This is a genomic window from Pseudomonas shahriarae (genome assembly GCF_014268455.2).
Lineage (GTDB): Bacteria > Pseudomonadota > Gammaproteobacteria > Pseudomonadales > Pseudomonadaceae > Aquipseudomonas > Aquipseudomonas shahriarae.
The window spans coordinates 630,420-688,090 of sequence record NZ_CP077085.1 but is presented as its reverse complement, the minus strand read 5'-3'; the positions used below and the strand labels follow the sequence as shown (position 1 = coordinate 688,090).

Sequence of the window (57,671 nt, the reverse complement as noted above, 5' to 3'; positions counted from 1 at the left end):
TTTAAGCAGGCCCTGGGCGTCGATTACCAGGTCGTATTTAGTCGACTGGATCTGCTTCTTGAAGCGGCGCCACTCGCCACTCTTGAAGGTCTGCCAGAGGTTCTTGCGCCAGCGGCGAATCGCCACGGGGATCACCTTGTCCACCGCCGGGTGCCAGGTGGGGATTTCGGCGAAGCCTTCTTCCACCACCCAGTCAAAGCGAATCCCCGGGATCGCCCGGGCCGCGTCGGTCAATGCCGGCAAGGCGTGGATCACATCGCCCAGGGATGAGGTCTTGATTACCAGTACCCGCAACTCAATGAACCTCGACCACGTTGCCCTGCAAACGCTGCAAGGCTTCGGCTACCGCATCGGGCAGCAACTGGCGCAGGCAATTGTAGTGGCCGAAACGGCAGGTGCGGTCAAAGCACGGGCTGCAATCGAGGCCCAGGCGCACCACTTCGACCTTGTCGGCCAATGGCGGGGTAAAGCCCGGCGAGGTGGAGCCGTACACCGCCACCAGCGGGCGGTTCAGCGCGGCGGCCACGTGCATCAGGCCGGAGTCGTTGGACACCACCGAGTCGGCGCAGGACAGCAGGTCGATGGCCTCGGCCAATGACGTATCGCCACTGAGATTGACCGCTTCTTCGCGCAGGCCGGGGATCAGGCGCTGGCGGATATCCTCGCCCACCGAGTGATCGTTTTTCGAGCCAAACAGCCAGACTTGCCAACCTTCGCGGATTTTCAGCTCGGCGACCTTGGCGTAATGCTCCGACGGCCAGCGCTTGGACTCGCCAAACTCGGCGCCTGGGCACAGCGCCAGCACCGGCCGATCGAGGCTCAGGCCGAACTTGGCCAGGGCCGCGTCGCGGGTGACCGGGTCGATGAGCAGGCTCGGCCGTGGATACGGCGTCGGCAACTCGGCATTGGGCGCATAGGCCAGGGCCATGAAGCGCTCGATCATCAGCGGGTAGCGGGCCTTGTCGAGCTTGCGCACGTCATTGAGCAAGCCATAGCGGAACTCACCGCGCCAGCCGGTACGCTTGGGGATGCCGGCGAAGAACGGCACCAGGGCCGACTTCATCGAGTTGGGCAGCAGGATCGCCTGGTCGTACTGGCCGGCCAGAGACTTGCCGATCCGCCGCCGGGTCGCCAGCTCCAGCGCGCCATGGCCGAGCGGGAAGCTCAAGGCCTGCCGTACCTCGGGCATGCGCTCCAGGATCGGCCGGCTCCACTCGGGGGCGAGCACGTCGATTTGGCAGTCGGGATGACGCTGTTTCAGGCACTGGAACAGTGTCTGCGCCATTACCATGTCACCGACCCAACTGGGCCCAACGATCAGAATATTCATGTAGTTTCCACAAACGATTCGGGGAGGCTCATGCCTCCCCGCCTCGATAATTACTGTAGGTCACGGCTTGTGTGGGAGCGGGCTGGCCCGCGATAGCATCACCGCGTGCTGTCAGCCAGACCGCAGCGCCTGCATCGCGGGCCCGCCCGCTTCCACCTAAAGCCGGTCTCCACATTCAATTGGGGTCGCCGTAGTGTTTTAGCTTAACCCCAGTTCTTGCCAGATCCGTTTCACCTGCCGCCGTTCGTCGGCAAACTGATCCCCGGCCACCACACCCGCCTCGTTCTGCAAGGCCTGGCGATGGGCTGCCGAGCGGTAGGCCTTATACACCTCGCGCAACAGGTGGGCATCGGCGGCGGGCATCAGCCCGACCTGCTCCAAGCCTTCCAGGATGCGGATATTGTCGGTATAGCGCAGCAGCAATGGATGTTGCGCAGACCACGCCAAAGCGGCGTATTGCACCATAAATTCAATATCGACGATACCTCCTGCGTCCTGCTTGAGATCGAACAGCGCCGTGGGCTCGAAGGCATTCGCCGCGGTGCCGGCTGCGGTCGACTTGGTGCCCAGGTTGTCACGCATCTTGGCGCGCATCTCGCTGACCTCCTGGCGCAGCTTCGCCAGGTCCTGCGTGCGCCCCAGTACTCGCGCCCGTACGGCCTCAAACGCCCGGCCCACGTCCTGGCTGCCGACCAGCACCCGCGCGCGCACCAGGGCTTGATGCTCCCAGGTCCAGGCCTCGTTTTCCTGATAACGGGCAAATGCCCCCAGGGAGCTGACCAGCAGGCCGGATGCGCCAGAAGGTCGCAGGCGCATATCCACTTCGTACAATTGCCCAGAGTTGGTCTGGGTGGTCAGCAGGTGAATGATCCGCTGGCCCAGTCGGGTAAAGAACTGCGCGCCATCAATCGGCTTGGCGCCGTCGGTTTCGGCCTGGGGGTCACCGTCGTGGATAAACACCAGGTCCAGGTCCGAGCCATGCCCCAGTTCGATACCGCCGACCTTGCCATAACCGACGATGATAAATCCGGGGTCGCACAAGGTACCGTCCAGGCGTTGCGGCGTACCATGGCGGGCCACGGTCTGGCGCCAGGCCAGGGCCAGCACCTGCTCCAGAATCGCCTCGGCGAGCCAGGTCAGGTAGTCGCTGACCTTCATCAGCGGCAGGCTGCCAGCGATTTCCGAGGCCGCGACCCGCAACCGGTGCGCCAGCTTGAAGTGGCGCAGGGCTTCCATTTGCTGCTCAAGGTCATCCTCAGGGATGCGTGTGAGGCGCTCGCGCAGTTCGGCGGCCAGTTCCGGCGCCAAGGGCGGTTTGAACAGGCGGCCTTCGTTAAGCAATTCGTCCAGCAGCAGCGGGAAGCGGGTGATCTGCTCGGCAATCCACGGGCTGGCGGCGCACAGGGTCAACAACCGACGCAAGGCGTCAGGGTTTTCCGTCAACAGCACCAGATAAGCAGAACGCCGCGCGACGGCCTCTACCAACGGCAGCACACGCTCCAGCACCAGGTCCGGGTTGGCATGTTCGACAGCCTGGGCCAGCAGGCGCGGGATAAACGCATCCAGACGCTCACGCCCCAGGCGCTGCATCGCGCGCAATTGCGGGCTGCCGCGCAGGCTGGCCAAGGCTTTCAGGGCCTTGGGCGCGTCGGCAAAGCCGCCTTCGGCCAATTGGCGACAGGCGGCCTCCTCATTTTGGGATTCTTCCCACAAGGGCAGCCACTCGCCACCCACCACCAATTCGCTTTCCACCCCCTCCTCTTCGTCCGGATCGGCAATCACCTGGCGGAAATGCCAGTCCACCCGGCCACGCCAATACATCAACTGTTCATGGAACGCCGTCCAGTTGGCAAAACCCAACATAAAGGCAATGCGCGCCTGGTCCTCGTCCGTGTTGGGCAGCATTTGCGTCTGGCGATCGGCAATGGCCTGGATCGCATGCTCGGTGTAGCGCAGGAACTCATAGCCGGCACGCAACTCGGCAATCACCGCCGGCGGCAGGTAGCCCTGGCCTTCCAGGGTGCCCAGCACCTTCAGCAGCGGCCGTTGTTGCAGGCTGAGGTCGCGGCCACCGTGAATCAGCTGGAACGCCTGGGCGATAAACTCCACCTCGCGGATGCCGCCCGCCCCCAGCTTGATGTTGTCAGCCATGCCCTTGCGCCGCACTTCCTGCTGGATCAACTGCTTCATGGTGCGCAGCGCTTCGATCGCAGAAAAGTCCAGGTAACGCCGATAGACAAACGGGCGCAGCAGGTCGAGCAGTTGCGCGCCGGCCACCTGGTCGCCGGCCACCACCCGCGCCTTGATCATCGCGTAGCGTTCCCAGTCGCGGCCCTGGTCCTGGTAGTACTGCTCCAATGCGTTGAAGCTCAACACCAGCGCCCCGGCGGAGCCGTAGGGCCGCAGGCGCATGTCGACCCGGAACACAAAGCCGTCGACGGTCATCGGGTCCAGGGCCTTGATCAGTTTCTGGCCCAGGCGGATAAAGAACTCCTGGTTGTCGAGGGCCCGCTTGGCGCCCACGGTCTCGCCGCCTTCGGGGTAGGCGAAGATCAGGTCGATGTCCGACGACAGGTTCAGTTCCACCGCACCCAGCTTGCCCATGCCGAGGATGACCATCTGCTGCGGCTCGCCGCTGCGCCCGCCGATGGGGGTGCCGAATTGCGCGCAGTGGCGCTGGTACAGCCACTGGTAAGCCTGGTCGATGCTGGCGTCGGCCATGTCCGACAGGTCGCGGCAGGTCTGTACCAGGTCCGCCTGTCGGGTCAGGTCGCGCCAGATGATCCGCACTTGCTGGCGGGTGCGCTGGCGACGCAGCACACGCCCCAGCTCATCTTCTGTTTCAGCCTGTTGCACGGCTGCGGCAATCTGCCCACACAGCTCATCAGGCGCAAAGCCGCGGTCCAGCTCGCCCCAGGCCACCAGCTCAAGCAACATCAAAGGGTCACGAACACTCTGTTCAATCACAAAATCGCTGGCGGCACACACCCGGGCGAAGTCGGCCCAACGTTGCGGCGTCCACGCAGACAGGCCATGATCGGCATCCAGCATGGCCGCCGCGTCACGAAATGACTGCTCGGCCCGGTTGGCAAATGGCAACAGAACGGCTGGGAGTTCAACCAGCGTTGGAAGGCTCATGGTCTATCCTTGATCGGCGCGTGAATGGCGAGTGGCTGTGAACGCAAGAACCACGCTCGATGAAGGACTGTCGAACAAAAGTTAGAAATAGCTGAAAAATCATTAATTTTGGCAGGCAACATTAAACTTCTACCTTTTCTTGTTCGCAAAAGATCAACAATAACGATTATGCTCACCAGCCAGACCGAGCAACCACCTCGGTCTTGTGTAGTTTTACTACTCGTATATACATTCGAAAGGCTGAAATGGCCGACGATTTGTAGTAAAACTACAGGACGCCGAAGCAACCTTCGGCCATCCAAGAATTTATGTCGTCTGCCCACAAGGCCAGTCGCAAACTTCAGGCAACCGATTCTGGTAGCCTTTCCGCCCTGGAGCAAGCCATGCAAGACCTCGATCCCGTCGAAACCCAGGAATGGCTGGACGCCCTGGAATCGGTTCTCGACAAAGAAGGCGAAGACCGTGCTCACTACCTGATGACCCGTATGGGCGAACTCGCGACCCGCAGCGGCTCGCAACTGCCCTACGCCATCACCACGCCATACCGCAACACCATCCCCGTTACCCACGAAGCACGCATGCCTGGCGACCTGTTCATGGAACGCCGCATTCGCTCGCTGGTACGCTGGAACGCGATGGCGATGGTTATGCGCACGAACTTGAAAGATTCTGACCTGGGCGGTCACATCTCCAGCTTCGCTTCCAGCGCAACCCTGTATGACATTGGCTTCAACTACTTCTTCCAGGCCCCGACCGAAGAACACGGCGGCGACCTGATCTACTTCCAGGGTCACACCTCGCCAGGCGTCTACGCCCGTGCGTTCATGGAAGGTCGCATCACCGAAGACCAGATGAACAACTTCCGCCAGGAAGTCGACGGTGGCGGCCTGTCGTCGTACCCGCACCCTTGGCTGATGCCTGACTTCTGGCAGTTCCCGACCGTATCCATGGGTCTGGGCCCGATCCAGGCGATCTACCAGGCACGTTTCATGAAGTACCTGGAAGCCCGTGGCTTCATCCCCGAAGGCAAGCAGAAGGTCTGGTGTTTCCTGGGCGACGGCGAGTGCGACGAGCCGGAATCCCTGGGCGCCATCTCCCTGGCCGGCCGCGAGAAGCTGGACAACCTGATCTTCGTCATCAACTGCAACCTGCAGCGCCTCGACGGCCCGGTTCGCGGCAACGGCAAGATCATTCAGGAACTCGAAGGCGTGTTCCGCGGTGCCCAGTGGAACGTAACCAAAGTCATCTGGGGCCGTTTCTGGGACCCACTGCTGGCCAAGGACGTCGACGGTATCCTGCAACGCCGCATGGACGAAGTCATCGACGGCGAGTACCAGAACTACAAAGCCAAAGACGGCGCGTTCGTACGTGAACACTTCTTCAACACGCCTGAACTCAAGGCGATGGTTGCCGACCTGTCCGACGACGAGATCTGGAAACTCAACCGTGGCGGCCACGACCCGTACAAGGTCTACGCGGCGTACCACGAAGCGGTCAACCACAAAGAACAACCGACCGTCATCCTGGCCAAGACCATCAAGGGTTATGGCACCGGTGCCGGCGAAGCGAAGAACACCGCCCACAACACCAAGAAAGTCGATGTCGACAGCCTGAAGTTGTTCCGCGACCGCTTCGACATTCCGGTCAAGGACGAAGAGCTGGAGAACCTGCCGTTCTTCAAGCCCGAGCCAAACAGCGCCGAAGCCCGCTACCTCAGCGAGCGTCGCACTGCACTGGGCGGTTTCGTGCCACAGCGCCGCGCACAGAGCTTCAGCGTACCGACGCCGGACCTCAGCACCCTCAAGGCAATCCTTGACGGTTCGGGCGACCGTGAAATCTCCACCACCATGGCCTTCGTGCGGATCCTCGCGCAACTGGTCAAGGACAAGGAAATCGGCCCGCGCATCGTCCCTATCATCCCGGACGAAGCCCGTACCTTCGGTATGGAAGGCATGTTCCGCCAGTTGGGCATCTACTCCTCCGTCGGCCAGCTCTACGAGCCAGTCGATAAAGACCAGGTGATGTTCTACAAGGAAGACAAGAAGGGCCAGATCCTCGAAGAAGGCATCAACGAAGCGGGCGCCATGAGCTCCTTCATCGCTGCCGGTACTTCGTACTCCAGTCACAACCAGCCGATGCTGCCGTTCTACATCTTCTACTCGATGTTCGGCTTCCAGCGCATTGGCGACCTGGCTTGGGCAGCAGGCGACAGCCGTACCCGTGGTTTCCTGATCGGCGGTACCGCCGGGCGCACCACGCTGAACGGCGAAGGCCTGCAACACGAAGACGGTCACAGCCACATCCTGGCTGCCACCATCCCGAACTGCCGCACCTTTGATCCAACCTACGGCTACGAGCTGGCGGTGATCATCCAGGACGGCATGAAGAAGATGACCGAAGAGCAGCAGGACGTTTTCTACTACATCACCGTGATGAACGAGTCCTACCAGCAACCTGCCATGCCGGCCGGTGTTGAAGAAGGCATCATCAAGGGCATGTACCTGCTCGAAGAAGACACCAAGGAAGCGGCACACCACGTGCAACTGATGGGCTCCGGCACCATCCTGCGCGAAGTGCGTGAAGCGGCGAAGATCCTGCGTGAAGAGTTCAACGTCGGCGCTGATGTGTGGAGCGTTACCAGCTTCAATGAACTGCGTCGCGACGGCCTGGCCGTAGAGCGCAGCAACCGCCTGCACCCAGGCCAGAAGCCTGCGCTGAGCTACGTCGAAGAGTGCCTGGCTGGCCGTAAGGGGCCGGTTATCGCCTCTACCGACTACATGAAACTGTTTGCTGAACAAATTCGCCAGTGGGTCCCGTCCAAGGAATTCAAAGTCCTGGGCACCGATGGTTTCGGCCGCAGTGACAGCCGCAAGAAGCTGCGTCACTTCTTCGAAGTCGACCGTCACTTTGTGGTGTTGGCAGCCCTGGAAGCCTTGGCTGACCGTGGTGAGATCGAACCCAAGGTGGTGGCTGACGCCATCGTCAAGTTCGGGATCAACCCGGAAAAACGCAACCCACTGGACTGCTGAGGAGACTTTTTGTGAGCGAACTCATTCGCGTACCTGACATCGGCAGCGGTGAAGGTGAAGTAATCGAGCTGTTTGTAAAGGTCGGCGACACCGTCGAAGCCGACCAGAGCATCCTGACCCTGGAGTCGGACAAGGCGAGCATGGAAATCCCTGCTCCCAAGGCCGGCGTGGTCAAGAGCCTGAAAGTGAAGCTGGGCGACCGCCTGAAAGAAGGCGACGAACTGCTGGAGCTTGAAATCGAAGGTGCCGCTGATGCGGCCCCGGCGGCGGCGCCTGCTGCCGCTGCTGCACCGGCACCAGCCGCCGAAAAACCTGCTGCTGCCGAGGCGCCTGCTGCCCCGGCCGCAGCTCCGGCCGCTGCCACTGTCCAGGACATTCACGTCCCGGACATCGGCTCGTCGGGCAAGGCCAAGATCATCGAGCTGCTGGTCAAAGTCGGCGACACCGTCGAAGCCGACCAGTCGCTGATCACCCTGGAGTCCGACAAGGCCTCCATGGAAATCCCATCGCCGGCTGCCGGCGTAGTGGAAAGCATCGCGGTCAAGCTCGAAGACGAAGTCGGCACTGGTGACTTCATCCTCAAGCTGAAAGTACAAGGCGCTGCGCCTGCTGCTGCTCCGGCGCCTGCCGCTGCCGCTGCTGCTCCGGCCGCCAAGACTGAAGCTGCACCGGCTGCCGCCGCCCCGGCTCCTGCGGCAAAAGCCGAGGCCGCACCGGCCCCGGCGGCTGCCCCTGCGCCAAGTGGTGCCAAGGCTCACGCCGGCCCTGCCGTGCGTCAACTGGCCCGTGAATTCGGCGTCGAGCTGAGCGCTGTCAGCCCTACCGGCCCACATGGTCGCGTGCTCAAGGAAGACGTGCAGGTCTACGTCAAGTCCATGATGCAAAAAGCCAAGGAAGCTCCGGCTGCCGGCACTGCTACCGGTGGCTCGGGCATTCCGCCGATCCGCACCGTAGACTTCAGCCGCTTCGGCGAAATCGAAGAAGTGCCGATGACGCGCCTGATGCAAATCGGCGCAGCCGGTCTGCACGCCAGCTGGCTGAACATTCCGCACGTGACTCAGTTCGACCAGGCCGATATCACCGACCTGGAAGCTTTCCGCGTTGCGCAGAAAGCCGTGGCCGAGAAGGCTGGCGTCAAGCTGACCGTGCTGCCACTGCTGCTCAAGGCCTGCGCGCACCTGCTCAAGGAGCTGCCGGACTTCAACAGTTCGCTGGCACCAAGCGGCAAGGCGATCATTCGCAAGAAATACGTGCACATCGGCTTCGCCGTCGACACCCCGGATGGCCTGCTGGTACCGGTCATCAAGAACGTCGACCAGAAGAGCCTGCTGCAACTGGCTGCCGAAGCGGCTGCACTGGCTGCCAAGGCCCGCGACAAGAAGCTGACTCCGGACGACATGCAAGGTGCCTGCTTCACCATCTCCAGCCTCGGGCACATTGGCGGCACTGGCTTCACGCCAATCGTCAACGCGCCGGAAGTGGCGATCCTCGGTGTTTCCAAGGCCACTATCCAGCCTGTGTGGGACGGCAAGGCCTTCCAGCCGAAGCTGATGCTGCCACTGTCGCTGTCCTACGATCACCGCGTGATCAATGGCGCGGCCGCTGCACGCTTCACCCAGCGCCTGAGCCAGTTGCTGAACGACATCCGCACCATCCTGCTGTAAACGGCAGCGGCCTCCCCTTCACCGGGGAGGCCTGGCTGCAACGATTTCCGAGCGCCACGCTCGTACCTCAACCCCGCCAATTTGGCGGGGCTTTTTTTGCCCGCCTCAATTGCCCAGGCGCCTACAAAGGCCACGCAGGATAACCGTCCATCATTGCGACTGTAGAAATCCGCTGCACGGCCGATAACCCACTTATAGCACTTAGCCTTCATCCTCTCTTGTCAGTCCGTGCTGCATGATGCAACCTTGCCGCAGACAGCAATAAAGAGGGCGATAGCCCAGCGCGATGCGCATTTTTCCAAGCGAGCTCCCCCATGAAAAGCCAACCCGATGTCGCCCGAACGGCGGCCGAGGTCGTGACGCAATTACCGGTGCCTTCGCGCCTCGGTATGCTGCGTTTCGAGCGGCTGAATGAGGCCAGCTGGGCGCTGCTGTACCTTGACCCCAATTGTGAACGCCAATTCGGCTTGCCCGCCGTAGAGCTGTGCTCGCTGATCGGCTCGCCCTACGCCAGCCTGATGGAGCCCCAGGCACGCTACCAGTTGCATGACGCGATCCAGCAGCAACTAACCGCCAGCCCCCACTACCTGGTGCGCTACACCTTGCACACCAACGACGGCCAGTTGAGCCTGCTGGAGGTCGGCGAGGCCTACAAGCAGCACAATCGCCACCTGCTACGCGGCTACCTGATGGTGGTAGACGGCTTGTTCAGCAACCTGGCGCCGATGCCCACCGCCGACCTGGAGGACCAGAACAGCCGCCTGCAGATCGCCCTGGAGCTCAACCAGCGTGCACAACAGGAACAGTTACAGCACCTGGAGCGGGTGCGCGCCCAGCAGGAGCTGATCCTGCTGCTGGCCCGCCAGCGCTACAGCACCAACAATTCCCTGCAAGAAGCCGCCGAACTGATCACCCGCAGTGCTTGCGATATCTACCAGATCGACTGTGCCAGTATCTGGAACCTCGAAGGCCAGCAACTGGTGCCGATTTCTGCTTTTCACCGCGCCGACCAGCAGCACCATCTGCCCTTGCCGATTGATGCCAGCGGCTTCCCGGACTACCTGGAAGCCCTGCAAAGCAGCCGCGCCATCGACGCCGGCAATGCCCTGCGCGATCCGCGCACCCGGGACATGGCCGAAAGCCTGCGCCCCCTGGAAGTCCACGCCATGCTCGACGCCAGTATCCGCGTGGATGGCCAGGTGGTGGGCGTGCTGTGCCTGGAACAAAGCACTTGCACCCGAGATTGGCTGTCCGATGAAATTGCCTTTGCCGGTGAATTGGCCGACCAGTTCGCCCAGGTCATCAACAACCACAACCGTCGCACCGCCACCAGCGCCCTGCACCTGTTCCAGCGCGCCGTGGAGCAAAGTGCCAACGCCTTCCTGCTGGTCAATTGCGACGGCGTAGTGGAGTACGTCAACCCCAGCTTTACCGCAATCACCCAGTACAGCACCGAAGAAGTCCACGGCCATCGCCTGGCCCAATTGCCGGCCCTGGAAAACCTCAGCGAACTGCTGTTCGACGCGCCCTCCAGCCTGGCCCAAAGCAACAGCTGGCAGGGCGAGTTCAAGAGCCGGCGCAAAAACCTCGAACCGTACTGGGGCCAGTTGTCGATTTCCAAGGTGTATGGCGACAATCGCGAACTGACCCACTACATCGGCATCTACGAAGACATCACCCAGGCCAAGCTGGCCCAGCAGCGTATCGAGCGCCTGGCCTACACCGACAACCTGACCAACCTGGGCAACCGCCCGGCGTTTATCCGCAACCTCGACGAACGCTTCGCCCGCGACAGCGACGCGCCCATCAGCCTGTTGCTGGTGGATATCGACAACTTCAAGCGGATCAACGACAGCCTCGGCCACCAGACCGGCGACAAGTTGCTGATCAGCCTTGCCCGGCGCCTGCGCAACAGCCTCAATGCCGGCGGCAGCCTGGCGCGTTTTGCCAGTAACGAATTTGCGGTGCTGCTCGACAACGCCGACCTTGAAGTCGGCCAGCAAATGGCCTGCCAGTTGTTGATGACCCTCGACAAACCGATGTTCGTCGACAACCAGTTGATCAGCGTCACCGGCTCCGTGGGCCTGGCCTGCGCCCCGCTGCATGGCCGCGACCCACAGACCCTGATGCGCAACGCCGGCCTGGCGCTGCACAAGGCCAAGGCCAACGGCAAGCACCAGGTGCAGGTGTTTACCGAAACCCTGAATGCCGAGGCCAGTTACAAACTGTTCGTGGAAAACAATCTGCGCCGCGCCCTGACCCAGAACGAGCTGGACGTGTTCTACCAGCCCAAGCTGTGCCTGCGCAGCGGGCGCCTGCTCGGCATGGAGGCGCTGTTGCGCTGGAACCACCCGGAAAAGGGCATGATCCGTCCGGACCAGTTCATCAGCGTCGCCGAAGAGACCGGCCTGATCATCCCCATCGGCAAATGGATCGCGCGCCAGGCCTGCCGCATGAGCAAGCAGTTGAGCGCCGCGGGCATGGGCAACTTGCAGGTGGCGATCAACCTGTCGCCCAAGCAGTTTTCCGACCCGGACCTGGTGGCATCCATCGCCAGCATCCTCAAGGAAGAACAGCTACCGGCCAACCTGCTGGAGCTGGAGCTGACCGAGGGCCTGCTGCTGGAAGCCACCGAGGACACGCGCCTGCAACTGGATCAGTTGAAGAGTTTCGGCCTGACCCTGGCCATGGATGATTTCGGCACCGGCTACTCGTCCCTGAGTTACCTGAAGAAATTCCCCATCGACATCATCAAGATCGACCGCAGCTTTATCCATGAAATCCCGGACAACCAGGACGACATGGAAATCACCTCGGCGGTGATCGCCATGGCGCACAACCTCAAGCTCAAGGTGGTCGCCGAAGGCATCGAGACTGCCGAGCAACTGGCGTTCCTGCGCCGCCATCGCTGCGACGTCGGCCAGGGCTACCTGTTCGACCGGCCAATCCCCGGCTCCGAGTTGCTGGACAGGCTCAAACGCTATCCACGCGGGCCAATCGCCTGACAGCGCTGTAACACTCGGGCACACTGGTGGTCTGAACTGTTAACTCAACCTGACGAGAGGACTGATCATGGTCTTGCGCTCGGAAATCCTGGTGAATAAAAACGTGCTGCCTACTGCCGAACAAGCCCTGCCTGGTCGTGAAACCCCGATGAATCTGCCCGAGACGCACTTCGTCAACGGCAACCCGCTGCTGGGCCCGTTTATGGACGATGTGGGGTTTGCGATTTTTGGCCTCGGCTGTTTCTGGGGCGCAGAACGCAAATTCTGGCAGCGCGACGGCGTGGTCAGCACCGTGGTCGGCTACGCCGGCGGCTTCACACCAAACCCGACCTACGAAGAAGTCTGCTCGGGCCTGACCGGCCATAGCGAAGTGGTGCTGGTGGTGTATGACCAGGCCAAACTCAAGTACGAAGACCTGTTGAAAATGTTCTGGGAACTGCACAACCCAACCCAGGGCATGCGCCAGGGCAATGACATTGGCAGCCAGTATCGCTCGGTGATCTACGCGACCACGCCTGAGCAACTGGAGGCTGCGAAGGCCAGTGCACAGGCCTATCAGGAAGAACTGACCAAGGCCGGCCTGGGCGAGATCACCACGGAAATCGACGAGGCGCCCACGGTGTACTTCGCCGAGGCCTATCACCAGCAGTACCTGGCGAAGAATCCCCAGGGTTATTGCGGGATCGGCGGTACTGGCGTGACCTGCCCGATCTGACGTCAAAAGCATCGCGGGCAAGCCCGCTCCCACATGGGATCACATCACCATGTGGGAGCGGGCTTGCCCGCGATAGCACTCTAAAGAGCGATGCCGTTACTCGGCGATCAGCCAATCCATCTGCCACCCACCCTGGGTCTGCCCCAGTTTTTTCGACAGCCACGGCAGCAGCTCACGCAACTCCTCCTCCAGCCCCCACGGCGGGTTGGCAATCGCCAGGCCCGAACCGGTCAGGGTGTTGGGGGTATCCAGCGGATGCACCAGCAACTCCACGCGCAGCAGCTTTGGCGCGCCGGTGCCGGCCAGGTCCTGGTAGAAACGGCGCAACATGCGCTGGTCCTTGACCGGGTACCAGATCGCGGCGACCGTCTGGCGCATGCGGCCCACGGCTTCCTTGAGGGAGGCGGCGCAACGCTGCATCTCGTCGAGTTGCTCGAACGGCGGGTCGATCAGCATCAGCGCGCGCTTTTCCGGCACCGGCAGCAAGGCCCGTGGCACATGCCAGCCTTCGCCCAGATGGACCTTCACACGGCGGTCGCCCTTCATGTTGTCCTTGAGCAACACGCCGTCTTCCGGGTGTTTTTCGTTGAGCAGCACGCGGTCCTGGGGGCGGGTCAGGCGTCGCGCCAGTTCTGGCGAACCAGGGTAATAGCGCAATTGGCCATCCGGGTTCATCTCGTGCAGCACCCGCATGTAGTCAGCGGTCAGCGCCGGCAGGTCCGCCTCGCCCCACAGGCGGGCAATACCTTCCAGGTATTCACCGGTGCGGTTGGCCTGGTCGCCTTGCAGGTCATACAGACCAATCCCGGCGTGGGTGTCGAGATAGGCAAACGGCTGTTCCTTGCGCGACATCAGGGCGATGAGGCGGGTCAAGGTCAGGTGTTTGAAGACATCGGCGTGGTTGCCGGCGTGAAAGGCGTGACGATAATTCATGGTTGCTCCTGCGCAGGGGGCGAAGTTTACCTTTTACGCGGGCAAAGGTGCAGGGCTGCATGCCGGGCGGTGCTTATGTCGCAAATGTAGGAACAGCAGCGAAAACGTTCTAGCGAGTTATGTGCGAGCGGGCTTGCCCGCGATGCAGGCGACGCGGTATTACCCGTACTCTGCGCTGATGCCATCGCAGGCAAGCCAGCTCCTACCTTATCCGGGGCTGCCCCATACAATCCAGGGAGGTCAGTATCCACCATGAAAGACGCCACAATCGCATTGCACCACGGCTTCAAATCGGACCCGACCACCAAGGCGGTCGCCGTGCCGATCTACCAGAACGTCGCCTTCGAGTTCGATAACGCCCAGCATGGCGCCGATCTGTTCAACCTCGACGTACCCGGCAATATCTACACGCGGATCATGAACCCCACCAACGACGTGCTGGAACAGCGCATGGCCGCACTGGAAGGCGGGATCGCGGCCCTGGCCGTGTCGGCGGGCAGCGCGGCCATTCACTATGCCATCCAGGCCCTGACCCGCGCCGGCGACAATATCGTGTCCACCCCACAGCTGTACGGCGGCACCTACACCCTGTTCGCCCACCTGCTGCCGAGCTTCGGCGTTGATGTGCGCTTCGCCCGCAACGACTCGGCCGAGGCCATCGCCGAGCTGATCGACGACAACACCAAGCTGGTGTACTGCGAAAGCATCGGCAACCCGGCGGGCAATATCGTCGACCTGCAGGCCCTGGCCGACGTCGCCCATGCCCGCGGCGTACCGCTGATGGTGGATAACACCGTCGCCACGCCGATCCTGTGCAAGCCGATCCAGTTTGGCGCGGATATCGTCGTGCATTCCCTGACCAAGTATGTCGGCGGCCACGGCAACTCCCTGGGCGGGGTGATTGTCGACAGCGGCACCTTCCCCTGGACCGACTACCCGCAGAAATTCCCCGGACTCAACCAACCCGAGCCGGCCTACCATGGCGTGGTGTACAGCGAGAAATTCGGCCCCGCAGCCTTTATTGCCCGTGCCCGTACCGTGCCGCTGCGCAACACCGGTGCCGCCCTGGCCCCGATGAACGCCTTCCTGCTGCTGCAAGGCCTGGAAACCCTGGCCTTGCGCATGGAGCGCCACACCGAGAACGCGTTGAAAGTCGCACAGTTCCTGCAGGCCCACGAGCAGGTGGAATGGGTCAGCTACGCCGGCCTGCCGGATCACCCGCACCATCATCTGGCGCAAAAGTACATGCAGGGCAAACCCTCGGCGATCCTGTCCTTCGGCCTGAAGGGCGGCTATGCCGCCGGGGTGCGCTTCTACGATGCGCTGCAGATCTTCAAGCGCCTGGTGAATATCGGCGACGCCAAGTCCCTGGCCTGCCACCCAGCGTCCACCACCCACCGGCAGATGAACGAGCAGGAGCAGGCCAAGGCCGGCGTACGTCCGGAGATGATCCGCCTGTCGGTGGGCATCGAGGCGATCGAGGACCTGCTCGATGACTTGCAGCAGTCACTGAACGCCTGACTCAACCCCGCTCGCCGGCCAGGTAGGCAATCAATGCCTGCTGCCCGGCGTAAGGTGGGCGCACAAAGTACGCGACCTTGTGCTGCAAGGTCGCTGGCGCGAAGGCGTCGTGCACGTCGGGATGCTCCTGGGCCAGCCATTGCAGCAGGTTATCCACCAGGGTCACGCTGGACTGTTCGCCAAGCTGCTTGAGTAGCGTGGGGGGCACCTCCCACCAGGGACTTTTCCTCGCCGCCCCCACTCCCGTGGCCGGCACTTCCTGGAGCTGGCCGTTGATCCAGTAGCGTCGAAATACCGCAAGCACCTCCCCCGCACCAGGCCCCAGCCCTTGCAGGATCGGCAGCAGATAGCCACCATCCCAGAAGCGGAAAAACACTTCCTGCCCCTCGGGCAAACGCACCTTGGTCAGGCTGGCGAGATGTTCGACCACCGTGGGCAGCGGGCTGGAGGAAATGGCCAACCAACCCCAATCGGTAGCCGCGCATTCGGCCACCCAGTCGAGAAACCCACTGCTCTCGCTGACCAATGCCACATAGGGCATCACCTCAGCCCAGGCGGCGTACTCGCTGCCGGCCCACACCGGGCTCAATGGCCCGCCATCTGCCTGGCGCCAGGCCGCCACCGGCTGACACTCACTGGTACTGGCCAGGATGACAAACAGCTGCTCGCCGTCCTGCAGCGGCTCCTGGGCCAGCCACTCACGGGGGGTCATCAGCGCAAGCCCCCCACTCGATGCTGCGGAGTGTCGCAGACGCCATTGTTGCAGCGCTCACACTCCTCACAGAACGGCGCACTGCGCCTGAAGCTGAACACCTGTGCGGCACTCAACGGTGCGGCCAACACCGCCAGCAGGGTTTCCTGAACCCCTGGACGCAGGGGTGATGGCGCCGTGGCAGCCGACGGCGCACCGCCCAACTGGATCGGTGTGCTGCTGAAAATCCCCCCGGCCGACAATGTGATCCATTGCCCACCGGCCTGCAGCGTCAGGCTGGCGCCGCCATCGACCACCATTTGCTGGCCTGCGCCGAGGCTGATCTGCTCGCCCGCCTGCAACGAATAACGCGCCACTTGCACCTGTTGCTGCCCCGCGATCACCAGGTGATCGTCCTGCTTGAGTTCCGTCAGCCGGTTGCCGTGGGTAATCCGCTGCTCTTCGCCGTGCAACTCGTGGTGCGACTCGCCGCTTACCTGCACATGCCGCTGGTGATCCACCTGCAGGCGCAGATCGTGGAGCACGTGCTGGGTCCAGTCGCGTTGGGCCCGCAGGTAGATCTGCTCGGCGCCCTTGCGGTCTTCGATGCGCAGCTCGTTATAGCCACCACCCCCTGGGCTGCTCTGGCTGCGGAAGATGCTGCGGGTCTTGTCCGCGGGCAGGTCGAGGGGCACTGGCGTCGCGCCATTGGCCAGGCAGCCGACCACCAGCGGCATATCGACATCGCCGTTGACGAACCCCACCAGCACTTCCATGCCCACCCGCGGGATCACCACGCTGCCGTAGTGTTCGTGGGCCCAGGCGCTGGCAACCCGCAGCCAGCAGCTGGAATGTTCGCTGTATTGGCCGTGGCGATCCCAGGCCAGTTGCACCTTGACCCGGCCAAACTCATCGCAATGGATTTCGCTGTCGACCGGCCCGGTGACCACAGCGTTCTGAAAGCCTGCAACCGGCGCCCTCGCCGCAGGCAGCGGCGGGCGAAACGGCACGTCCCAGGGCGTGGCGAAGAACTCGTTGCGATACCCCTGCTCATCCATCGCGCCGACAGACTCCTCCAGCACTTGCGGTTGCCGGCCCTGGTGGATCACCCGCGTCACCAGCCACAGGCCATTCCATGCCTGGCGCGGATGGTCGGCCAGTGTGAGGAACTGTCCGCTGACCAGCGCCGTCTGGTCGCCCTCGCCGTAGGCTTGCCGCTGGTCGCTGCGATGACGCTCCAGCGCCCGCTGCGCCAGGTGCTTGCCATGGGTACGGTCGGTGAAGTGCCCAGGGTAGCCCTGGGCCTCCAGCGGCGGTAGCTGCTCGCCGAGGGCGGCGCTTTCCAGCACCAGACGCGGCTTGCGAAAATCATAGTCGCGCAGGTTGACCCCGGTAGTCCGCGCCTCCAGGCGCACCGTGAAACGCTTGATCACCGGCGCCGCCGCCACCATGCCCGAACCCGGCGCATAGCCCGTCGGCTGGGCTGCCTGGGCAAACACCGTCTGATCATCGCCGAACACCAGCAGATGCCCGTCCGGCCGGTGTTGAAAGTGATAGTGAATCCCCAGTTCGGCGCACAGCCGCTGGATAAATGCCAGGTCGGTTTCATCGAACTGCACGCAGTACTCGCGCTCGGGATAGGTCGCGCCCAGTCGCCACTCAAAGGCATCGCGCTGGATGCCCTGCCCCTCCAGCACCAGGCTGACAATCTGCGGCACCGTCTTGTGCTGGAAAATGCGTTGCCGGGCACTGTGTTGCAGATAGGCCAACTGCGGCACCAGGCTCAATTGATAATGGGTCAGGCGCCGGCCCGAGTCACCTTGCGCGACCCGCTGGATTTGCCCATGGATGCCATGGCCCTGGGCATCAAAGGCGAGAAAGGCCTGGCGGTGCAGGAGGTTTTCCAGATCCAGGTCCGGCTGTTCGCTGACCAACTCAAGATCGAAACGATAGGGCTGGCTGATAGCCTCCTCGCCCTTGAACGCCAGGACCTTGAGGTCACTGGGCTGGCCATCGACAGTCAGGCTAAACGCACTTTGATTGGCAGGAGCGAACATCCGGTGTTTCTCTGCAAGTGGAGGGCCTGGAATTCTGCACCAGCCATTTGCCGAGCTGCGTACGCTGCAGGCAATTCAGTTAATCCCTACAACGCAGGCTCCATCGTCGCACCCAAAAAAAACGGCCCGACATCCAGGGATGCGGGCCGCTTTCAGTTCAGCAGGCCATCAAGGCCTGCATGAACGCCTCACTTGTTGAGGTTGTAGTCTTTCTCGGCAGCTGTGAAGCGCTCAACCATACCGGCAGTCGGGGCGCCCATCTTGCTCACGAAGTAGATCGCCAGGCTGGCGAACAGGAAGCCTGGGATGATTTCGTACAGACCCAGCAGCTCGAAGTGTTTCCACACGATCACGGTGATCGCGCCGACCAGGATACCGGCCAGTGCGCCGTTGCGGGTCATGCCTTTCCACAGGACCGAGATCAGGACCACAGGACCGAACGCGGCGCCGAAGCCGGCCCAGGCGTAGCTCACCAGGCCCAGTACGCGGTTTTCTGGGTTAGCAGCCATCGCGATGGCGATCAACGCAACCACCAGCACCATGATCCGGCCGACCCATACCAGCTCAAGCTGGGAAGCGCCCTTGCGCAGGAACGCCTTGTAGAAGTCTTCGGTCAGGGCGCTGGAGCACACCAGCAACTGGCAGCTCAGGGTGCTCATCACGGCAGCCAGGATGGCCGACAGCAGCACGCCAGCAACCCAAGGGTTGAACAGCAGCTTGGCCAGCTCGATGAACACACGCTCTGGGTTTTCGGTCACGGGACCGGCCACTTCCGGGTGTGCCGAGAAGTAGGCAATACCGAAGAAACCTACGGCCACGGTGCCGGCCAGGCACAGGATCATCCAGGCCATGGAGATGCGACGCGCCTTGGCAATCGACTTGACCGAATCCGCCGCCATGAAACGCGCGAGGATGTGCGGCTGGCCGAAGTAGCCCAGGCCCCAGCCCATCAGCGAGATGATGCCGATGAAGGTAGTGTTTTTCAGCATGTCGAAGCTGGTTGGATCCTTCGCTTCAATAGCCAGGAAGGTGGTATCGACACCGCCGGTGGCCAGCAGCACGATGATGGGCGTCAGGATCAACGCGAAGATCATCAGGGTGGCTTGTACGGTATCTGTCCAGCTTACTGCCAGGAAACCACCGATAAAGGTGTAGGCAATCGTCGCCGCAGCACCGGCCCACAGCGCCGTCTCGTAGGACATGCCGAAGGTGCTTTCGAACAGACGGGCACCGGCCACGATGCCAGAAGCGCAGTAGATGGTGAAGAACACCAGGATCACTACCGCCGAGATAATCCGCAGCAGGCCGCTCTTGTCTTCAAAACGGCTGGAGAAGTAGTCCGGCAGGGTCAGGGCGTCGCCGTTGTGTTCGGTCTGCACGCGCAGGCGACCTGCCACAAACAGCCAGTTCAGGTAAGCACCGACGATCAGGCCGATGGCGATCCAGCTTTCCGACAGGCCCGACATGTAGATGGCACCTGGCAGGCCCATCAACAACCAGCCGCTCATATCCGAAGCGCCAGCCGAGAGTGCGGTGACGACGCTGCCGAGGCTGCGACCACCGAGGATGTAATCGGAAAGGTTATTGGTGGAGCGATAGGCCATGAGACCAATCAGCACCATTGCCGCGATGTAGATCACAAATGTGATCAAGGTTGGATTACTTACGCTCATTGAGTTACGCCCTGGCTTTGTTTTTATGTAGCGGCGGTCTGTCAGGCCATCTACAACCGAGTAGTGTGTAGACGAAGCTGCGTGCCGCGCATTTATGACTGACGTTTCCCCAGGAAAGCCATCAGCCGATGAACCGAACCCTAGGGTTGGTTGCACCTTGGGCGTGAATGCTATTCAACAAAGCAAATAAGGTGCAACCAGTTTCGTGAGAATTAGTTGCACCCTGGCGCGTTTTTCGGCAAACGGCGGTTTTTTGCTCCTTTTCGGAGCAAGAACAGCCAAATCCAGAAGCAAATGCACCAATATTCAGCCGATTTGGTCGAGTGAAAATGATTTCTGACGAGCAGCGTGAATTTCATGAAGAAAATGGGTTGCACCCGGTTGCACCTCGTACGGCGCAAAGCTAATCTTGCCGCCAGCTGATGCCACACAGTAGTGGCACCCATGAGGATAAAAATATGGCTACGACCACCCTTGGGGTCAAACTCGATGACCCAACCCGCGAACGCCTCAAGGCCGCCGCGACCTCCATTGATCGCACGCCGCACTGGCTGATCAAGCAGGCAATTTTCAATTACCTGGAGAAACTCGAGGGTGGTGCAACCCTGACCGAGCTCAATGGTTCGGGCGTCAAGGACGCAGACGACGCGGGCGAGGTGCAGAACGACCACGCTCACCAGTGCTTCCTCGAGTTTGCCGAAAGCATCCTGCCGCAATCGGTGCTGCGCGCCTCGATCACCGCCGCTTACCGCCGCCCCGAGCCGGAAGTGGTGCCGATGCTGATCGAGCAGGCTCGCCTGCCGGCCCAGATGGCCGAAGCCACCAACAAGCTGGCGGCCTCGATTGCCGAAAAACTGCGTAACCAGAAGAGCGCCGGCGGCCGTGCCGGTATCGTCCAGGGCCTGCTGCAGGAATTTTCCCTGTCGTCCCAGGAAGGCGTGGCCCTGATGTGCCTGGCCGAAGCGCTGCTGCGGATCCCCGACAAGGGCACCCGTGACGCGCTGATCCGCGACAAGATCAGCACCGGCAACTGGCACCCGCACCTGGGCAACAGCCCATCGTTGTTCGTCAACGCCGCCACCTGGGGCCTGCTGCTGACCGGCAAACTGGTCGCCACCCACAATGAGGCCGGCCTGACCTCCTCCCTGAGCCGCATTATCGGCAAGAGCGGCGAGCCGATGATCCGCAAGGGCGTCGACATGGCCATGCGCCTGATGGGCGAGCAGTTCGTCACCGGCGAAACCATCGCCGAAGCCCTGGCCAATGCGAGCAAGTTCGAAGCCAAGGGCTTCCGCTACTCCTACGACATGCTCGGTGAAGCTGCACTGACCGAACACGACGCACAGAAGTACCTGGCCTCGTACGAACAAGCCATTCACTCCATCGGCAAAGCCTCTCACGGCCGTGGGATTTATGAAGGCCCGGGCATCTCCATCAAGCTGTCGGCCCTGCACCCGCGCTACAGCCGCGCCCAGTACGAGCGCGTGATGGACGAGCTGTACCCGCGCCTGCTGTCCCTGACGCTGCTGGCCAAGCAATACGACATCGGCCTGAACATCGACGCCGAAGAAGCCGACCGCCTGGAGCTGTCCCTGGACCTGCTCGAGCGCCTGTGCTTCGAGCCGCAACTGACCGGCTGGAACGGTATCGGTTTCGTGATCCAGGCTTACCAGAAGCGCTGCCCGTACGTGATCGACTACGTGATCGACCTGGCACGCCGCAGCCGTCACCGCCTGATGATCCGCCTGGTAAAAGGCGCGTACTGGGACAGCGAAATCAAGCGCGCCCAGGTCGAAGGCCTGGAAGGCTACCCGGTCTACACCCGCAAGGTGTACACCGACGTTTCCTACATCGCCTGCGCACGCAAGCTGCTGTCGGTACCGGAAGTCATCTACCCGCAGTTCGCCACGCACAACGCCCACACCCTGTCGGCCATCTACCACATCGCCGGCCAGAACTATTACCCCGGCCAGTACGAGTTCCAGTGCCTGCACGGCATGGGTGAACCGCTGTACGAACAAGTCGTAGGCAAGGTTTCCGAAGGCAAGCTGAACCGTCCATGCCGCGTGTACGCGCCGGTCGGCACCCACGAAACCCTGCTGGCCTACCTGGTGCGTCGCCTGCTGGAAAACGGCGCCAACACCTCGTTCGTCAACCGTATCGCCGACCAATCCATCTCGATCCAGGAGCTGGTGGCCGATCCAGTGGCCAGCATCGAGCAGATGGCGACGCTGGAAGGCGGCTTCGGCCTGCCGCACCCGCGTATTCCACTGCCACGCGACCTGTATGGCAGCGAGCGCGCCAACTCGGCCGGTATCGACCTGGCCAACGAACACCGCCTGGCGTCGCTGTCCTGCGCCTTGCTGGCCACCGCGCACAACAACTGGAAGGCCGCGCCGATGCTCGGTTGCGCGTCCAGCAATGAAGCCGCTGCGCCGGTGCTGAATCCGTCCGACCTGCGTGATGTGGTTGGCCACGTCCAGGAAGCCACGGTCGAAGACGTCGACAACGCTATCCAGTGCGCCCTGAATGCCGCACCGATCTGGCAGGCCACCCCGCCGGCCGAACGCGCCGCGATCCTCGAACGTGCCGCCGACTTGATGGAAGGCGAGATCCAGCCACTGATGGGCCTGCTGGCCCGTGAAGCCGGCAAGACCTTCGCCAACGCCATCGCCGAAGTGCGTGAAGCCGTGGACTTCCTGCGTTACTACGCCGTGCAGGCGCGTAACGATTTCACCAACGACGCCCACCGCCCACTGGGCCCGGTGGTGTGCATCAGCCCGTGGAACTTCCCGCTGGCGATCTTCAGTGGCCAAGTCGCCGCCGCACTGGCCGCCGGTAACCCGGTATTGGCCAAGCCGGCCGAACAGACCCCGCTGGTCGCCGCGCAAGCCGTGCGCCTGCTGCTCGAAGCCGGCATTCCGGAAGGCGTGCTGCAACTGCTGCCGGGCCAGGGCGAAAGCGTTGGTGCCCGCCTGGTGGGTGATGATCGCGTCAAAGGCGTGATGTTCACCGGCTCCACCGAAGTGGCGCGCCTGCTGCAACGCAATGTCGCCGGACGCCTGGATGCCCAGGGCCGCCCAATCCCGCTGATCGCCGAAACCGGTGGCCAGAACGCGATGATCGTCGACTCCTCGGCTCTGACCGAACAGGTGGTGATCGACGTCGTCTCCTCGGCCTTCGACAGTGCCGGCCAGCGTTGCTCGGCCCTGCGTGTACTGTGCCTGCAGGAAGATTCGGCAGACCGCGTTATCGAAATGCTCAAGGGTGCCATGGCCGAATGCCGTCTCGGCAACCCGGAGCGCCTGTCTGTGGATATCGGCCCGGTAATCGACGCCGAAGCCAAGGCGGGCATCGAGAAGCACATCCAGGCCATGCGCGACAAAGGCCGTACCGTGTACCAGGTGGCAATTGCCGACAGTGAAGAAATCAAGCGCGGCACCTTCGTGATGCCAACCCTGATCGAGCTGGAAAGCTTCGACGAGCTGCAACGGGAGATCTTCGGCCCGGTCCTGCACGTGGTGCGCTACAAGCGTAAGGAAATCGACCAGTTGATCGGTCAGATCAATGCTTCTGGCTACGGTCTGACCCTGGGCGTGCACACCCGTATCGACGAGACCATCGCCAAGGTGATCGACAACGTCCATGCCGGTAACGTCTACGTTAACCGCAACATCGTCGGTGCCGTCGTCGGCGTGCAGCCATTCGGTGGCGAAGGCCTGTCGGGTACCGGCCCGAAAGCCGGTGGTCCGCTGTACCTGTACCGCCTGCTGTCGACCCGCCCTACCGATGCGATCGAGCAATCCTTCGTACGGGGCGATGCACTGGCCGCACCGGATGTGCGCCTGCGTGACGCCATGAGCCAACCGCTGAGTGCCCTGAAAACCTGGGCCGACGGCAACAAGTTCAGCGAACTGAGCGCCCTGTGCAGCCAGTTCGCCGCGCAATCGCAAAGCGGTATCACCCGCCTGCTGGCCGGCCCGACCGGCGAGCGCAACAGCTACGCCATCCTACCCCGCGAGCACGTGCTGTGCCTGGCGGACGTAGAAGGCGATCTGCTGGCGCAACTGGCGGCCGTACTGGCTGTGGGTAGCTCGGCAGTGTGGCCGGAATCTGACCTGACCAAGGCACTGTTCCCACGGCTGCCGAAGGAAGTTCAGGCGAAGATCCAGCGTGTAGCCGATTGGACCAAGGACGAAGTGATCTTCGACGCCGTCCTGCACCACGGCGATTCCGACCAACTGCGTGGGGTTTGCCAGCAAGTGGCGCAACGCAGCGGCGCGATTGTCGGGGTCAATGGCCTGTCCTCGGGCGAAACCAACATTGCGTTGGAGCGCCTGGTGATCGAGCGTGCGTTGAGCGTCAACACCGCTGCGGCGGGTGGTAACGCGAGCCTGATGACTATCGGCTAGTCACCACCGAGCACTCCCACGCTCTGCGTGGGAGTGCAGCCCAGGACACTCCGCGTCCGCGACGCAGAGCGTCGCAAGAGGCGTTCCCACGCAGAGCGTGGGAACGATCTTGTACATTCATCCTGCCTTTGTTTTGCTGCTCCATCACCCAGATCAATCTTGCTATCGCGCCTCTATTCGCGCACTTAGACTGCGGCCTATTCCCAAATAGGTAAGCCGCCATGTCCGAGACGCTCCTCAGTTCCCGCAATCTGGCTTTCGAGCTGTATGAAGTCCTCGATGCCGAGGGCCTGACCCAGCGCGAGCGGTTTGCCGAACACACTCGCGAAACCTTCGATGCCGCCATCGGCACCGCCCGCCACATCGCCGAAAAGTACTTCGCCCCCCACAACCGCAAGGGCGACGAGAACGAACCGCGCTACGAAGATGGCCAGGCGATCCTGATCCCGGAAGTGAAACCTGCCGTGGATGCCTTCCTCGAAGCCGGCTTTCTCAATGCGGCGCGCAGTTTTGAAGCCGGTGGCATGCAACTGCCGACGCTGCTGTCCCAGGCCTGTTTTGCGCACTTTCAGTCAGCCAATGCGGCTTCCACCTCGTACCCGTTCCTGACCATGGGCGCGGCCAACCTGATCGAGAGTTTTGGCACCGAGGAGCAGAAGCAACGCTTTCTGCAACCGATGATCGAGGGCCGCTTCTTCGGCACCATGGCCTTGACCGAACCCCATGCCGGCTCGTCGCTGTCGGATATCCGCACCCGCGCCGAGCCGGCGGCGGATGGCACCTACCGCCTCAAGGGCAACAAGATCTTTATCTCCGGTGGCGATCACCCGCTGTCGGAAAACATCGTGCACATGGTCTTGGCCAAACTGCCGGACGCGCCCGCCGGGGTGAAGGGCATTTCGCTGTTTATCGTGCCCAAGTTCCTGGTCAACGACGACGGCAGCCTGGGCCCGCGCAATGATGTGCTGCTGGCCGGGCTGTTCCACAAGATGGGCTGGCGCGGCACCACCTCCACCGCGCTGAACTTCGGCGATAACGGCGAGTGTGTCGGCTATCTGGTGGGCAAGCCGCACCAGGGTCTGGCCTGTATGTTCCAGATGATGAACGAGGCGCGGATTGGGGTCGGCATGGGTGCGGTGATGCTCGGTTATGCCGGTTACCTGTACTCCCTGGAATACGCCCGGGAACGCCCGCAAGGCCGCCTGCCCGACAGCAAAGATCCGAACACCGCGCCGGTGTCGATCATCCAGCACGCTGATATCAAGCGCATGTTGCTTACGCAAAAAGCCTATGTAGAAGGCGCCTTCGACCTGGGCCTATATGCCGCGCGCCTGTTCGATGACACCACCACCCTGGACAGCGAAACCGGGCGCAGGCAGGCCCATGAGTTGCTGGACCTGCTGACCCCGATCGTCAAATCCTGGCCCTCGGAGTTCTGCCTGAAGGCCAACGAGCTGGCGATCCAGATTCTCGGCGGCCACGGCTACACCCGCGAATACCCGGTGGAGCAGTACTACCGCGACAACCGCCTGAACCCGATCCACGAAGGCACCCATGGCATCCAGTCCCTGGACCTGCTGGGACGCAAGCTTGCGCAAAATGGCGGTTCGGGCCTGAAGCAGTTGATTCGCCTGATCGCCGAGACCGGCGCACGGGCCCAGCAATACCCGTCACTCACGGCCATGCGCGAACCACTGGAGCAGTTGGTGGCGCGCCTGCAAAGCGTGACCCTGGGGCTGTTGACGGATCTCGCCCAAGGCAAGGTCAACAGCAGCCTGGCGAACTCGGCGCTGTACCTGAAAGTGTTTGGGCATACGGTGATTGGCTGGCGCTGGCTGGAACAGGCGATCCGCGCCGAAGAAGGGCTGGCCAGGGGGAATGCGACGGATGTGACTTTCTATAAAGGCAAGCTGCAAGCGGCCCGGTACTTCCTGACGTGGGAAGTACCGGGCTGCCATCATGAACTGTCGATCCTGCAGGCGCGGGACGATACGTGCCTGGCCATGCAGGATGAATGGTTCTGATCAGGGCTGGCCGATGGCCTTGGCAATCACGTCGACCGTGGCGCTGACTTGCTCTTGGTAACGGTCGAGTTCCTGCTGGTGACGCTGCTGCATGTCGATCTGTTCGGCACATAGATTCAGCGCCGCCAGCACCAGCAGCTTGTCGCCGATCAGGGTCGGGTACTTCTGCTTGGTGGTTGCCAGGGACGCCTTGAGCAGGGTCACGGCCTTGAGCAGGGTGCTGTCTTCCCCATCCGGGGCCTTGATCGAGTAATCCTCACCGAGAATCGAAACGACCTTTATCCCTTCACTCATGCGCTGACAGGACCTGCGCTCACACGCTCAACCAACGCCTGGATACGGGCTGCGGTGGCGCCCTGCTTTTCTTCCTGCTCCATCAGGTTCAGTTGCAAGCTGTCGTTCTCATCCTTGGCGCGGGCCAGCTCGGCCTTGAGGGATTCGTTGGTGCCCAGCAGAGCTTGATTCTGCTGCACCAGGTCACTGACCAGTTGTTCCAGTTGGCTGAGGGATGTTTCTAACATTTTGAATTCTCGGGCTTTTTCAAAGGGCGGTGACGATAAAGAAAATTCACCGTGGAAGCCAGGGTTATCCTGGCGCGCAGCCCCGATTTCACGGGTCAGGCCACGCTGTGGAGCCTTAGTGACTGCATTTACGCCATCTGGTTCCTGAATCCATTCCAATCCGCGCAGGATGCGACAAAAACGCGCACCCCCTCAAGACTTTAGTCGTACGTCCGATAGGTCATGCTTACCCCGCCTCAAAGCCGCACGGATCGCGCCTCTCCCAGGACCACTGCATGTCTCTTCGTAATATGAATATCGCGCCGCGCGCGTTTCTCGGCTTCGCGTGCATTGGTGCGCTGATGTTGTTTCTCGGTGTTTTTGCGCTGAATCAGATGGGCAAGATCCGGGGTGCCACCGAAGACATCACCCTGAGCAGCGTGCCGAGCATTCGCGCCCTCGACGACTTCACCCAACTGACCCTGCGCCTGCGTGTGTTGTCCTACCGCCTACTGACCAACCGCGAGCCGGAGGTGCAACAAAAGACCCTGGAAGCCTTTGAACTGCGTAACCAGCAGATTCGGACAGCCCAGAGCGTGTATGAAAAGCTGATCGACAGCCGCGAGGAACGCTCGGCCTACGACGATTATGTGCGCCTGCTGGGCCAGTACCGGCAGATCGAAGAGCGGATGAAGAGCCTGTCGCGCAACAATCAGATCGAAGAGCTGCGCACCTTGCTCAACACCGAACTGCTGAGCAACTCCGAGGCAGTCAACGCGGTCCTGACGCGTCTGCTGGACATCAACAATTCGATGGCCAACGACAGCAACCAGAAAGCCGCCGAGCAATATGATTCGGCCTTCGAGCTGGTGGTCGCCCTGCTGGTGCTGGCCACGGCGCTGACCATGCTATTTGCCTGGCTGCTGACCCGCAGCATCACCCTGCCCATCGCCCAGGCCCTGGACGCGGCCGAGAAGATTGCCGAGGGCAACCTGACCCAGCCGATCAAGGTCGATGGCGATGACGAAGCCGGCCGCCTGTTGCGCGCGATGAATAAAATGCAGGAGAAATTGCGCGACACCCTGCAGCGCATTTCCGGCTCGGCCACCCAACTGGCCTCGGCTGCCGAAGAACTGAACGCCGTCACCGATGAAAGCGCCCGTGGCCTGACCCAACAGAACAACGAGATCGAGCAGGCGGCCACCGCCGTCAACGAGATGACCAGCGCCGTCGAAGAAGTGGCGCGCAATGCCGTCAGCACTTCCGAAGCCTCGAAAAACGCCACCGCCTCGGCCGGCGATGGCCGCGACCTGGTGCAGGAAACCGTCAGCGCGATTGAGCGCATGAGCGGCGATGTGCAGGGCACCGCCACGCTGATCGGCGCCCTGGCCGAAGAGTCGCGGGATATCGGCAAGGTATTGGATGTGATTCGCGGCCTGGCCGACCAGACCAACCTGCTGGCCCTGAACGCCGCCATCGAAGCCGCGCGCGCCGGGGAAGCCGGGCGCGGGTTTGCCGTGGTTGCCGATGAAGTACGGGCCCTGGCCCATCGTACCCAGCAATCGACCAGTGAAATCGAGCGGATGATCGGCAGTATCCAGGCCGGCACCGAACAGGCAGTGGATTCGATGCGCAACAGCACCGAGCGCGCCGAATCGACGCTCAATATCGCCAAAGGCGCGGGGATGTCCCTGGATACCATCAATAGCGCAATTATCGAGATCAACGAGCGCAACCTGGTGATCGCCAGCGCCGCAGAAGAGCAGGCGCAGGTCGCGCGGGAAGTGGACCGCAACCTGGTGAACATCCGCGACTTGTCGGTGCAGTCGGCCACGGGCGCCAGCCAGACCAGTGCGGCGAGCAGTGAGTTGTCGCGCCTGGCGGTGGATTTGAATGGGATGGTAGGCAGATTCCGTCTCTAACAGACACTGCATCATAAATGTGGGGGCTTGCCTGCTCCCACATTGGTTCTGCGTAAACCTGAAAAGCTTTTTGACAGCGCAGCAATTCAACAGGTTAGAATCGCTGGCACGCAGACTGCATGGTCAGTCTGCGCCCGCCTTATTTTCGGAGTACTGCCTTTGAATGCGACGACCATCAACAGCCTGTTCTTGATCGGCGCGTTGCTGGTAGGTGCGAGCATTCTGGTGAGTTCTCTTTCGTCCCGCCTGGGGATCCCGATCCTGGTGATCATCCTGGCCGTGGGCATGCTGGCCGGCGTCGATGGCGGCGGGATCATTTTCGATAACTACCCAACCGCTTACCTGGTGGGCAACCTGGCATTGGCAGTGATCCTGCTCGATGGCGGCTTGCGGACCCGGGTCGCGAGTTTTCGCGTGGCACTGTGGCCAGCCCTGTCGCTGGCGACCGTGGGGGTGTTGATAACCACCGGCCTCACCGGTATGGCGGCGGCCTGGCTGTTCGACCTCAATATCATCCAGGGCCTGCTGATCGGCGCCATCGTCGGCTCCACCGATGCCGCCGCCGTGTTCTCGCTGCTGGGCGGCAAGGGCCTGAACGAACGGGTCAGTGCCAGCCTGGAAATCGAATCCGGCAGCAACGACCCGATGGCGGTGTTCCTCACCGTGACCCTGATCGACATGCTTGCCAGCGGCCAGACCGGCTTGCACTGGAGCCTGTTGACCCACCTGATCCGCGAGTTCGGCATCGGCGGCATTATCGGCCTGGGCGGCGGCTGGTTGATGCTGCAACTGGTCAACCGGATCAACCTGGCCAACGGTCTGTATCCGATCCTGGTGATCGCCGGCGGCCTGTTCGTCTTCGCCCTGACCAACGCCTTGCACGGCAGCGGCTTCCTCGCCGTGTACCTGTGCGGCCTGGTGATCGGCAACCGCCCGGTACGCAGCCGCCACGGCATCCTGCATATGCTCGACGGCATGGCCTGGCTGGCGCAGATCGGCATGTTCCTGGTGCTGGGCCTGCTGGTCACGCCCCATGACCTGCTGCCCATCGCCCTGCCGGCCCTGGGCCTGGCACTGTGGATGATCCTGTTTGCGCGGCCGCTGTCGGTGGCCGTCGGCCTGCTGCCGTTCAAGGCCTTCCATGGCCGCGAAAAAGTGTTTATCGCCTGGGTCGGCCTGCGCGGCGCGGTGCCGATCATTCTCGCGGTGTTCCCGTTGATGGCCGGCCTGCCCCACGCCCAGCTGTATTTCAACCTGGCGTTCTTTATTGTGCTGGTGTCGTTGCTGGTGCAAGGCACCAGCCTGCCGTGGGTCGCCAAACTCTTGAAAGTGACGGTACCACCCGAGCCTGCGCCGATTTCCCGGGCAGCCCTGGAAGTGCACGTCACCAGCGAGTGGGAGCTGTTCGTCTACCGCCTGGGGGCGGAGAAATGGTGCATCGGCGCGGCCCTGCGCGAGCTGAAAATGCCCGAAGGCACACGGATCGCCGCGCTGTTTCGTGGCCAGCAACTGCTCCATCCGTCGGGTAGTACGGTGCTGGAAGCCGATGACCTGCTGTGCGTGATCGGCCATGAACACAACCTCGCCGCCCTCGGCAAGCTGTTCAGCCAGGCACCACAACGGGGCCTGGACCTGCGCTTCTTCGGCGACTTCGTGCTGGAGGGCGACGCCCAGCTGGGCGCGGTTTCGGCGCTGTACGGGCTCAAGCTCGACGGCATCGACCCGGACATGCCACTGAGCAGCTTTATTACCCAGAAAGTCGGTGGCGCCCCGGTTGTCGGCGACCAGGTGGAGTGGAACAACACCATTTGGACGGTTGCCGTGATGGACGGGAACAAGATCGGCAAAGTCGGCGTCAGATTCCCCGAAGGAAGTCGCCCGGGGCCCGGATTCTTCCTCTAAACTGCGGGGCGACGATGCGCCAGTGGCCATCAGCACGCCCCCTATTCTTCATCTTGTTCGATCGGTCTCTATGACATTCCTGCGCACTTTTTTAGCCACTGCCCTACTGGGTCTGACCCTCTGCGTCAGCCCCGTATATGCCGCCGCCCCGCCAAGCATCGAGAGCGTGCAACAGACCCTGGACAAGCTGCCTGACCGCAAACTGCCCGACGCCGACATGAAGGCGCTGCAAAATGTGTTGCAGCAGACCCTGACCCTGCTGGGCAACAAGCAGGATTACGAGCAACGCCTGACTGACCTCAAGCGTCAGCTCGAAGGCGCGCCCCGCCAGACCACGGAAAACTCCCGTGAACTGGCCCGCCTCAAAAGCACCAAAGTGGTGCCTGTGGCCCAGCGCTACGCCAGCCTGCCGGTGCCCCAGCTCGAACAACTGCTGGTGCAGCGCAGCACCCAGCAGGGCGACCTGCAAAAGGAGTTGGCCGACGCCAACAGCCTGAGCATCGCCGCCCAGACCCGCCCCGAGCGCGCCCAGACCGAAATCAGCAAGAGCCAGACGCGCATCCAGCAGATCAATGGCATCCTCAAGGCCGGCAAGGACAATGGCAAACCCCTCAACGGCGACCAGCGCAACCTGCTGAATGCCGAACTGGCGGCGCTCAATGCCTTGATCCCGCTGCGCCGCCAGGAGCTGGCGGGCAACAGCCAGCTGCAAGACCTGGGCAACAGCCAGCATGACCTGGCAGTGGAAAAAACCGCGCGCCTGGAGCAGGAAATCCAGGACCTGCAAACCCTGATCAACCAGAAACGCCTGGCCCAGTCCCAGGAAACCGTGACTCAGCAGTCCATCGAAGCGCAGAAGGCCGGCGGCAGCAGCCTGCTGACCACGGAAAGCGCGGCCAACCTGAAACTGTCCGACTACCTGCTCAGAAGCACCGACCGGCTCAACGAGCTGACCCAAGAGAACCTGAAAACCAAGCAGTTGCTGGACAACATGACCCAGAGCGATTCGGCCCTGGACGAGCAGATCAACGTGCTCAAGGGCAGCCTGCTGCTGTCGAAAATTCTCTATCAACAGAAACAGGCCTTGCCGCGTCTGAAGGTCGACCGTGACCTGGCGGACGATATCGCCAACATTCGCCTGTACCAGTTCGAGGTCAACCAGCAGCGCGAACTGATCAACTCGCCGAGTGCCTACGTCGATAACTTGCTGGCCAACCAGCCCGAAGACCAGGTCACCCCGCAATTGCGCCGCACCCTGCTGGAACTGGCCGTGACCCGCAGCGACCTGCTCGAGCGCCTGAGCCGGGAACTGAGCGCACTGCTCAACGAATCCATCACCCTGCAACTGAACCAGAAACAGCTGCTCAGCACCGCCGCCAGCCTGCGCGCGACCCTCGACGAACAGATGTTCTGGATCCCCAGCAACAAACCGCTGGACGTCGAATGGCTGGAAGCCGTGCCCACCCGCCTGGAAAAACAGGTCAACACCCTGCCCTGGGCCTCCAGCCTCAGCGAACTGTATGACGGCCTGACCCAGCGCCCGCTGCTGTTCTTGCCCCTGCTGCTGTTGATCGGCGCCCTGCTATGGCGACGTAACAACCTGTACGAGCGGCTGAAAAAAATCCATATGGATATCGGTCACTTCAAACGTGACAGCCAGTGGCACACCCCGATCGCCATCCTGGTGAATATCCTGCTGGCCTTGCCGGTGACCCTCGGCCTGGCGCTGTGTGGCTACGCCCTGCAAATCGATGCCCGTGGGCAGAACGCCAACCTGGGCATGGCCCTGGTACAGATCGCCCAGGCGTGGTTAGTGTTCTACACCGCCTATCGCATCCTGGCGCCGGGCGGTGTGGCCGAACTGCATTTCCGCTGGGAAAAACCCCAGGTCGAATTCCTCCAGGGCTGGATCCGCAAACTGGGGCTGGTGGTGTTGGCGCTGGTGGCCGTGGTGTCCATCGCCGAACATCAGCCGGCGGCCCTGGCCAACGATGTGCTGGGGATCGCTGTGGTCCTGACCTGCTACGGGCTGATGGCCTGGCTGCTCAGTCGCCTGTTGCTCAATAGCCCGACCCATGAAAAGGCCTCGCTGTTTCGCAAGGTGGTCGGCGTGGCGTTTACCGCGCTGCCCATCGCGCTGTTTATTGCCGTGTGTTTTGGCTACTACTACACCGCGCTCAAACTCAGCGACCGCCTGATCAACACCCTGTACCTGCTGATGTTCTGGCTGGTGATCGAAGCCACCTTCGTCCGTGGCCTGGGTGTGGCCGCACGGCGCCTGGCCTACTCCCGGGCACTGGCCAAGCGCCAGGCGGCCAAGGAAGCCGGCGACGGCGAAGTGGTGATTGAGGAACCGACCCTGGATATCGAGCAGGTCAACGAGCAGTCCATGCGCCTGATTCGCCTGGCCTTGCTCGGCGGCTTTATCGCGGCGCTGTACTGGGTCTGGTCAGACCTGATCTCGGTGTTCTCCTACCTGGACAACATCACCCTCTACGAGTACACCAGCGGCACCGGCGCCAATATCAGCATGGTGCCCATCAGCATCGGCGACATGCTCGGCGCACTGATCATCATCGGCATCACCTTCGCCCTGGCGCGCAACCTGCCGGGCCTGCTGGAAGTGCTGGTGCTGTCCAAACTCGACCTGGCCCAGGGCAGTGCCTATGCCACCACCACCTTGCTGTCGTATGTGATTGCCGGTGTGGGCTTTGTGTCGACCCTGTCGACCCTCGGGGTCAGCTGGGACAAGTTGCAATGGCTGGTGGCCGCGCTGTCGGTGGGCCTGGGTTTCGGCATGCAGGAGATCTTCGCCAACTTTATCTCCGGCATCATGATCCTGTTCGAGCGCCCGGTGCGCATCGGCGACACCATTACCATCGGCAACCTGTCGGGGACGGTGAGCAAGATCCGCATCCGCGCCACCACCATCACCGACTTCGACCGCAAGGACATCATTGTCCCGAACAAAACCTTTATCACCGGGCAGTTGATCAACTGGTCGCTGACCGACACCATCACCCGGGTGACCCTCAAGCTTGGCGTGGACTACGGCTCCGATCTGGACCTGGTGAAGGAATTGTTGCTCAAGGCCGCCAGGGATAACCCACGGGTACTGAAAGACCCGGAACCCCTTGTGTACTTCCTGAACTTCGGCGAAAGCACCCTCGACCACGAATTGCGCATGCATGTACGCGATCTGGGCGACCGCAACCCGGTGATTGATGAGGTCAACCGCTTTATCAACCGTGAGTTCAAGAAGCAGAGCATCAACATTTCGTTCCGTCAGATGGAGATTTACCTGAAAAACCTGCACGGCCAGGAATACAAGCTGGTGGAAGTCGAACCCGTGAGCAAGCCGGCGAATGACGGCTCGCCACAACCCACACCGCCGGCCAAACTCGACTAACCGCGCTATCCCCAGCAGAATGCTCGGACATTCTGCTGGAGATGGCCGGTGAAAGCCCTCGACGACCTGACCTTCGACAACCGCTTCGCCCGCCTGGGCGATGGTTTCTCAACCCACGTATTGCCCGAGCCCATCGACGAGCCACGGCTGGTGGTGGCGAGCAACGCCGCCATGGCCCTGCTGGACCTCGACCCGGCCGTGGCCGACACGCCGGTGTTCGCCGAACTGTTCGGCGGCCACACGCTGTGGGCCGAGGCCGAACCGCGGGCGATGGTCTATTCCGGGCATCAGTTTGGCTCTTACAACCCGCAACTGGGGGACGGCCGCGGCTTGCTGCTGGGCGAGGTGTATAACGCGGCGGGCGAGCACTGGGACTTGCACCTCAAGGGCGCCGGGCAAACGCCTTACTCGCGCATGGGCGATGGCCGCGCGGTGCTGCGTTCGTCGATCCGCGAGTTTCTCGCCTCCGAAGCCTTGCACGCCCTGGGCATCCCCAGCAGCCGCGCCCTGTGCGTGATCGGCTCCGACACCCCGGTATGGCGCGAGAAGCAGGAACGCGCGGCCATGGTGCTGCGCCTGGCGCCGAGCCATATCCGCTTTGGGCACTTTGAATACTTCTACTACACCCAGAAAACCGAGCTGCACCAGCAACTGGCCGAGCATGTGCTGAAGCTGCACTTTGCCCAATGCCAGGAGCAACCCGAGCCCTACCTGGCAATGTTCCGCGAGATCGTCGAGCGCAATGCCGAGCTGATCGCCAAGTGGCAGGCCTACGGGTTTTGCCATGGGGTGATGAACACCGACAATATGTCGATCCTGGGGATTACCTTCGACTTCGGGCCGTTTGCCTTCCTCGATGACTTCGACGCCCACTTCATCTGCAACCACTCCGATCACGAAGGCCGCTATTCCTTCAGCAACCAGGTGCCCATCGGCCAGTGGAACCTCAGCGCCCTGGCCCAGGCGCTGACGCCATACATCAGTGTTGAAGCCCTGCGCGAGACCCTGGGCCTGTACCTGCCGCTGTACCAGGCCCATTACCTGGACCTGATGCGCCGCCGCCTGGGCCTGACCACCGCCGAGGACGATGACCAGAAACTGGTGGAGCGCCTGCTGCAACTGATGCAGAACAGTGGCGTGGACTACACCTTGTTTTTCCGCCATCTGGGCGACGAATCCGCCGCACTGGCCGTGGCGCGCCTGCGTGATGACTTTGTCGACCGCGCGGGCTTCGATGCCTGGGCCGACGAGTACAAGGCCCGGGTTGAGCGCGACGGTACTGGCAGCGAGGCAGAACGCCGCGAGCGCATGCACGCGGTCAACCCGCTGTATATCCTGCGCAACTACCTGGCACAAAACGCCATCACCGCCGCCGAGTCAGGCGACTACAGTGAAGTGCGAAGACTGCATGAGGTGTTGAGCACGCCATTTGAAGAACAGCCGGGGATGGAACAGTACGCGCAGCGGCCGCCCGATTGGGGCAAGCATTTGGAGATCAGTTGCTCGTCCTAACCCTGCTCAATGAATACGCTCATTTCCGGTCATTCCTTCCACTTGCCGTTATCGCATCTTGCTATGAGCGTTAGTCCCGGGATCAAGTTATCGCAGTATGCGATAAGCGTTCAGCAGACCAGTGGCGGTATCTCATACCTGCGTAGGCCGCCTGGAGACACCGTCAAGCATGTGCACAGGCAAACATGTGAGCGCATGCGTCGCTACCGCCTAACCTTGATAATCTTGGCCCTGGCTCCAAATAGTGTTCATTGGCAACGTCAACGGAACCCCACCATGTCCGACTCTCTTGTAATCCCCTGCCCACACTGCAACGGCCTCAACCGCATCCCCCACGAACGCCTGGGCGATACCCCGAAGTGCGGGCGTTGCAAGCAGCCGGTGTTGCTGAGCAAACCGTTTGAATTGAACCAGGGCGATTATTCCAGCCAGATCAAGGGCGATTTACCGCTACTGGTGGACGTGTGGGCCGCGTGGTGCGGGCCGTGCAAGGCGTTTGCGCCGGTGTTTGAACAGGCCGCCGGGCAGTTGGCCGGCAAGTGCCGGCTGGCCAAGCTCGATAGCGAGGCCAACCAGCAGCTTTCGGCACAATTGGGGATTCGCTCGATTCCCAGCCTGATCCTGTTCAAGAACGGCCGGGAAATGGCGCGCCAGAGCGGGGCGTTTCCGTTACCGCAACTGATGAGCTGGTTGCGTAGCCGAGGGGTATAACCCCAGATGACAGTGGGTCAGTTGATGCCTCTGCAAGCTGGCACCCCCTGATCGCAGGCTAGCCAGCTCCCACATTGAGCGTGTTCACTCTTCAGATCAGGCGTTTTCCAGCAAGTTATGCAGCTCCACAAACTGCAGGGTCAGTTTGTGGCGCGGGTCCAGGTGGATCAGCGGTTTGCTTTCCTGATGGGACTCGCGCATGCGCACCGAGCTGGCCAGGTACACCGGCAGCACCGGCAGGCCTTCGGCAATCAACTCGTCCAGCATCTTCTGCGGCAGGCTCGCGCGGGCCTGGAACTGGTTGACCACGATGCCTTCCACTTCGAGGCCTTCGTTGTGGTCCTCCTTGAGTTCTTCGATTTCCGCCAGCAGGCCATACAGCGCCTGCCGTGAGAAGCTGTCGCAGTCGAAAGGGATCAACACACGATCAGCGGCGATCAGCGCCGAAACCGCATAGAAGTTCAGGGCCGGCGGCGTATCCAGGTAAATCCGGTCGTAATCCTCGGACAATTCATCCAACAGCTTTCGCAACTTGTTGATCTTGTGCTTGGCCTCGAGCTTGGGCTGCAGGTCCGCCAGCTCTGCGGTGGCAGTGATGACATGCAGGTTGTCGAAGGGGGTTTCGTAGATATCCACCTGGTTTTTCTTCGAAAACGGCCCGGAAGACAGGGTCTGCTTGAAGAAGTCGGCAATACCCATGGGAATATCGTCGCCCGTCAGCCCCGTCAGGTACTGGGTCGAGTTGGCCTGGGCATCGAGGTCCACCAACAGGGTTCGATAGCCTTCACTGGCACTGACCGCCGCCAGGTTGCAGGCGATGCTGGATTTGCCAACGCCGCCTTTTTGATTGAACACCACGCGCCGCATGGAAAAACCTCCGTGTATCAATGAATGCCCGAGTGTAGAGGGCAAAAGCGCCCGCTCGCTACCTTGATCAAGCTTGTACTACAGCATCTGGGGATGGATCCCGCATAACTATCTCGTAACACGCCAACCAATACAGAGTTACCTGACACCAGACACCCGTAGCCATTGGCGGACAATCACTGATCCTTTTTCGCCGACTTTGTAATATCTCGTGAACAATTCTTTACCAAAGTTTGCTAGAACCCCACAGCACCGGGATAATGCGCGCCACTCGGCCATCGCGCCATGTCCCGTCGCGGCGGGGCAATTTGCAGCACAAGGAAGCCCGCAGGGGCGGGAAATCTTCTCAGTGATCAACTTCAACATCGCCCAATGGCGTGCCTGGGCCCCTGGGCTCGACAGCGAGGATGCCTGGCGCGACTGGTGCCATGCCAAGGTGTTGCTCGCCCAAAGCGATGCCGCGCCCGATGTGTCGTTCCTGCCGGCCATGCAGCGCCGGCGCCTGAGCCGCCTGGCGCGGATGGCCTTCAGCGTCGGCTGGCCATTGGCCGAAGGTTTGCAGGATCTGCCGCTGGTGTTTGTTTCACGTCACGGCGAAACCCCACGCACCCTGGATATTCTCAGCGACCTGGCCAATGACCAGCCCCTGTCGCCCACCCAGTTCAGCCTGTCGGTGCACAACGCGGTAATTGGCCTGTGGTCGATCCTGCGCAATGAAACCAGCGAAATGACTGCCCTGGCAGCCGCGGGCGACGGCCTGGAGCACGGCATGCTCGAGGCCGCCGCCCTGCTCAACGAGGGCGCGCCGGCGGTATTGCTGGTGATTACCGAAGAGCAGCCACCTCCAGCCTACGCACGCTGGATCGACGACGTGCCGTTCCCCTACGCCCTGGGCCTGCTGCTGACCCCAGGCGACGAATGGCAACTGGCGCTGCACACCGCGACTGTCCAACCTGCCAAGACCCAGTGGCCCCATGCCCTGAACCTGCTGTGCGCCCTGCTTACCGAGCAGGGGGCCTGCCAACATGCCTGGAAGAACCGAGTATGGAACTGGCAACGCAAACCCTGACCGACAAGCCCCGGGACGCCTATTACTGGCGCCTGTTCGCCACGGCCGCCAGCTTCGTGCTGTTCGGCCTGGGCGGCCTGTGCCTGCGCCTGCTGGTGTTTCCCCTGCTCAGTTGCCTGCCGGGGGATGCGCAGCAGCATCAGCGACGTGCGCGCCTGACCATCGGCCGCCTGTTCTGGTTCTTTATCAACATGATGTACCGCGCCGGCATTCTCACCTACAGCGTCGAGGGTGCCGAAAAACTCGGGCGCCCCGGGCAGATGATCATCGCCAACCACCCGTCGCTGATCGACGTCGTCGTGCTGATCGGCCTGGTGCGCGATGCCAATTGCGTGGTCAAGCAAAGCCTGTGGCATAACCCTTTCACCCGTGGCCCGGTGAGCGATGCCGGCTATATCAGCAATGACGGCAGCATCGACATGCTCGATGCCGCCGCAGGCGCCCTGAGGGGCGGCCAGACCCTGATTATCTTTCCCGAAGGCACCCGCACCGTACCGGGCAAAGCCCCGGCCTTTCATCGCGGGGCCGCCGCCATCGCCCTGCGCGGTGCGACAATCATCACCCCCGTGGTGCTCAAGGTCAGCCCGACCACGCTGACCAAGGCCGAGCCCTGGTATCGCATCCCCCACCGCCGCTTTCACTTCAGTTTGCAGGTGGGTGCCGATATAGACCCACAGGTGTTTGCCTCACAAGGGCCAGCGCCTCAGGCCTCACGCAAGCTCAACGATTACCTGCATCACTATTTCATTAAGGAGCTCGCCGAAGATGAGCAACCCAAACAGCCTTGAGCACGAAATCAAAACCCTGATCATCGAGGCCCTGGGCCTGGAAGATATCGACGCCTGCGACATTGGCAGCGAGCAACCCCTGTTCGGCGAAGGCCTGGGCCTGGATTCGGTAGACGCCCTGGAACTGGGCCTGGCGATCCAGAAAAAGTACGGCATCAAGATCGACGCCGACGCCAAGGACACCCGCAATCACTTTATCAACGTGGCCAGCCTCGCGGCGTTCGTCACGGCCAGACAGGCAGCTTGAGACCCAACCATGCAAACTCGTGACGATATCTTCAACACCCTGCGCGACGCCCTGGTGGAACTGTTTGAACTGGACCCGGCACGGGTCACTCTCGACGCCAACCTGTACCAGGACCTGGAAATCGACAGCATCGATGCCGTGGACCTGATCGACCATATCAAGCGCCAGACCGGCAAGAAAATCGCCGCCGAAGAGTTCAAGGCCGTGCGTACGGTCAATGACGTGGTCGAGGCGGTCTACCGCCTGGTCCAACCGGCCGCATGAGCCGGCTGATCGGCCTTGGCCTGTTGCTGGTAGGGCTGCTGTACCCTTTTGCGGTGTATTACGGCACGGAGCATTTCGCTCCGTGGCAATTCGGCCTGCTGCTGGCCAGCCTGTGGTTGCTGCGCGCGCTGACCGGCCCGCGACGCCCTGGCAGTGGCTGGATGGCGGCGGCTGCAATTGTGTTTTGCCTGCTGCTGGCCTGGTTCGACAACCCGCAACTGCTGCGCTGGTACCCGAGCCTGGTCAGCGTGTTCATGCTGGCGCTGTTCGGCCTGAGCCTGAAATACGGCCCGCCGATGGTCGAGCGCCTGGCGCGCCTGAGCGATCCGCAATTGCCCGAAAAGGCCATTGCGTACACACGCCAGGTCACCGTGGCATGGAGTGTGTTTTTCTTGTGTAACGGCCTGCTCGCCGCCGCGCTCACCCTGTGGGCACCGCTGAGCTGGTGGACGTTGTACAACGGTCTGATCGCCTATGGCTTGATGGGGCTGTTGTTTGCCGTGGAATGGCTGATACGACAAAGGGTTCGAGGCCGCGTATGAATTGGGTCAATCTTGAGCATCTGTTGCTTGAGCCTGTAGAACTGCGTTTGGTCACGACCGAACCGTCGATGAATCACGCGCAACTGTGCGAGCGGGCCCTGAGCCTCGCGTCCGGCCTGCAAGCCCGTGGCATCCAGCGCCTGGCGGTGCACCTGAACGACGCCGGCGAGCTGGCGATCGCCTTGCTGGGCGCCTGGCAGGCCGGGGTCAGCGTGTTGCTGCCCGCCGACCTGCAACCCCAGACCCGCCAACGCTGGGCCGCTGATGTTGACGCCTGGCTGACCGAAGCGGGCGACCTTGACGCGCTCTACCAGCCCGCAGTTGCCGCCGCCGCCCTTGACCTGGATACCTGCCAGTTGAGCCTGTGCACCTCCGGCTCCAGCGGCGAGCCCAAGCGCATCGACAAAACCCTGCGCCAACTGGCCAATGAGGTCCAGGCCCTGGAAGCCTTGTGGGGCGCCGACCTGGGCCAGGCCTGCATCATCGGCAGCGTCGCCACCCAGCATATCTACGGCCTGCTGTTCCGCGTGCTGTGGCCGCTGTGCGCTGGGCGCACGTTTGTGCGTGAGCAACTGCCGTTCCCCGAAGACTTGCAGCGCGTCAGCCGCCAGCACCCGCACTTTGCCTGGGTGGCCAGCCCGGCCCTGCTCAAGCGCATGGGCGACAATCTTGACTGGGCCGCCTTGAGCACGGTCAAGCGCGTGTTCTCCTCCGGTGGCGCACTGCCCGCCGACGCGGCCGACAGTCTGCATCAACGCCTGCAGCAGTGGCCGACGGAGATCCTCGGCAGCTCGGAAACCGGCGGCATTGCCTGGCGCCAGGGCCACGCGCCGTGGCAGCCGTTTGCCGATGTGCAACTGAGCCAGGATGCCGACGGCACCTTGCGCATTGCCTCGCCGTACCTGCCAGCGGGGCATGTCGAGCAGACTGCCGATGCCGCCCAGATCCACGCCGACGGGCGCTTCGAACTGCTCGGGCGCCTGGATCGGATCGTCAAGCTGGAAGAAAAACGCATCTCCCTGCCGATGCTCGAACAAGCCCTGGCGGATCACGCCTGGGTCGCCGAAGCGCGCCTGGGCGTGGTCCAGGAAAACCGCGCGTCCCTCGGCGCCCTGGTGGTGCTCAGCGGCGACGGCCTGCACGCCTTGCGCAACCAAGGCCGACGGACCGTCACCCAAACCCTGCGCCAACACCTGAGCCAGCATTGCGAAGCCCTGGCCCTGCCCCGCCGCTGGCGCCTGTTGCGGCAGTTGCCGCTCAACCCCCAGGGCAAGCTGCCCCAGGCGCAAATCGAAGCCCTGCTGCAGGCGCCGCGCCCCAAGGCGCCGGACGTCCTGGCGCAGGTCGAAAGCGACGGCGAATGGACCCTGCAACTGAGCATTCCGCCGGACCTGGCCTACTTCAGCGGCCACTTCCCCCACACCCCGGTGCTGCCGGGGGTTGTGCAGGTGGAATGGGCGTTCAATCTGGGCCAGCAACTGCTCGATCTCCCGCCGACCTTTGCCGGCATGGAAGTGCTCAAATTCCAGCAACTGGTGCGCCCGGGCGATGTGGTCGAGTTGCACCTGCGTTTTGATCGCGAGCGGGGCAAGTTGTATTTCGCTTATCGCAATGACAGTGCGGCGTGTTCCAGCGGGCGGGTTTTGCTGGAGAATTCTCATGCATAGGTTGGGTGAGCGCTGCGCGCTCAATCGCGGGCAAGCCCGCTCCCACAATGGATACACATTCCCAATGTGGGAGCTGGCTTGCCTGCGATGCAGGCAACTCGGTCCATCAGGTGTCCGCCACCATGCATAACCCCTGCGCCCTGATCCCGGTCTACAACCATGAAGCCGCCGTGCCCGCCGTGGTCCGCAGCCTGCTGGAGCATGGCCTGCCCTGCCTGCTGGTGGACGATGGCAGCAGCCCCGCCTGCGCCGCCGTACTGGCGCAACTGGCCAGCCTGGACAACGTCTCGCTGATCACCCTGCCCACCAACCAGGGCAAGGGCGGTGCGGTGCAAGTCGGTTTTCGCGAAGCCGCACGCCTGGGCTTTACCCATGCCCTGCAAGTGGACGCCGACGGCCAGCACGACCTGCGCGAAGTCGCCCTGTTTATCGACGCCTCGCGCACTCACCCCGATGCGGTGATCTGCGGCTACCCCGAATACGACGACAGCGTGCCCAAGGGCCGCCTCTACGCCCGCTACCTGACCCATGTCTGGGTGTGGATCAACAGCCTGTCGCTGCAGATCCGCGATTCGATGTGCGGCTTTCGCATCTACCCGCTGGCACCGGTGCTGGCGCTGATGGACTCGGCGCGGATCGGCAAGCGCATGGATTTCGACTCCGACATCCTCGTGCGTTTGTCATGGCGCAACCAGCCGATGCGCTGGCTGCCGACCAAGGTGCATTACCCGGCCGATGGCCTGTCGCACTTTCGGATGTTCCACGACAACCTGCTGATTTCGTCGATGCACACCCGGCTGTTCTTTGGCATGTTGCTGCGTGCGCCGCTGATCCTCTGGCGACGGTGGCAGGCATGAGCGAAAACACCCGGCATTGGGCCGACCGCCAGGAGCGCGGCAGTTTCTGGCTGATGAAGCTCACCGCGTTCGCCGCCAAGGTCCTCGGGCGCCGGATGCTGAGCCCACTGCTGTATGGCATCGTCCTGTACTTTTTCGTATTTGGTCGCGCCGCGCGCCAGAGCATCTGGCAATACCAGCAGCGCCTGGCCGACTGGAGTGGGCGCGACGAGCTGCGCCCCAGCCACAAAAAGGTCTTCAGCCAATTCATGGCCTTCGCCGACGCCTTGCTGGACAAGCTCGACGTATGGAACGGCAAGCTGCGCCTGGAACAGATCGAGATCATCGACCCGGCCCAGTTGCGCGGGCAACTGCGCGGCGAACGTGGGCAGATGCTGGTGGGTGCGCACCTGGGCAACCTGGAAGTGTGCCGGGCCCTGGCGGAGCTGGGCGAGAAAGTCACCATGAATGTGCTGGTGCACACCAAGCATGCCGAACAGTTCAACCGCCTGCTGGGCGAAGCCGGGGCGAGCAACCTGCGGCTGATCCAGGTCAGCGAACTGGACCCGGCGGTGATGCTGCTGCTCAGCCAGCGCCTGGACGACGGTGAATGGCTGGCGATTGCCGGCGACCGAATCCCGCTGCATGGCGGGCGCACCGTGCGCGTGGACTTTCTCGGCCATAGCGCGGCCTTCCCCCAGGGCCCGTGGTTGCTGGCCGGGCTGCTCAAATGCCCGGTCAACCTGCTGATGTGCCTCAAGCACCAGGGCCGCTATCGTTTGATCATCGAGCCCTTCGCCCAATTGATCGAATGGAAACGCAGCGACCGCCCGCAAGTGATCGCCCACTGGGCCGCCCGCTACGCCGAACGCCTGGGCCAGTTCTGCCTGGAAGCGCCCCAACAATGGTTCAACTTTTACCCTTTCTGGAAGACCGATGACGACGCATCTGCTTGAGCCGGTAACCTTCGGCGAACTCCCTTTGCGCATCGAAGACGTGCTGGCCCTGGCCAACCGTCAGGCGCCCACTCGCCTGCAAGACGATGCCGGGTACCGCCAGCGCATCGCCAAGGGCGCGCAGTTCCTCGATTCGCTGCTGGACAAGGAAGGCGTGATCTACGGCGTGACCACCGGCTATGGCGACTCGTGCGTGGTGGCGGTGCCGTTGCAGCATGTCGAGGCATTGCCGCGCCACCTGTACACCTTCCACGGCTGCGGCCTGGGCAAGTTGCTCGACGCCCAGGCCACCCGTGCGGTGCTGGCGGCGCGTTTACAGTCGCTGTGCCATGGCGTGTCCGGGGTGCGGGTTGAACTGCTGGAGCGCCTGCATGCGTTTCTTGAACACGACATCCTGCCGCTGATCCCGGAAGAAGGCTCGGTCGGCGCCAGCGGCGATCTGACGCCGCTGTCATACGTGGCCGCGACCTTGTCCGGCGAGCGTGAAGTGCTGTTCCGGGGCGAGCGCCGCCAGGCTGCCGATGTCCATCGCGAGCTGGGCTGGACCCCGCTGGTGCTGCGACCCAAGGAAGCCCTGGCGCTGATGAACGGCACCGCGGTGATGACCGGCCTGGCCTGCCTGGCCTTCGCCCGCGCCGACTACCTGCTGCAACTGGCCACACGCATCACCGCGCTGAACGTGGTGGCGTTGCAAGGCAACCCGGAGCACTTCGACGAACGCCTGTTCGCCGCCAAACCACACCCCGGGCAGATGCAGGTCGCAGCCTGGCTGCGCAAGGACCTGGCGATCGACGCCCCGACCGCGCCGCTGCACCGCCTGCAAGACCGCTACTCGCTACGCTGCGCGCCCCACGTCCTCGGCGTGCTGGCCGACAGCCTGAACTGGCTGCGCTCGTTTATCGAGATCGAACTCAACAGTGCCAACGACAACCCGATCATCGACGCCGAAGCCGAACGTGTGCTGCACGGCGGGCACTTCTACGGCGGGCATATCGCCTTTGCCATGGACAGCCTGAAGAACCTGGTGGCCAACGTCGCCGACCTGCTCGACCGGCAACTCGCGCTGCTGGTGGACGAGCGCTACAACCATGGCTTGCCGAGCAACCTGTCGGGCGCCCCGGCGGACCGCGCAATGATCAACCACGGCTTCAAAGCGGTGCAGATCGGCACCAGCGCCTGGACCGCCGAAGCGTTGAAAAACACCATGCCGGCCAGCGTGTTTTCGCGCTCCACCGAATGCCACAACCAGGACAAGGTCAGCATGGGCACCATCGCCGCCCGCGATGCGATCCGCGTCTTGGAGCTGACCGAACAAGTGGCCGCCGCCACCTTGCTCGCCGCCAACCAGGGCGTGTGGTTGCGCGCCCAGGTCAAGGATGCACGGCCGTTGCCGCCAGCCCTGGCTGCGATGCACGAGGCACTGGCCAAGGACTTCCCGCCGGTGATCGAAGACCGGGCCCTGGAGGGCGAACTGCGCCTGTGCCTGCAACGCATCGCCGCGCAACACTGGAGGCTGCATGCGTAGCCCCGGCGTATTGCACAGCGACACACAAATCCTCGTACCGTTCTTCGACATCGACACGATGAACGTGGTCTGGCACGGCCACTACGTGAAGTACCTGGAAATCGCCCGTTGCGCGTTGCTCGACAAGCTCGGCCACAACTACACGGCAATGCTCGAATCCGGCTATGCGTGGCCGGTGATCGACATGCAACTGCGCTACGTGCGTGGCGCCACCTTTGGCCAGACCCTCAACGTGCGCGCCAGCCTGGTGGAGTGGGAGAACCGCTTGAAGGTCAACTACCTGATCACCGACCTTGCCAGCGGCGAGCGCCTGACCCGCGCCAGCACCGTGCAAGTGGCCGTAGAAATTGCCAGCCGCGAGATGCAACTGGCCTCGCCAACCGTGTTCACCACCGCCGTCGAAAGGGCCTTGAAATGCTGACCCCTGTGGGAGCTGGCTTGCCGGCGATGGACGTCAACGCTAACCCAGGGGCCCTGACACTGCGCAGCGCCCTGAGGTTTTTTGCGAGCAAGCTCGCACCTACAGCAGCCGGGTTGTTGCTGAGCTTCGGGGCTTATGCTTTTGACCTGCAACAGCTCAGCGATCAACTGGCCAAGCCTACGGTGATCCACGGCAACTTCATCCAGGAAAAACACCTGCGTGCCCTGCCCCAGCCGCTGACCAGCACAGGTACCTTCGTCCTGGCCAAGGACCACGGCCTGCTCTGGCTGCTGAAAACCCCGCTGCAGCAGGACTACCGCATCAACGCCCAGGGTATTGCCCGCCGTGATGCAAACGGTTGGCAGCCACTGCCGAACAAAAGCGCCGGCGCCGAGCAGAACCGTTTGTTCCTCGCCGTCCTGCAAGGCGACAGCAGTGGCTTGCAGCGCGACTTCGAGTTGCAGCTGCAAGGCGAAGCCAAGGCCTGGAAACTCACGTTGATCCCGCGCTCGCTGCTGCTCAAGCAAGTGTTCACCCAAATCAATATCGACGGCGGCGAACTGGTGCACACCATCGAGTTGCTGGAAACCCAGGGCGACAGCACCCTGTTGCGCATGCAGGACAGTACCAGCACGCAACCTTTGAGCGACGCGGAGCAACACGACTTTGCCCAGTGAGCGTTGGTTGCCGCGCCTGTTCCTGATCCTGCTGGTGGCCGTGCTGGCCCTGGCCGGCTGGCAATGGCGCCAGGGCGCGCCGTTGTCGGCCAACCTGATGGAACTGGTGCCAGGTAACACCCCGGACGCCCTGGAGCTGGCGGCCGAGCAGCGCATGCAGGAACCCCTGAACCGCGAGATGCTGGTGCTGGTCGGGCATGCCGAGCGTCAGCAGGCGGTGGCCATGGCCGAACAATTGGGCGAGCGCTGGCAGGCCAGCGGTCTGTTTGAAAAAGTCACCTGGACCCTGCAAGCCGACCTGCCCGCCCTGCGCCAGCAATTGCTGCAAGGGCGCCTGGCGATGCTGTCGACCAAGGACCGCGAACAGTTGATCGGCGAGCCTGCGGCGTTTATCGCAGAGCGGGTACACACACTGTTCGATCCCTTTACCGGCTTCAGCCTGGTCCCCAGCCAGGACGACTGGCTGGGCCTGACCGGACGCATCCAGAGCAGCCAGCCACAACACGGCGCGGTGCAACTGGATATCGGCAGCGGCGCGCTGATCGCCGACGCCGACGGCAAGAGCTGGGTATTGCTGCGTGCGCGTACCCAGGGCAATGCCTTTGATATGAAGCTGCCGCTGCAAGTCGCCGACTTGCTGCAAGCCAGCCGCGAACAGGCCGCCCAGCACGGCGTGCAACTGCTCGCCGCCAGCGGCCTGCTGTACGCGGCCAACGGTCAACAACAAGCCAGCCGCGAGATGACCTGGGTCGGCGGTGGCGCAACGGTGGGGATCCTGTTGCTGTTGCTGCTGGCGTTTCGTCGCTGGCGGGTGTTGCTGGCGTTTGTCCCGGTGCTGGTGGGCATGCTGTTTGGCGCGGTGGCCTGTGTGGCGCTGTTCGGCCATATGCATGTGATGACCCTGGTGCTGGGCGCGAGCCTGATCGGCGTGGCCGTCGACTACCCGCTGCACTACCTGTCCAAGAGCTGGAGCCTGCAACCCTGGCGCAGCTGGCCAGCCTTGCGCCTGACTCTGCCGGGCCTGAGCCTGAGCCTGGCCACCAGTTGCATCGGCTACCTGGCCCTGGCCTGGACGCCGTTCCCGGCGCTGACCCAGATCGCCGTGTTCTCCGCCGCCGGCCTGGTGGGCGCCTACCTGTCGGCGGTGTGCCTGTTGCCGGCGCTGCTCAACGGCATGGACCTGCGCCCGGCGCAATGGCCGCTGCGGGTCGCCGAGTTCCTGCTGGGGGTGCGTGAGTCGCTGCTCAAGCGCCTGCCGAGCCAGGCATTGCTGGTGCTGGCCCTGCTGTTCTGCGCCGGTGGCCTGTGGCATCTGAACAGCAAGAACGATATTCGCCAGTGGATCAGCGCGCCGCCGCAACTGCTGCAAGAAGCCCAGGCGATTGCCCGCATTACCGGCTACCAGCCCACCAGCCAGTTCTTCCTGGTACGCGCGGACAATCAACAGCAGTTGCTGGAACGCCAGGCTGCGTTGAGCCTGCGCCTGGATCAACTGGTGCACATGGAAAAACTGCAAGGCTACCTGGCGCTCAATCAACTGGTCAGCCCCCCCGGCGAACAGCAGCAATTGCGCGAAGCCCTGAATCAACTGCCCGCCCTGTGGCAGCCGCTGCTCGACCTCGGCATCCCCGCCAGCGCCCTGCAAGCAGAGCTGGCGCAGTTGCAGGCGCTGCCCACCGCCGACATCGACGCCGCCCTGGCTGGCCCGCTGGCCGAGCCGTGGCGCCTGCTGTGGCTGGGCAATGTCGAGGGCGGCGTGGCGGCGATGGTCAGCCTGCAAGGCTTGAACAACCCGGCGCTGCTGCGCATCCAGGCCCTGGACCTGCCGGGCGTGCAACTGGTGGACCGCCTCGGCGACTTGAACCAGGTATTTGCCGCAACCCAGATCAGCGCTGCCGAATTGAAATTATTGTCCTGTGTACTGATCGTCTTGCTGCTGATTCTGCCCTTTGGCCTGGGCGGCGCGCTGCGGATTGTCGCCCTGCCGCTGCTGGCGGCGCTGTGCAGCCTGGCCAGCCTCGGTTGGCTGGGGCAGCCGTTGACCCTGTTCAGCCTGTTCGGCCTGCTGCTGGTGACGGCGATCAGCGTCGATTATGCAATCCTCATGCGCGAACAGATCGGCGGTGCCGCTGTCAGCCTGCTGGGGACGTTGCTGGCAGCCGTCACCACCTGGCTGTCCTTTGGCCTGCTGGCGGTGTCCAGCACCCCGGCGGTGAGTAATTTCGGCCTGTCGGTCAGCCTGGGCCTGGCCTTCAGCTTTATGCTGGCGCCATGGGCCGGCCGCCAGGAACATGCGCAATGATGCCCACTAATTTTTTTGAGTTGAATGTAATGATCGCCAACCCGGCAAGGAGCCACAGTGCCCACAGTTGAAATGGAACGCCGCCAGGTCGTGGTGATCGGTGCCGGCCCGTCCGGTGCCATTGCGGCCGCGCTGCTCAAGCGTAACGGGCATGATGTATTGATCATCGAGCGCGAGCACTTCCCGCGTTTTTCCATCGGCGAGAGCCTGCTGTCCCACTGCATCGACTTTATCGAAGAGGCCGGCATGCTCGAGGCCGTCAACGCCGCCGGTTTCCAACTGAAAACCGGTGCCGCGTTTGCCTGGGGCGAGCGCTACAGCGCCTTTGATTTCGGTGACACATTCAGCGACGGCAAGCCCACGACCTTCCAGGTCCAGCGCGCCGACTTCGACAAGTTGCTGGCCGATCAGGCGGCGCTGCAAGGCGTAGAGATCCGTTACGGCCAGACCCTGGTCGGGGTGGATTTCGCCGCCGGCCACCGCTACCTGCATGTACGCCGCGAAAACGGTCGCGAATACCACATCAAGGCCGGCTTCGTCCTCGACGCCAGCGGTTACGGTCGCGTGCTGCCACGCCTGCTGAACCTGGAAGCGCCGTCGAACTTCCCGCTGCGCCAGGCGGTGTTCACCCACGTCGAGGACCATATCGAACATCCGGGCTTCGACCGCAGCAAGATTCTTATCACCACCCACCCGACCCAGCGCGATATCTGGTTCTGGACCATCCCGTTCAGCAACGGGCGCTGCTCGGTGGGCGTGGTCGCGGCCAAGGAGCATTTCGCCGGCTGCGATGGGGATCTGGATGCCTGCCTGCGCCGCTTTATCGAACAAACCCCGAGCCTGTCCAGTGTGCTGGCGAATGCCGTGTGGGATACCCCGGCCCGGACCATTGGCGGCTACTCGGCGAACGTCACCACCCTGCATGGCCCGGGGTTTGCGCTGCTGGGCAATGCCGCGGAGTTCCTCGACCCGGTGTTCTCGTCCGGCGTGACCATCGCCATGCGCTCGGCCAGCATGGCCGCCGGGCTCTTGCACCGCCAGCTCAAGGGCGAAAGCGTGGACTGGCAAACCGAGTTCGCGGTGCCGCTCAAACGCGGGGTCGACACCTTCCGCTGCTACGTCGAAGGCTGGTACGCCGGCACCTTCCAGGATGTGATCTATCACCCTGGCAGCTCGCCGGAAATCCGCCGCATGATCAGTTCGATCCTCGCCGGCTACGCCTGGGATGAACGCAACCCCTTTGTCAGCGAACCCAAGCGCCGCTTGCGGATGCTCTCGGAAATTTGTGCGGCAGAAAACCTATGAGCAGCCCACCTGTGTCAAAAGAGTACTTGAGTAAAAACTACGTCGAAGAAACCAAATTCGGCTTCTGGTTCCTGCGCAGCCACACCTGGCAGCATCATGTGCTGCGCGTGGCAATCAACGACCTGCGCAGCCTGTTCAGCACCCCGCTGCCGGAAGCTCCAGTGCTGCTGGATGCCGGTTGCGGCCAGGGCAAGTCGTTCCGTTATTTGCAGCAGGTATTCGCCCCCCAGCGCCTGATCGGCCTTGACGCCGACCCCCACAGCCTCGACCTGAGCCGTGCCGAAGCGGCGCGCCAGGGCATTGATATCGAGTTGATCGGCAGCGATTGCGCAACCCTCAAGGTGGCCGATGACAGTGTCGATATCCTGTTCTGCCACCAGACCTTCCACCACCTGGTGGAGCAACAGCGGGCACTCACCGAGTTCTATCGGGTGCTCAAGCCGGGCGGCTACCTGCTGTTTGCCGAGTCCACCGAAGCCTATATCGACACCTGGGTGATTCGCTGGCTGTTCCGCCACCCGATGCATGTGCAGAAAAGCGCCGCCGAGTACCTGGAGATGATCCGCGACCAGGGTTTCGAGTTTGGCCCGCAGAATGTGTCGTACCCGTACCTGTGGTGGAGCCGCTCGGCTGACTTCGGCCTGCTGGAGCGTTGGGGCCTGCGTCAGCCCAAGCCGTTTGGCGAGCGTGAAGAGACCCTGGTGAATGTGGTTGCACGCAAGCCACTCGCAGGCCCGCCAGCATGATCCGCGCGTTGTTGATCGGCTGCCTGTTGCTGCTGGCCGCGTGCGCCAGCCAGCCGCCACTGCCGGTGCATACACCGAGCCTGGCCTTGCCCCTGCAATTGCATATCGAGCGCGAGCAGGACGGCCAGCGCCAGGACTGGTTGCTGGTGATCCAGCGCGAAGGCGAGGCCCTGCGCTGGTCACTGATGGACCCGCTGGGCATCCCCCAGGCCCGGCAAAAGCTGGTGGCCGGCCGTTGGCAGGCAGATGGCCTGCTACCGCCCAACCCCCAGGCCCGCGAGCTGTTTGCGGCGCTGCTGTTCGCCCTGACCCCGGCCGCTGAAATGCCCGGCAACTACCCCCAAGCCCGTGAAGGCGATGGCGTACGGGTACTCAAGCCGCACTGGCAGGTGATCTACCGCGCGCCCCTGACCTTCAGCGTGAACATGCCCGGCCAGCACCTGAACTATCGCGTCACCGCGCTTGAGAGCAGCCCATGACCGCCTACCTCAATGCCCTGGGGATCATCTGCGCCCTAGGCCGCGGCCAGCAGGCCGTGCGGCGCAATCTGTTTGCCGGGGATTGCTCGGGTATGCGCGCCGAGAGCGGCTGGGTGCCCGAGCGAGTACTGCCGGTGGGCAGCGTGCCTGGCGAACTGGCGCCACTGCCGCCGCACCTGGCCCAGCAGAGCAGTCGCAATAATCAGCTGTTGCTGGAGGCCGCCTTGCAGATCGAAGGCCCGATCCGGCAGGCGATCGACACCTTTGGCGCCTCGCGTATCGGTGTGGTGCTGGGTACCAGCACCTCGGGCATTGATGAAGCCAGTCGCGGCATCGCCCATTACCTGCGCGAAGGGCAGTTCCCCGAGGCCTATGACTACCGGCAACAGGAACTCGGCGCCCCGGCCAACTTCCTCGCCGACTGGCTGCAACTGAGCGGCCCGGCCTATGTGATTTCCACCGCCTGCACCTCCAGCGCCCGCGCAATGATGAGCGCACGCCGCCTGCTGGACCTGGGCCTGTGCGATGCGGTGCTGTGTGGCGGGGTCGATAGCCTGTGCAAGCTGACCCTCAATGGCTTTACCTCGCTGGAAGCGGTCTCCAGCGAACGCTGCAACCCGTTTTCGGTGAACCGCAACGGCATCAATATCGGCGAGGCGGCGGTGCTGTTCCTGATGAGCAAAACCCCGGCGCCCATCGCCCTGCTGGGTAGCGGCGCCAGTTGCGATGCGCACCATATTTCTGCGCCGGAACCCAGCGGCAAGGGCGCATTGCAGGCCATGCGCAAGGCCCTGGCCAGCGCGAAACTGGCGCCGGCGCAGATCGGTTACCTGAACCTGCACGGCACCGCCACCCAGCATAACGACGCCATGGAAAGCCTGGCCGTGGCAAGCCTGTTCCCCGCCGGTGTAGCCTGTTCCTCGACCAAGCCCATGACCGGCCATACCCTCGGCGCCGCCGGGGCGCTGGAAGCGGCATTCTGCTGGCTGAGCCTGATGGAAGGTGCTGTGCCGCCCCATATCTGGGACGGCCAAGCCGACCCGGCGCTGCCCGCCCTGCGCTGGGCCAAGGTCGGCGACCTCCTGGAAAAACGCTGCCTGATGAGTAACTCGTTTGCCTTCGGCGGCAATAACGTCAGCCTGATTATCGGAGACGCCCTATGAGCCATTGGCCACTCGCCGAACTGCTGCCCCACGCCGGGGACATGATCCTGATCGACCAGGTGTTGGCGTTCGATGAAGAACAGATCCGCACCCGCGTCACCGTCAAGCCCGGCGGCCTGTTCAACCGCCCTGACGGCAGCCTGCCGGCCTGGGTCGGCGTCGAGTTGATGGCGCAAAGCGTGGCCGCCTATGCCGGCTGCCGCGCACGCCAGAACGGCGAAGCAGTGGAGTTGGGCTTCCTGCTGGGCACGCGCAAATTCGAATGCAATGTCGAGCACTTTCCCGCCGGCAGCGAACTGACCATCCACGGCCTGCGCTCCCTGGAAGACGACAACGGCATGGGTGTGTTCGAATGCCACCTGACCGGCGACGGGATCCAGGCCAGCGCCCGCCTGAACGTATTTCGACCGCCCCAGGCGGCCAACTATTTAGCTGAATCGAAGGACACGCGTCATGACTGAATCCGTACTGGTCACCGGCTCCAGCCGGGGTATCGGCCGCGCTATCGCCCTGCGCCTGGCCCAGGCCGGCCATGACATTGTGCTGCATTGCCGCAGCGGCCGCGCCGAGGCAGATGCCGTACAGGTCGAAGTCGAGGCCCTGGGCCGCAAGGCGCGGGTACTGCAATTCGACGTGGCGGACCGGGCCACCTGCAAGCAGATCCTTGAAGCCGACGTAGAAGCCCACGGTGCCTATTACGGCGTGGTGCTGAATGCCGGGCTGACCCGCGATGGCGCGTTCCCGGCGTTGTCGGAAGACGACTGGGACGTGGTGATGCGTACCAATCTCGATGGTTTCTATAACGTGCTACACCCAGTGATGATGCCGATGATCCGGCGTCGTGCGGCCGGGCGCATTGTATGTATTACCTCGGTCTCGGGGCTGATCGGCAACCGTGGCCAGGTCAACTACAGCGCGTCCAAGGCCGGCCTGATCGGCGCCGCCAAGGCCCTGGCCATTGAGCTGGGCAAGCGCAAGATCACCGTCAACTGCGTGGCCCCGGGCCTGATCGACACGGCAATGCTCGATGAGAATGTGCCGGTGGAAGAGCTGATGAAAATGATCCCCGCGCAACGCATGGGCACCCCCGAAGAGGTCGCCAGTGCGGTGAACTTCCTGATGTCAGCCGAAGCCGGCTACATCACCCGCCAGGTCCTGGCCGTGAACGGGGGCCTGTGCTGATGAAACGTGTGGTAGTCACCGGCATGGCCGGCATGACCTCCCTGGGCAGCGACTGGGACACCATCGTCGCCAACTTCCGCGCCCGGCGCAGCGGTATCCGGCGCATGGACGAGTGGGATCGCTTCAGCGAACTGAACACCCGCCTGGCCGGGCCGATTGACGACTTTGTGGTGCCCGCCCACTGGACCCGCAAACAATTGCGCAGCATGGGCCGGGTCTCGCGCCTGGCGGTGTGGGCCGCCGAGCAGGCGTTGCAAGACGCCGGCCTGCTGGGCGATGCGTCGATCAAGGATGGGCGCATGGGTGTGGCCTGCGGCTCATCCACCGGCAGCACCGACGAGATCAAGGCATTCGGCAATATGCTGCTCAACTCGGTGGCCGAGGGTCTGAACGCCAACTCCTACGTGCGCATGATGCCGCACACCACGGCGGCCAATATCAGCATCTTTTTTGGCCTCACCGGGCGCCTGATCCCCACGTCCAGCGCGTGTACCAGTGGCAGCCAGGGCATCGGCTATGCCTATGAAGCGATCAAGTTCGGCCGCCTGCCACTGATGCTCGCCGGTGGCGCCGAAGAACTGTGCCCCACCGAAGCCATGGTGTTTGACGCGCTCTACGCCACCAGCCTGAAAAACGACGCGCCGCAAACCAGCCCACGGCCCTACGACAGCGGTCGCGACGGCCTGGTGATCGGCGAAGGCGGCGGCATGCTGGTGCTTGAGGAGCTGGAACATGCCCTGGCCCGTGGTGCGCATATCCATGCCGAAATCGTTGGTTTTGGCAGCAACGCCGACGGCCAGCACACCACGCGACCTGAACAGACCACCATGCGCCGCGCCATGGAGCTGGCCCTCGAAGATGCCGGCCTGGCGCCGGATGCCATCGGTTATGTGAACGGCCACGGCACCGCCACCGAACAAGGTGACATTGCCGAAACCCTGGCCACCAGCAGCCTGTTCGGCAGCCGCATGCCCATCAGCTCGCAGAAGAGTTTCCTCGGCCATACCCTGGGCGCCTGCGGGGCGCTGGAGTCGTGGTTCAGCATCGAGATGATGAACCGCGACCAGTACGTGCCGACCTTCAACCTCGATCAAGTGGACCCGCGCTGCGGCGAGCTGGATTACCTGCGCGGCGAGTTCCGCCAGATGCACAACGACTACGTGATGAACAACAACTTTGCCTTTGGCGGCGTCAACACGTCGCTGATCTTTCGCCGCTGGCAGTAAGCCTTTTATTTGATTGGAGAGAACGCAATGTCTTCGTTGCTACGCGCCACCCTTATCGCCCTGACGCTGCTGACCGCTGCCGGCTGCACCAGCAAGCCGGTGCTCAACACCCAGCACGCGCTTGCCGCCAACGAGCAGGTCAGTGAAGAGAAAATGAAACAGAGCATCCTCACCGCCCTGGACAAGCGCAACTGGACCGTGCAACGCGCCGACCCACGCCTGATCCAGGCCCAGATCAACGTGCGCAACCGCTACTACGCCGAAATCGACATTCGCTACACCGGCACCAGCTACGCCATCACGTATCGCGACAGCCAGGAACTGGGCTACAAGAACGGCAAGATCCATCGCAACTACAACCGCTGGGTGAGCATGCTCGACCGCGACATCATGGCCGCGTTGCGCTCTAACGGCGCCGCGCAAGCGGGTACCGCGGCGCAGTTGTTCAAGGAGACGGGGACGTCGAAGCAGAACTGATCGGCGCCTGAAAAACCGGCATCTACCTTGCACCAGAAACGACAAAGGGCGCCTTTCGGCGCCCTCTTCACAAGCAGGCTGGCTTGGCCTTAACAGCTAAAAACTGCTCACTGGAAAGTTCAGCGATTTTGTAAGTTCGTTTGCCATGCCGATCCTTACGCTTGATTCGATCAAGTCGTCCAAGGCTGACGGTGGCAACGCTGTCGCATTTCGCCCAGCACACTGGGTTAGCTTTCAAGCTGCAAGTGGTGTGCGAGTACCGTCTGCGGCGCCGTGGTACTTAGGGGCACAACCGTTACCAACAGCTTATTGGTCCTGTGCCTGCGTATCACAATGACGGGTCTGATCTTGATGATTTCCGGCACCTCATAGCCTCGAAAATCACGAATCAACACACTGCCTTCTTTGGGCTGATAGAGAAGTGTCATCCATGTCACTCAGTGAAAAACAAACGGTTCCGGTACCTGATATGTGAACGCCGCTACACCAACGCCTTACGCGTCAGCAGCTCGACAAACGCCTTGGCCATGGGTGACTGCTGGTCCTTGCGCTGAACCAGCCACACTGCCGTTACCGCCTCCGGGTCGAGCAAGGTGCGGTAGACCACACCGTCGATGCGGATGCGCTGGTATGACGCCGGCAACACCGACACTCCCAACCCCGCCGCCACCAGGCCGATGATGGTCATGGCCTCGCCCGCCTCCTGGGCGAAGTGCGGGCTGAAACCGGCATCGCGGGCCAGGTTGATCAACTGTGCGTACAAACCACTCCCGTAGGCCCGTGGGAAGAATACGAAGGGTTCTTCAGCCAACTGCGTCAGGTGCAAACCGCGCTCGCTGCCTTGCGCCAACGGATGCCCGGCACTGAGTACCGCCACCAGGGGCTCACGCATCAGCTCTACGACACTCAATGCATCGGGCAATGGCAACGGGCGCATCAAGCCGACCTGGATCGTTTCGTCCCCCAGCGCATCAGCCACCTCGGTGCTGCTCATCTCCTGCAAATTCAAATGCACTGCCGGGAAGGCCTGGCGAAAAGCAAAAATCGCCTGTGGGATGCTGGAGTTGAACGGCGCCGAAGAGGTGAAGCCAATCTTCAGTTCCCCCAGCTCCCCCAACTGCGCTCGGCGTGCCACATCCGCAGCCTTGTCGACCTGGGCCAGTACCAGGCGGGCTTCCGTGAGGAACAAGCGCCCGGCCTCGCTCAGCTCGACCCGACGATTGGTGCGTTCGAACAACCGGGCGCCGACCTCCTGCTCCAGCGCCTGGATCTGCTGGCTCAAGGGCGGCTGAGAGATGCCCAGGACCTGGGCGGCCCGGCCGAAATGCAGCTCTTCAGCCACGGCGATGAAGTAGCGCAAGTGGCGTAATTCCATGAAAACCTCATTAGGTCGTAAAAGCTATCAAACAGGTCGAACAATATATTGGAAAGAATCATTAGCCAGCTATATTCTTTTTTGCATGGCCAGTCCTGGCTGCCTTTGCTTCCCGAGGTCCCGCGTGAAAGCTGCCGTCGCTCCGCTTGCCCAAGAACGTCCGCCCACTGCCCTGGATGAGGTGGTGGCGCAACTCAACGACGTGTACATCGAAAAAGGTACGCCGTTGTTTATGCGTACAGTGCTGGCGCTGTTTTCCGGGGGCTTTGCCACCTTTGCCCTGCTGTATTGCGTACAGCCGATGATGCCGGTGCTGTCCCACGAGTTTTCCATCAACGCCGCGCAGAGCAGCCTGATCCTCTCCGTCTCCACCGCGATGCTTGCCTTTGGCCTGCTGATCACCGGGCCGATTTCCGACCGCCTGGGGCGCAAACCGGTGATGGTCACCTCGCTGTTCTGCGCAGCCGTGTGCACCATCGCCAGCGGCCTGATGCCGACCTGGGAAGGCATCCTGTGGATGCGCGCGCTGCTCGGTCTGTCCCTCAGTGGCCTGGCGGCCGTGGCCATGACCTACCTCAGCGAAGAGATCCACCCGCAGCACATCGGCCTGGCCATGGGCCTGTACATCGGCGGCAACGCGATTGGGGGCATGAGCGGGCGCCTGATCACTGGCGTATTGATCGACTTTGTCAGCTGGCACACGGCAATGCTGATCATCGGCGCACTGGCGCTGATTGCGGCGACGGTGTTCTGGAAGATCCTGCCGCCCTCGCGCAACTTCCGCGCCAGCAGCCTCAAGCCGCGCAACCTGATCAACGGTTTCGTCATGCACTTCAAGGATGCCGGCCTGCCCTGGCTGTTTCTTGAGGCCTTTGTGTTGATGGGGGCGTTTGTCACGCTGTTCAACTACATCGGCTACCGCTTGCTGGCCGATCCCTATGACCTGAGCCAGGCGGTGGTGGGCCTGCTGTCGGTGGTGTACCTGTCGGGCATCTACAGCTCGGCGAAGATTGGCTCGCTGGCCGACCGCCTCGGCCGCCGTCGCGTACTCTGGGCCACGATTGTGCTGATGCTGGCCGGCATCACCCTGACCCTGTTCAGCCCGCTGCCACTGATCATCATCGGCATGCTGATCTTCACCTTCGGCTTCTTCGGCGCCCACTCGGTAGCCAGCAGTTGGATCGGCCGCCGCGCCCTGCAATCCAAGGGGCAGGCGTCGTCGCTGTACCTGTTCAGCTATTACGCAGGGTCGAGCATTGCCGGGACGGCCGGTGGGTTTTTCTGGCATTACGCCGGATGGAACGGGATTGGCGGGTTTATCGTCGCGCTGCTGATCGTGGCGTTGCTGGTGGCGTTGAAGCTGGCCAAGTTGCCACCGCTCAAACTGTAGGAGCTGGCTTGCCAGCGAT

General features: G+C 62.7%; 45 protein-coding genes and 1 pseudogene (1 of these 46 only partly in view). 34 read left to right on the top strand and 12 right to left on the bottom strand.

Annotated elements, in window-relative coordinates; translation table 11 throughout:
- The 3 genes from waaC to glnE form a co-directional block, all read right to left on the bottom strand.
- A protein-coding gene (gene waaC / locus HU773_RS03025) for a lipopolysaccharide heptosyltransferase I (RefSeq protein ID WP_057437702.1) crosses the window boundary here: on the bottom strand, positions 1-294 show its 5' portion. The gene continues 768 nt to the left of window position 1, outside the view; 294 of the gene's 1,062 nt are visible here — the first part of the coding sequence; it begins with the start codon at positions 292-294; the stop codon falls past the left edge of the window.
- 1 nt (position 295) lies between these two features.
- Positions 296-1,330 (bottom strand): lipopolysaccharide heptosyltransferase II, encoded by a 1,035-nt coding sequence (gene waaF / locus HU773_RS03020; RefSeq protein ID WP_115127229.1) that lies wholly within the window; start codon positions 1,328-1,330, stop codon positions 296-298.
- A 198-nt stretch (positions 1,331-1,528) separates the two neighbouring features.
- Positions 1,529-4,468, bottom strand: a complete 2,940-nt coding sequence (gene glnE / locus HU773_RS03015) for a bifunctional [glutamate--ammonia ligase]-adenylyl-L-tyrosine phosphorylase/[glutamate--ammonia-ligase] adenylyltransferase (protein WP_057958115.1) — start codon at positions 4,466-4,468, stop codon at positions 1,529-1,531.
- Positions 4,469-4,851: 383 nt separating this feature from the next.
- Between glnE and aceE the strand changes: the two genes are divergently transcribed.
- From aceE to msrA, 4 genes are all read left to right on the top strand, one after another.
- Positions 4,852-7,497: a pyruvate dehydrogenase (acetyl-transferring), homodimeric type gene (gene aceE, locus HU773_RS03010; protein WP_057958114.1), complete on the top strand. Its 2,646-nt coding sequence runs from the start codon at positions 4,852-4,854 to the stop codon at positions 7,495-7,497.
- An 11-nt stretch (positions 7,498-7,508) separates the two neighbouring features.
- A complete protein-coding gene (gene aceF, locus HU773_RS03005; RefSeq protein ID WP_057958113.1) occupies positions 7,509-9,161 on the top strand; it encodes a dihydrolipoyllysine-residue acetyltransferase in 1,653 nt (550 codons plus the stop codon).
- 314 nt (positions 9,162-9,475) lie between these two features.
- Complete coding sequence (locus HU773_RS03000; RefSeq protein ID WP_057958112.1) at positions 9,476-12,166, top strand: putative bifunctional diguanylate cyclase/phosphodiesterase; 2,691 nt, start codon at positions 9,476-9,478, stop codon at positions 12,164-12,166.
- Between the two features lie 67 nt (positions 12,167-12,233).
- The gene (gene msrA / locus HU773_RS02995; protein WP_057444633.1) at positions 12,234-12,881 is read left to right on the top strand and encodes a peptide-methionine (S)-S-oxide reductase MsrA; all 648 of its coding nucleotides are present in this window, start codon (positions 12,234-12,236) and stop codon (positions 12,879-12,881) included.
- 96 nt (positions 12,882-12,977) lie between these two features.
- Here the strand turns inward: msrA and HU773_RS02990 are convergent, their stop codons facing one another.
- Positions 12,978-13,814, bottom strand: a complete 837-nt coding sequence (locus HU773_RS02990) for a 23S rRNA (adenine(2030)-N(6))-methyltransferase RlmJ (protein WP_057958111.1) — start codon at positions 13,812-13,814, stop codon at positions 12,978-12,980.
- Between the two features lie 252 nt (positions 13,815-14,066).
- On the opposite strand from HU773_RS02990, the gene HU773_RS02985 reads away from it, so the two are divergent.
- The gene (locus HU773_RS02985) at positions 14,067-15,335 is read left to right on the top strand and encodes an O-acetylhomoserine aminocarboxypropyltransferase/cysteine synthase family protein (protein ID WP_057437305.1); all 1,269 of its coding nucleotides are present in this window, start codon (positions 14,067-14,069) and stop codon (positions 15,333-15,335) included.
- A 1-nt stretch (position 15,336) separates the two neighbouring features.
- Here the strand turns inward: HU773_RS02985 and HU773_RS02980 are convergent, their stop codons facing one another.
- The 3 genes from HU773_RS02980 to putP form a co-directional block, all read right to left on the bottom strand.
- The gene (locus HU773_RS02980) at positions 15,337-16,047 is read right to left on the bottom strand and encodes a DUF4123 domain-containing protein (RefSeq protein WP_057958110.1); all 711 of its coding nucleotides are present in this window, start codon (positions 16,045-16,047) and stop codon (positions 15,337-15,339) included.
- Positions 16,047-18,083: a type VI secretion system Vgr family protein gene (locus tag HU773_RS02975; protein ID WP_186625796.1), complete on the bottom strand. Its 2,037-nt coding sequence runs from the start codon at positions 18,081-18,083 to the stop codon at positions 16,047-16,049. Before HU773_RS02975 ends, HU773_RS02980 begins: the two co-directional genes overlap by 1 nt.
- Before the next feature lie 188 nt (positions 18,084-18,271).
- Positions 18,272-19,756, bottom strand: coding sequence for a sodium/proline symporter PutP (putP, locus tag HU773_RS02970; RefSeq protein WP_057958108.1), 1,485 nt, complete (start codon positions 19,754-19,756; stop codon positions 18,272-18,274).
- Positions 19,757-20,214: 458 nt separating this feature from the next.
- Here putP and putA point away from each other — a divergent pair, with 458 nt between their 5' ends.
- A complete protein-coding gene (putA, locus tag HU773_RS02965) occupies positions 20,215-24,168 on the top strand; it encodes a trifunctional transcriptional regulator/proline dehydrogenase/L-glutamate gamma-semialdehyde dehydrogenase (RefSeq protein ID WP_186625795.1) in 3,954 nt (1,317 codons plus the stop codon).
- A 221-nt stretch (positions 24,169-24,389) separates the two neighbouring features.
- Positions 24,390-26,192, top strand: a complete 1,803-nt coding sequence (locus HU773_RS02960) for an acyl-CoA dehydrogenase (protein WP_120731348.1) — start codon at positions 24,390-24,392, stop codon at positions 26,190-26,192.
- Here the strand turns inward: HU773_RS02960 and HU773_RS02955 are convergent, their stop codons facing one another.
- A complete protein-coding gene (locus tag HU773_RS02955) occupies positions 26,193-26,486 on the bottom strand; it encodes a cell division protein ZapA (RefSeq protein WP_057437293.1) in 294 nt (97 codons plus the stop codon). It lies immediately after the preceding gene.
- Positions 26,483-26,713, bottom strand: a complete 231-nt coding sequence (locus tag HU773_RS02950) for a hypothetical protein (protein ID WP_029299225.1) — start codon at positions 26,711-26,713, stop codon at positions 26,483-26,485. The genes HU773_RS02955 and HU773_RS02950 overlap by 4 nt, the downstream gene beginning before the upstream one ends.
- A gap of 275 nt (positions 26,714-26,988) precedes the next feature.
- Here HU773_RS02950 and HU773_RS27710 point away from each other — a divergent pair.
- The 6 genes and pseudogenes from HU773_RS27710 to trxC form a co-directional block, all read left to right on the top strand.
- Positions 26,989-27,711, top strand: a pseudogene (locus HU773_RS27710) (MCP four helix bundle domain-containing protein); the annotation flags it as partial.
- 30 nt (positions 27,712-27,741) lie between these two features.
- Positions 27,742-28,614 (top strand): methyl-accepting chemotaxis protein, encoded by an 873-nt coding sequence (locus tag HU773_RS27705; RefSeq protein WP_408980322.1) that lies wholly within the window; start codon positions 27,742-27,744, stop codon positions 28,612-28,614.
- A 159-nt stretch (positions 28,615-28,773) separates the two neighbouring features.
- Entirely contained in the window at positions 28,774-30,516 is a 1,743-nt protein-coding gene (locus HU773_RS02940) for a potassium/proton antiporter (RefSeq protein WP_057958104.1), read from the top strand.
- Positions 30,517-30,586: 70 nt separating this feature from the next.
- A complete protein-coding gene (mscK, locus tag HU773_RS02935; protein ID WP_057958103.1) occupies positions 30,587-33,925 on the top strand; it encodes a mechanosensitive channel MscK in 3,339 nt (1,112 codons plus the stop codon).
- A 48-nt stretch (positions 33,926-33,973) separates the two neighbouring features.
- Complete coding sequence (gene selO / locus HU773_RS02930; RefSeq protein ID WP_057958102.1) at positions 33,974-35,437, top strand: protein adenylyltransferase SelO; 1,464 nt, start codon at positions 33,974-33,976, stop codon at positions 35,435-35,437.
- Positions 35,438-35,713: 276 nt separating this feature from the next.
- Positions 35,714-36,148 carry a thioredoxin TrxC gene (gene trxC, locus HU773_RS02925; protein ID WP_186625794.1) on the top strand — a complete coding sequence of 145 codons (435 nt, stop codon included), beginning with the start codon at positions 35,714-35,716 and terminating at the stop codon, positions 36,146-36,148.
- 96 nt (positions 36,149-36,244) lie between these two features.
- On the opposite strand, the gene HU773_RS02920 is transcribed toward trxC, so the two are convergent.
- Positions 36,245-37,015, bottom strand: coding sequence for a ParA family protein (locus HU773_RS02920; RefSeq protein ID WP_057958100.1), 771 nt, complete (start codon positions 37,013-37,015; stop codon positions 36,245-36,247).
- Between the two features lie 349 nt (positions 37,016-37,364).
- Between HU773_RS02920 and HU773_RS02915 the strand changes: the two genes are divergently transcribed.
- The 20 genes from HU773_RS02915 to HU773_RS02820 all read left to right on the top strand — a co-directional run bounded on the left by HU773_RS02915 (position 37,365) and on the right by HU773_RS02820 (position 54,887).
- Positions 37,365-38,084, top strand: a complete 720-nt coding sequence (locus HU773_RS02915; protein WP_057958099.1) for a beta-ketoacyl synthase chain length factor — start codon at positions 37,365-37,367, stop codon at positions 38,082-38,084.
- Positions 38,060-38,872, top strand: a complete 813-nt coding sequence (locus HU773_RS02910; protein ID WP_057437274.1) for a lysophospholipid acyltransferase family protein — start codon at positions 38,060-38,062, stop codon at positions 38,870-38,872. The genes HU773_RS02915 and HU773_RS02910 overlap by 25 nt, the downstream gene beginning before the upstream one ends.
- Positions 38,850-39,119, top strand: coding sequence for a phosphopantetheine-binding protein (locus HU773_RS02905; RefSeq protein WP_057958098.1), 270 nt, complete (start codon positions 38,850-38,852; stop codon positions 39,117-39,119). Before HU773_RS02910 ends, HU773_RS02905 begins: the two co-directional genes overlap by 23 nt.
- A 9-nt stretch (positions 39,120-39,128) precedes the next feature.
- Positions 39,129-39,383, top strand: a complete 255-nt coding sequence (locus HU773_RS02900) for an acyl carrier protein (RefSeq protein ID WP_032862153.1) — start codon at positions 39,129-39,131, stop codon at positions 39,381-39,383.
- Positions 39,380-39,925 (top strand): COG4648 family protein, encoded by a 546-nt coding sequence (locus HU773_RS02895; RefSeq protein ID WP_057958097.1) that lies wholly within the window; start codon positions 39,380-39,382, stop codon positions 39,923-39,925. The genes HU773_RS02900 and HU773_RS02895 overlap by 4 nt, the downstream gene beginning before the upstream one ends.
- Positions 39,922-41,592: an acyl-CoA synthetase family protein gene (locus HU773_RS02890; RefSeq protein WP_057958096.1), complete on the top strand. Its 1,671-nt coding sequence runs from the start codon at positions 39,922-39,924 to the stop codon at positions 41,590-41,592. The genes HU773_RS02895 and HU773_RS02890 overlap by 4 nt, the downstream gene beginning before the upstream one ends.
- Before the next feature lie 122 nt (positions 41,593-41,714).
- Positions 41,715-42,449 carry a glycosyltransferase family 2 protein gene (locus HU773_RS02885; protein WP_057437268.1) on the top strand — a complete coding sequence of 245 codons (735 nt, stop codon included), beginning with the start codon at positions 41,715-41,717 and terminating at the stop codon, positions 42,447-42,449.
- Positions 42,446-43,384 carry a lysophospholipid acyltransferase family protein gene (locus HU773_RS02880; protein ID WP_186625793.1) on the top strand — a complete coding sequence of 313 codons (939 nt, stop codon included), beginning with the start codon at positions 42,446-42,448 and terminating at the stop codon, positions 43,382-43,384. Before HU773_RS02885 ends, HU773_RS02880 begins: the two co-directional genes overlap by 4 nt.
- A complete protein-coding gene (locus HU773_RS02875) occupies positions 43,365-44,909 on the top strand; it encodes an HAL/PAL/TAL family ammonia-lyase (protein ID WP_057958094.1) in 1,545 nt (514 codons plus the stop codon). The genes HU773_RS02880 and HU773_RS02875 overlap by 20 nt, the downstream gene beginning before the upstream one ends.
- Complete coding sequence (locus tag HU773_RS02870; RefSeq protein WP_057958093.1) at positions 44,902-45,330, top strand: acyl-CoA thioesterase; 429 nt, start codon at positions 44,902-44,904, stop codon at positions 45,328-45,330. Before HU773_RS02875 ends, HU773_RS02870 begins: the two co-directional genes overlap by 8 nt.
- Positions 45,324-46,007, top strand: coding sequence for an outer membrane lipoprotein carrier protein LolA (locus tag HU773_RS02865; RefSeq protein WP_225923833.1), 684 nt, complete (start codon positions 45,324-45,326; stop codon positions 46,005-46,007). The genes HU773_RS02870 and HU773_RS02865 overlap by 7 nt, the downstream gene beginning before the upstream one ends.
- Positions 45,997-48,309, top strand: coding sequence for an MMPL family transporter (locus tag HU773_RS02860; protein ID WP_057958092.1), 2,313 nt, complete (start codon positions 45,997-45,999; stop codon positions 48,307-48,309). Before HU773_RS02865 ends, HU773_RS02860 begins: the two co-directional genes overlap by 11 nt.
- Before the next feature lie 57 nt (positions 48,310-48,366).
- Entirely contained in the window at positions 48,367-49,614 is a 1,248-nt protein-coding gene (locus HU773_RS02855; protein WP_081044168.1) for an NAD(P)/FAD-dependent oxidoreductase, read from the top strand.
- Between the two features lie 11 nt (positions 49,615-49,625).
- On the top strand, positions 49,626-50,360 hold the full coding sequence (locus tag HU773_RS02850) for a class I SAM-dependent methyltransferase (protein WP_169989309.1): 735 nt from the start codon (positions 49,626-49,628) through the stop codon (positions 50,358-50,360).
- On the top strand, positions 50,357-50,839 hold the full coding sequence (locus HU773_RS02845) for a hypothetical protein (RefSeq protein ID WP_057958090.1): 483 nt from the start codon (positions 50,357-50,359) through the stop codon (positions 50,837-50,839). The genes HU773_RS02850 and HU773_RS02845 overlap by 4 nt, the downstream gene beginning before the upstream one ends.
- Positions 50,836-52,002 carry a beta-ketoacyl-[acyl-carrier-protein] synthase family protein gene (locus tag HU773_RS02840; RefSeq protein ID WP_057958089.1) on the top strand — a complete coding sequence of 389 codons (1,167 nt, stop codon included), beginning with the start codon at positions 50,836-50,838 and terminating at the stop codon, positions 52,000-52,002. The genes HU773_RS02845 and HU773_RS02840 overlap by 4 nt, the downstream gene beginning before the upstream one ends.
- Positions 51,999-52,463: a hotdog family protein gene (locus HU773_RS02835; protein ID WP_057437248.1), complete on the top strand. Its 465-nt coding sequence runs from the start codon at positions 51,999-52,001 to the stop codon at positions 52,461-52,463. The genes HU773_RS02840 and HU773_RS02835 overlap by 4 nt, the downstream gene beginning before the upstream one ends.
- Positions 52,456-53,184, top strand: coding sequence for a 3-oxoacyl-ACP reductase FabG (gene fabG / locus HU773_RS02830; protein WP_057437246.1), 729 nt, complete (start codon positions 52,456-52,458; stop codon positions 53,182-53,184). Before HU773_RS02835 ends, fabG begins: the two co-directional genes overlap by 8 nt.
- Entirely contained in the window at positions 53,184-54,410 is a 1,227-nt protein-coding gene (locus tag HU773_RS02825; protein WP_057958183.1) for a beta-ketoacyl-ACP synthase, read from the top strand. Before fabG ends, HU773_RS02825 begins: the two co-directional genes overlap by 1 nt.
- Before the next feature lie 27 nt (positions 54,411-54,437).
- Entirely contained in the window at positions 54,438-54,887 is a 450-nt protein-coding gene (locus HU773_RS02820) for a hypothetical protein (RefSeq protein ID WP_057958088.1), read from the top strand.
- A 227-nt stretch (positions 54,888-55,114) separates the two neighbouring features.
- Here HU773_RS02820 and HU773_RS27340 read toward each other — a convergent pair whose 3' ends face one another.
- Together HU773_RS27340 and HU773_RS02810 are read right to left on the bottom strand one after the other, a co-directional pair.
- Positions 55,115-55,315 (bottom strand): type II toxin-antitoxin system PemK/MazF family toxin, encoded by a 201-nt coding sequence (locus tag HU773_RS27340; RefSeq protein ID WP_225923832.1) that lies wholly within the window; start codon positions 55,313-55,315, stop codon positions 55,115-55,117.
- A gap of 53 nt (positions 55,316-55,368) precedes the next feature.
- Positions 55,369-56,262 carry a LysR family transcriptional regulator gene (locus HU773_RS02810; RefSeq protein WP_057437242.1) on the bottom strand — a complete coding sequence of 298 codons (894 nt, stop codon included), beginning with the start codon at positions 56,260-56,262 and terminating at the stop codon, positions 55,369-55,371.
- A gap of 172 nt (positions 56,263-56,434) precedes the next feature.
- On the opposite strand from HU773_RS02810, the gene HU773_RS02805 reads away from it, so the two are divergent.
- Positions 56,435-57,652: an MFS transporter gene (locus HU773_RS02805; protein ID WP_233096771.1), complete on the top strand. Its 1,218-nt coding sequence runs from the start codon at positions 56,435-56,437 to the stop codon at positions 57,650-57,652.
- Positions 57,653-57,671 lie beyond the last annotated feature (19 nt).

Coding starts and splice junctions, on each gene's coding strand:
- putA (WP_186625795.1), top strand. CDS start 20,215: ATGGCTACGACCACCCTTGGGGTCAAACTCGATGACCCAACCCGCGAA.
- HU773_RS02840 (WP_057958089.1), top strand. CDS start 50,836: ATGACCGCCTACCTCAATGCCCTGGGGATCATCTGCGCCCTAGGCCGC.
- HU773_RS02890 (WP_057958096.1), top strand. CDS start 39,922: ATGAATTGGGTCAATCTTGAGCATCTGTTGCTTGAGCCTGTAGAACTG.
- msrA (WP_057444633.1), top strand. CDS start 12,234: ATGGTCTTGCGCTCGGAAATCCTGGTGAATAAAAACGTGCTGCCTACT.
- HU773_RS02810 (WP_057437242.1), bottom strand. CDS start 56,262: ATGGAATTACGCCACTTGCGCTACTTCATCGCCGTGGCTGAAGAGCTG.
- HU773_RS02880 (WP_186625793.1), top strand. CDS start 42,446: ATGAGCGAAAACACCCGGCATTGGGCCGACCGCCAGGAGCGCGGCAGT.
- waaF (WP_115127229.1), bottom strand. CDS start 1,330: ATGAATATTCTGATCGTTGGGCCCAGTTGGGTCGGTGACATGGTAATG.
- HU773_RS03000 (WP_057958112.1), top strand. CDS start 9,476: ATGAAAAGCCAACCCGATGTCGCCCGAACGGCGGCCGAGGTCGTGACG.
- HU773_RS02905 (WP_057958098.1), top strand. CDS start 38,850: ATGAGCAACCCAAACAGCCTTGAGCACGAAATCAAAACCCTGATCATC.
- HU773_RS02865 (WP_225923833.1), top strand. CDS start 45,324: ATGCTGACCCCTGTGGGAGCTGGCTTGCCGGCGATGGACGTCAACGCT.
- HU773_RS02820 (WP_057958088.1), top strand. CDS start 54,438: ATGTCTTCGTTGCTACGCGCCACCCTTATCGCCCTGACGCTGCTGACC.
- HU773_RS02990 (WP_057958111.1), bottom strand. CDS start 13,814: ATGAATTATCGTCACGCCTTTCACGCCGGCAACCACGCCGATGTCTTC.
- HU773_RS02920 (WP_057958100.1), bottom strand. CDS start 37,015: ATGCGGCGCGTGGTGTTCAATCAAAAAGGCGGCGTTGGCAAATCCAGC.
- HU773_RS02910 (WP_057437274.1), top strand. CDS start 38,060: ATGGAACTGGCAACGCAAACCCTGACCGACAAGCCCCGGGACGCCTAT.
- HU773_RS27340 (WP_225923832.1), bottom strand. CDS start 55,315: ATGACACTTCTCTATCAGCCCAAAGAAGGCAGTGTGTTGATTCGTGAT.
- HU773_RS02980 (WP_057958110.1), bottom strand. CDS start 16,047: ATGACCCCCCGTGAGTGGCTGGCCCAGGAGCCGCTGCAGGACGGCGAG.
- HU773_RS02900 (WP_032862153.1), top strand. CDS start 39,129: ATGCAAACTCGTGACGATATCTTCAACACCCTGCGCGACGCCCTGGTG.
- HU773_RS27705 (WP_408980322.1), top strand. CDS start 27,742: ATGAATAAAATGCAGGAGAAATTGCGCGACACCCTGCAGCGCATTTCC.
- mscK (WP_057958103.1), top strand. CDS start 30,587: ATGACATTCCTGCGCACTTTTTTAGCCACTGCCCTACTGGGTCTGACC.
- trxC (WP_186625794.1), top strand. CDS start 35,714: ATGTCCGACTCTCTTGTAATCCCCTGCCCACACTGCAACGGCCTCAAC.
- HU773_RS02950 (WP_029299225.1), bottom strand. CDS start 26,713: ATGTTAGAAACATCCCTCAGCCAACTGGAACAACTGGTCAGTGACCTG.
- putP (WP_057958108.1), bottom strand. CDS start 19,756: ATGAGCGTAAGTAATCCAACCTTGATCACATTTGTGATCTACATCGCG.
- HU773_RS02825 (WP_057958183.1), top strand. CDS start 53,184: ATGAAACGTGTGGTAGTCACCGGCATGGCCGGCATGACCTCCCTGGGC.
- HU773_RS02960 (WP_120731348.1), top strand. CDS start 24,390: ATGTCCGAGACGCTCCTCAGTTCCCGCAATCTGGCTTTCGAGCTGTAT.
- fabG (WP_057437246.1), top strand. CDS start 52,456: ATGACTGAATCCGTACTGGTCACCGGCTCCAGCCGGGGTATCGGCCGC.
- HU773_RS02895 (WP_057958097.1), top strand. CDS start 39,380: ATGAGCCGGCTGATCGGCCTTGGCCTGTTGCTGGTAGGGCTGCTGTAC.
- HU773_RS02955 (WP_057437293.1), bottom strand. CDS start 26,486: ATGAGTGAAGGGATAAAGGTCGTTTCGATTCTCGGTGAGGATTACTCG.
- HU773_RS02985 (WP_057437305.1), top strand. CDS start 14,067: ATGAAAGACGCCACAATCGCATTGCACCACGGCTTCAAATCGGACCCG.
- aceE (WP_057958114.1), top strand. CDS start 4,852: ATGCAAGACCTCGATCCCGTCGAAACCCAGGAATGGCTGGACGCCCTG.
- HU773_RS02835 (WP_057437248.1), top strand. CDS start 51,999: ATGAGCCATTGGCCACTCGCCGAACTGCTGCCCCACGCCGGGGACATG.
- HU773_RS02875 (WP_057958094.1), top strand. CDS start 43,365: ATGACGACGCATCTGCTTGAGCCGGTAACCTTCGGCGAACTCCCTTTG.
- glnE (WP_057958115.1), bottom strand. CDS start 4,468: ATGAGCCTTCCAACGCTGGTTGAACTCCCAGCCGTTCTGTTGCCATTT.
- HU773_RS02845 (WP_057958090.1), top strand. CDS start 50,357: ATGATCCGCGCGTTGTTGATCGGCTGCCTGTTGCTGCTGGCCGCGTGC.
- HU773_RS02870 (WP_057958093.1), top strand. CDS start 44,902: ATGCGTAGCCCCGGCGTATTGCACAGCGACACACAAATCCTCGTACCG.
- HU773_RS02885 (WP_057437268.1), top strand. CDS start 41,715: ATGCATAACCCCTGCGCCCTGATCCCGGTCTACAACCATGAAGCCGCC.
- HU773_RS02975 (WP_186625796.1), bottom strand. CDS start 18,083: ATGTTCGCTCCTGCCAATCAAAGTGCGTTTAGCCTGACTGTCGATGGC.